This window comes from Paenibacillus hemerocallicola (assembly GCF_006265175.1).
GTDB lineage: Bacteria > Bacillota > Bacilli > Paenibacillales > NBRC-103111 > Paenibacillus_AB > Paenibacillus_AB hemerocallicola.
The window spans coordinates 1-42,840 of record NZ_VDCQ01000080.1; the positions used below are offsets into that span (position 1 = coordinate 1).

General features: G+C 50.3%; 30 protein-coding genes and 2 pseudogenes. 25 read left to right on the forward strand and 7 right to left on the reverse strand.

Annotated elements, in window-relative coordinates; translation table 11 throughout:
- Nucleotides 1–1,172, reverse strand: a 1,172-nt coding sequence (locus FE784_RS35335; RefSeq protein WP_139606950.1) for an IS110 family RNA-guided transposase, incomplete at its 3' end; no start/stop codon positions are given.
- A 1,004-nt stretch (nucleotides 1,173–2,176) separates the two neighbouring features.
- On the opposite strand from FE784_RS35335, the gene FE784_RS35340 reads away from it, so the two are divergent.
- From FE784_RS35340 to FE784_RS35360, 5 genes and pseudogenes are all read left to right on the forward strand, one after another.
- Nucleotides 2,177–3,058, forward strand: coding sequence for a hypothetical protein (locus tag FE784_RS35340; RefSeq protein ID WP_139606951.1), 882 nt, complete (start codon nucleotides 2,177–2,179; stop codon nucleotides 3,056–3,058).
- A 1,042-nt stretch (nucleotides 3,059–4,100) separates the two neighbouring features.
- Nucleotides 4,101–4,391: pseudogene (locus tag FE784_RS35345) on the forward strand (DUF2975 domain-containing protein); the annotation flags it as partial.
- A 17-nt stretch (nucleotides 4,392–4,408) separates the two neighbouring features.
- On the forward strand, nucleotides 4,409–4,540 hold the full coding sequence (locus FE784_RS35350; protein WP_139606952.1) for a helix-turn-helix domain-containing protein: 132 nt from the start codon (nucleotides 4,409–4,411) through the stop codon (nucleotides 4,538–4,540).
- Between the two features lie 17 nt (nucleotides 4,541–4,557).
- A complete protein-coding gene (locus tag FE784_RS35355; protein ID WP_139606953.1) occupies nucleotides 4,558–5,799 on the forward strand; it encodes a DUF4153 domain-containing protein in 1,242 nt (413 codons plus the stop codon).
- Between the two features lie 161 nt (nucleotides 5,800–5,960).
- Nucleotides 5,961–6,383, forward strand: coding sequence for a GNAT family N-acetyltransferase (locus FE784_RS35360; RefSeq protein ID WP_139606954.1), 423 nt, complete (start codon nucleotides 5,961–5,963; stop codon nucleotides 6,381–6,383).
- Between the two features lie 255 nt (nucleotides 6,384–6,638).
- Here FE784_RS35360 and FE784_RS35365 read toward each other — a convergent pair whose 3' ends face one another.
- Nucleotides 6,639–9,554: a X2-like carbohydrate binding domain-containing protein gene (locus tag FE784_RS35365; RefSeq protein ID WP_246132332.1), complete on the reverse strand. Its 2,916-nt coding sequence runs from the start codon at nucleotides 9,552–9,554 to the stop codon at nucleotides 6,639–6,641.
- On the opposite strand from FE784_RS35365, the gene FE784_RS42235 reads away from it, so the two are divergent.
- The 3 genes from FE784_RS42235 to FE784_RS35380 all read left to right on the forward strand — a co-directional run bounded on the left by FE784_RS42235 (nucleotide 9,520) and on the right by FE784_RS35380 (nucleotide 13,363).
- Complete coding sequence (locus FE784_RS42235) at nucleotides 9,520–9,672, forward strand: hypothetical protein (RefSeq protein ID WP_246132335.1); 153 nt, start codon at nucleotides 9,520–9,522, stop codon at nucleotides 9,670–9,672. The two genes, FE784_RS35365 and FE784_RS42235, sit on opposite strands and share 35 nt — an antisense overlap.
- A 2,274-nt stretch (nucleotides 9,673–11,946) precedes the next feature.
- A complete protein-coding gene (locus FE784_RS35375) occupies nucleotides 11,947–12,243 on the forward strand; it encodes a hypothetical protein (RefSeq protein ID WP_139606956.1) in 297 nt (98 codons plus the stop codon).
- A gap of 289 nt (nucleotides 12,244–12,532) precedes the next feature.
- On the forward strand, nucleotides 12,533–13,363 hold the full coding sequence (locus tag FE784_RS35380; protein WP_176706741.1) for a helix-turn-helix domain-containing protein: 831 nt from the start codon (nucleotides 12,533–12,535) through the stop codon (nucleotides 13,361–13,363).
- A 667-nt stretch (nucleotides 13,364–14,030) separates the two neighbouring features.
- Here FE784_RS35380 and FE784_RS35385 read toward each other — a convergent pair.
- The 3 genes from FE784_RS35385 to FE784_RS35395 all read right to left on the reverse strand — a co-directional run bounded on the left by FE784_RS35385 (nucleotide 14,031) and on the right by FE784_RS35395 (nucleotide 16,922).
- A complete protein-coding gene (locus tag FE784_RS35385) occupies nucleotides 14,031–14,765 on the reverse strand; it encodes an IclR family transcriptional regulator (protein WP_176706742.1) in 735 nt (244 codons plus the stop codon).
- Between the two features lie 504 nt (nucleotides 14,766–15,269).
- Nucleotides 15,270–15,728 carry a heme-binding protein gene (locus FE784_RS35390; protein ID WP_139606959.1) on the reverse strand — a complete coding sequence of 153 codons (459 nt, stop codon included), beginning with the start codon at nucleotides 15,726–15,728 and terminating at the stop codon, nucleotides 15,270–15,272.
- Nucleotides 15,729–16,922, reverse strand: coding sequence for an MFS transporter (locus FE784_RS35395; protein WP_139606960.1), 1,194 nt, complete (start codon nucleotides 16,920–16,922; stop codon nucleotides 15,729–15,731).
- Nucleotides 16,923–17,382: 460 nt separating this feature from the next.
- On the opposite strand from FE784_RS35395, the gene FE784_RS35400 reads away from it, so the two are divergent.
- From FE784_RS35400 to FE784_RS35455, 12 genes are all read left to right on the forward strand, one after another.
- Nucleotides 17,383–18,456: an alpha/beta hydrolase family protein gene (locus tag FE784_RS35400; protein WP_139606961.1), complete on the forward strand. Its 1,074-nt coding sequence runs from the start codon at nucleotides 17,383–17,385 to the stop codon at nucleotides 18,454–18,456.
- The gene (locus tag FE784_RS35405) at nucleotides 18,435–19,703 is read left to right on the forward strand and encodes an MGH1-like glycoside hydrolase domain-containing protein (RefSeq protein ID WP_139606962.1); all 1,269 of its coding nucleotides are present in this window, start codon (nucleotides 18,435–18,437) and stop codon (nucleotides 19,701–19,703) included. The genes FE784_RS35400 and FE784_RS35405 overlap by 22 nt, the downstream gene beginning before the upstream one ends.
- 50 nt (nucleotides 19,704–19,753) lie before the next feature.
- Nucleotides 19,754–20,695: an ABC transporter permease gene (locus tag FE784_RS35410; RefSeq protein ID WP_246132333.1), complete on the forward strand. Its 942-nt coding sequence runs from the start codon at nucleotides 19,754–19,756 to the stop codon at nucleotides 20,693–20,695.
- Nucleotides 20,696–20,713: 18 nt separating this feature from the next.
- Nucleotides 20,714–21,589 (forward strand): carbohydrate ABC transporter permease, encoded by an 876-nt coding sequence (locus FE784_RS35415; RefSeq protein ID WP_139606963.1) that lies wholly within the window; start codon nucleotides 20,714–20,716, stop codon nucleotides 21,587–21,589.
- 32 nt (nucleotides 21,590–21,621) lie between these two features.
- Nucleotides 21,622–23,154, forward strand: coding sequence for an extracellular solute-binding protein (locus FE784_RS35420; RefSeq protein ID WP_139606964.1), 1,533 nt, complete (start codon nucleotides 21,622–21,624; stop codon nucleotides 23,152–23,154).
- A gap of 126 nt (nucleotides 23,155–23,280) precedes the next feature.
- Nucleotides 23,281–25,542 carry a helix-turn-helix domain-containing protein gene (locus tag FE784_RS35425; RefSeq protein ID WP_139606965.1) on the forward strand — a complete coding sequence of 754 codons (2,262 nt, stop codon included), beginning with the start codon at nucleotides 23,281–23,283 and terminating at the stop codon, nucleotides 25,540–25,542.
- Between the two features lie 238 nt (nucleotides 25,543–25,780).
- Nucleotides 25,781–26,425, forward strand: a complete 645-nt coding sequence (locus FE784_RS35430) for an aldo/keto reductase (protein WP_139606966.1) — start codon at nucleotides 25,781–25,783, stop codon at nucleotides 26,423–26,425.
- On the forward strand, nucleotides 26,400–27,965 hold the full coding sequence (locus FE784_RS35435) for a spore germination protein (RefSeq protein ID WP_139606967.1): 1,566 nt from the start codon (nucleotides 26,400–26,402) through the stop codon (nucleotides 27,963–27,965). The genes FE784_RS35430 and FE784_RS35435 overlap by 26 nt, the downstream gene beginning before the upstream one ends.
- 54 nt (nucleotides 27,966–28,019) lie before the next feature.
- Nucleotides 28,020–29,219, forward strand: a complete 1,200-nt coding sequence (locus FE784_RS35440) for a Ger(x)C family spore germination protein (RefSeq protein WP_139606968.1) — start codon at nucleotides 28,020–28,022, stop codon at nucleotides 29,217–29,219.
- A gap of 12 nt (nucleotides 29,220–29,231) precedes the next feature.
- On the forward strand, nucleotides 29,232–29,465 hold the full coding sequence (locus FE784_RS35445) for a hypothetical protein (protein ID WP_139606969.1): 234 nt from the start codon (nucleotides 29,232–29,234) through the stop codon (nucleotides 29,463–29,465).
- 15 nt (nucleotides 29,466–29,480) lie between these two features.
- Nucleotides 29,481–30,578 carry a GerAB/ArcD/ProY family transporter gene (locus tag FE784_RS35450; RefSeq protein WP_139606970.1) on the forward strand — a complete coding sequence of 366 codons (1,098 nt, stop codon included), beginning with the start codon at nucleotides 29,481–29,483 and terminating at the stop codon, nucleotides 30,576–30,578.
- A 1-nt stretch (nucleotide 30,579) separates the two neighbouring features.
- Nucleotides 30,580–31,677 (forward strand): GerAB/ArcD/ProY family transporter, encoded by a 1,098-nt coding sequence (locus tag FE784_RS35455; RefSeq protein ID WP_176706743.1) that lies wholly within the window; start codon nucleotides 30,580–30,582, stop codon nucleotides 31,675–31,677.
- 629 nt (nucleotides 31,678–32,306) lie between these two features.
- Here the strand turns inward: FE784_RS35455 and FE784_RS35460 are convergent.
- Nucleotides 32,307–33,332 carry a DUF3231 family protein gene (locus FE784_RS35460; RefSeq protein WP_246132331.1) on the reverse strand — a complete coding sequence of 342 codons (1,026 nt, stop codon included), beginning with the start codon at nucleotides 33,330–33,332 and terminating at the stop codon, nucleotides 32,307–32,309.
- 510 nt (nucleotides 33,333–33,842) lie between these two features.
- Nucleotides 33,843–34,718, reverse strand: coding sequence for an AraC family transcriptional regulator (locus FE784_RS35465; RefSeq protein ID WP_139606973.1), 876 nt, complete (start codon nucleotides 34,716–34,718; stop codon nucleotides 33,843–33,845).
- 350 nt (nucleotides 34,719–35,068) lie between these two features.
- Between FE784_RS35465 and FE784_RS35470 the strand changes: the two genes are divergently transcribed.
- From FE784_RS35470 to ltrA, 5 genes and pseudogenes are all read left to right on the forward strand, one after another.
- Entirely contained in the window at nucleotides 35,069–36,664 is a 1,596-nt protein-coding gene (locus FE784_RS35470) for an FAD-dependent oxidoreductase (protein ID WP_139606974.1), read from the forward strand.
- Between the two features lie 259 nt (nucleotides 36,665–36,923).
- Nucleotides 36,924–38,240, forward strand: a complete 1,317-nt coding sequence (locus FE784_RS35475) for an ABC transporter substrate-binding protein (RefSeq protein WP_176706744.1) — start codon at nucleotides 36,924–36,926, stop codon at nucleotides 38,238–38,240.
- Between the two features lie 467 nt (nucleotides 38,241–38,707).
- A complete protein-coding gene (locus FE784_RS35480) occupies nucleotides 38,708–40,912 on the forward strand; it encodes a glycosyl hydrolase family 28-related protein (protein WP_139606976.1) in 2,205 nt (734 codons plus the stop codon).
- 250 nt (nucleotides 40,913–41,162) lie between these two features.
- Nucleotides 41,163–41,497: pseudogene (locus tag FE784_RS41315) on the forward strand (IS110 family transposase); the annotation flags it as partial.
- Nucleotides 41,498–41,775: 278 nt separating this feature from the next.
- The gene (gene ltrA, locus FE784_RS35490; RefSeq protein ID WP_281287208.1) at nucleotides 41,776–42,834 is read left to right on the forward strand and encodes a group II intron reverse transcriptase/maturase; all 1,059 of its coding nucleotides are present in this window, start codon (nucleotides 41,776–41,778) and stop codon (nucleotides 42,832–42,834) included.
- The last annotated feature ends 6 nt before the right edge of the window (nucleotides 42,835–42,840 follow it).

Sequence of the window (42,840 nt, forward strand, 5' to 3'; positions counted from 1 at the left end):
TTTCGGACGGTCTGTCTGACGATAGCGTCTTGGTGTCGTTTCTCAAAGTAATCTGAACCTAAGTCCCTGTACTCTTCCTGTCGGGTTAGCAAATAGTAAGTGATCGTCATGATCGAATGTGCAACGGCAACGGCTGCTCGGCGCTTTCCTTTGCGGGCGGCGATTCGCCGGTATTGGGCTCCAAGGTAATGATCAGATCCCCGTATGGATTGAGCTGCTTCGGTGAGGGCGGAACGGAGATACTTGTTGCCTTTGCGCGTTTTGGAGGACTTGCGTTTGCCGGCGCTTTCGTTTTGACCTGGAACGAGACCGACCCATGAACATAAATGTGCTGCACTCGGGAAGCGCGAAGCAAGGTCGGTTCCAACTTCGGCAAGGATTTGCTCAGCGGTTCGCCGAGCGACCCCCGGAATGCTGTCCAGTCGATCCAGGTCCTGCTGAAAAGGGGCGAGCCGTTTGGCTACCTCTGCGTCAAGCTCAGCGATTTGCTCCGAAAGGAAATCTACGTGGGTAAGCATTGTTTTTAGCATCATGCGTTGGTGCGAGCTCATGTTTCCGCGGAGCGCCAGCTCAAGCTCTTCTTTCTTTTTCTTCATCGTTCTGCGTGCGAAACCGGCCAGCGTTTCCGGGTCCGTCTCGCCGTTTACCATGGCCTCGAGCATGTCCCGGCTGGAAAGCCCCCTAATATCGGACACGACGGAAGCAAGCTTGATAGTAGCGCCTTCAAGAACTTTTTGTACCCGGTTATGTTCGCGAGCTCGCTCTTGAATGAGGCTTCGGCGGTAACGGACCAGTTCCCGCAATTCCCGTTGGTTTCGGTCAGGGATGTAGCTTGCCTTGAGTAATCCATGGCGGAGGAGATCGCAGATCCATTCGGAATCCTTTACATCCGTCTTCCGACCAGGGAGAGCCTTCATGTGTTGTGCGTTTACGACGAGGAAGTGAATGTCTTCCGCTTCGAGCAAGTTCACGATTGGCTTCCAGAACACGCCGGTGCTCTCCATGGCCACGTGGGTGCAGCGGTGTTCCTTGATCCAGTCAATCAGCTCGAGAAGATAGACGGTGTGGGTGCGGAACGTCCGAATCTCCTTTCCTTCCGGTGTAACGATGCAGGCTGTGATGCTCTTCTTGTGAACATCTAAACCGCATGCTCGTTCAATGAGAACATCCATGAAACTCACCTTCCTACGGCAATTCGAAATTGAGGGCTGGTGCAACAACCCAAAAGGATTAATCTACCCTGCGCGCTTCCTTAAAAGGAGCAACATTCCGTGGTGCACCAAGGTCGTTGGGGTCAGACTAACGGTTGGGTTCGCGACAACATAGCGCATCGACCTCCCTCGCCAGCCGTAATATAATTATAAAACGCCTAGCCCCAATTTTCATTATCTGTGGTGCCCGACAGGGCATGGAGGGCTAACGGGTACGTAAGTTCAACAAAGCAGCGGCCACAACCGGGCCAACGGGGTGCTACACGTCAGCGAAGTACGGCCAACTCCCGAAGTTCACCGCGTTCCTCGCTGTTCCGATCGTAGTCGCGTGGACGGGCGGTGGTGCCGGCGAAGGACGTCTAGATCCGGCGGGGAAGCCGCATTCCGGGTTATTTCCGCCGCAGCCGGGAAGGATGGGCAGCACAGATCGGCTAAACGCGGCCAGCTCCGGCAGAGATGCCGTGCCCCGGATATTCTCCAGCGGCAGCGGGGCGGTCGGGCGGTGCGCCGGCATAGTGCGGTCAGCTCTGGCAGTGACGTAGCGGTCCGGGTTGCTTCCGTCGCGACCGAGTTAACGGGCCAGTACTTCGGCGTAGCGCGGACCAGCACCGGCAGCGACGCGTGTTTCGGATTACTCCCGATACCGCCGGGTGCGCGCCAGCGAAGTGCGGTCAGTTTCTCCAGCAACACCGTCTCCTGGTTGCTCCCGCCGCGACCGGACAGGGCAGCGCCCAAGCGAAGGCGCGGGAGCTATTGATTTTGGTTTGGTATTCTCGTAATGGCCAGCGAACGGACGTTATAAGACTATCACATGTGGCAACTTTGGCGACTGCCGACCAATTGAGTAAATGTCAGGCTATGCTGCGGATCCCGAATGGAGCGGTTGAGTTGAAACGGACGCCGGCCGGCCGGACATTCAATATGTGGTATAATATAGCTAAAAAATTATGGATGTGAAGGTGTGTATGGCTAAAAGGGATGCTGCGGAGGATCAGCAGGAGCACATCGAGACGCTGCCGCTGTTCTCCACTACGGACACGGGCGGACGGATGACGGTGCTCCGGCCGGGACGTCGCGTCGGACGCGTGGCTCCGCTGCTGCCGTGGCTGCTAGCAGCCGCTGCACTGTGGGCGCTGACAGGCTCCGTGCCGTTCGGCGCCTTGCTCGGCCTGGCGCCGACACCGGCGATCGGCATGCTCCTCGGTCATCCGGTCACGTTGGGCGTCGCTGTGGTGCTGCTGTTCGTCGCGATCGGAGTGACCGGCGGAGTGTACTCGCGAGCGGTCGAGCAATTCGGACAGATCAGGGTCGCCGGCCTGTTCGCGATGCTCGCGGTCGCAGGAGGACTCGCCGCAGACGCGGGAGTCCTCCTGCTCTGGACGCTGACAAGTGATCCGTGGCGCCCCTTCGACCTCGAGGCCATCGCGACGTCGCCGACGATCCCGCCAGAGCTCGGCGCCGTCGTCGGATCCGGCTTCGCCCTCTGGGCCGCCATCGTGCTCCTGCGGTTGCCCGGCTCGATCGCCCACGCCCGGCGGCGTCAGGCGGACTTCGAGCGCCTCCGCGTGGAGGGCTCATCATTCACCGGGACGCTGACCGCCGTGAGCTTCGCGAACACCTGGCTCTTCAATTACCCGATGTTCACGGTCGAGGTAGGTTACATCGTCGACGGTGCTCCTCGTGTCGTCTCAGCGCGCATGCGCACCAGCGCCGACCGCGTCCCCGTCGTCGGCTCGCGCATGCTCGTGCTGACCGACGATCGCGGAACCACCCACGTGGAGTTGGACCCGTCCAATGGAGCGTCATTCGAGCCGGACGTGAGGAAGTACGCCCCATCGGACGGCTGATGCTGCGGTCCTGATCGCTTCGGCCGGTGCACTGATCGGGAGCGGCGAGCGCATCTAGCGCAAAACTACGCAGCGATCTCGAGCTACCCGGTCGAGTGCGAAACGAGCGATGCTGCAGCTGCTCCCGTGCCGCCCGGTCGAGTCTGGAAAGGGCGGCACGGGCGCGGGAGCTAATGATTTTGGTTTAGTATTCTCGTGATGGCCGTGGCCATTTCGGCGTAGCCGATCAATAGAGGGAGTTGTCCAGATATGCTGAGGATCTCGAGCGGAGCGGTTGGGTCCGAAACCGGGGAAACCAGCAGCTGCTCTGATGGCCCAGGCCAGCTGTGCGGCCGCGCAGTGTAGACCGATTCGTTCGATAGAGTCCGGACCGCATGCGGCGCGAGTAGTTGCTCCGTTGCCGGCAGCGCGCCGGCGAATCGCAGCCAACTTCGCAGCGATGCCGTGCCCCAAAGATACTCCCGACGCAGCCAGGCGGACGGTACTTACGTGCTGTTTACATCTAAGTGCCCCTTCGAAAATGCAGGTGCCATATATCAATACCTATACTCAACCCGGTTAAAGCAAGTTTGCCGGTGGTTTGATCGGCGGCTTGCTCCGCTAACGGGTACGATAGTGGAATAAAACAGGGAGCAGACGCAACGCGACTAAACCTCGCGTTGTGGTGGTTACTTTTTTTGTCTGACTGAGTAGCATACTGACCGAGAAATCAGTGAAATCATCATCAATAACGTGAATGAATAGAAGCAGCAGCGTTTCATTATATATTGTCAATTTAATATTATCATATTGGAATGTGAGATAAACCCTTAAAACAGAGGGACGGATACGATAGTGAAGGAGCTTGCCTCATGGCAGCTCTTTTTTAGTTCGTAAAAGTAACGGACAGGTTATCTCGAGTAATAAAACAACAATAATATATTTAAAAAAGGAAACTATTTATTGCAATACGATAATTTGTATGCTAATGTCAAATTAATTAAACGAGAAGTGAGGGGCTTTTTATGAACAAGGAACAACGCTTTTTTTAAAGGCAGCCGTCATTCTTATTGGAATCCCGGTTCTTGCATTGTGCATATTTTTGGTGCCTGAGATCGCGAATTATGCAACGGAACTGTAACCGGATATGACTTACATGAAACATCTCGTTTTCATCGACTTGTACGCATCGGCGATTCCTTTTTACATTGCGCTGTATCAAGCAATTAAACTTTTAGGCTATATCGACTACAACAAAGCGTTCTTGGATTTTTCCGTATTAGCATTAAAGTATATCAAAAACTGCGCAATCGCGATCAGTATCTTGTATGCAGCCGGCATGCCGCTCTTCTATCGAGGGTTGGCATAACGATGGCCAATCTTTCCATATTGAAAAACGGAAAGGCCAAAGCGATTCGAATATCCACTTTAGAGGCGATTTGCAAGGCTTTGGAATGTCAGCCGGGAGACATTTTAGACTACAAAGGCGACGATGTCGGTTAGAGGAGGTACAACCAGCCATGAACAATTCGATTATTGAAAATATCGCCAATCCCCACGAGCTGGAGAGAATGTTTAGAAAGGAACCCGAAGCCTTTAAAAAGTCGTTCTCCTACGCCTGGGAACAACACCCTGATTCGAAGATTCTTGCCGTTTGGTATGAAAGATTGCATTTTAAGGAGAAAGCGAATACAGAAAAAGCGAATTTGTTTCAAAAAGATTTCTTGTCCATGGGCATTTTAGCCATTTTGGCTGGGTTATGTACCAGAATCCTTTTGCATTTTACTGAACAGGAAGAAATAGCTCCGATCAACCTTGTTTATGGCGTACTTCCCTTTATTACCGCCTATTTTGTTTTCAATAATACTCCTTCTAAAAAGATTTTTTACACCCTTGCTTCCTTATTCCTAATCTCCGGAGTTTACATGAATTTGCTGCCGATGGAGCAAAACGACAGTATTATTTTGACGTATATACACCTCCCCATCTTCTTATGGGTATTATCGGGGCTTGCATTTACAGGAAATGAATATGGCAAGGGCAACGCAAGATTAGCCTATCTTAAACTGAACGGGGAATTTTGCATCCTCTATGCCAGCATGGCCATCAGCGGAATGCTGCTAACGATTTTAACGATGCAGTTATTTAAATTCGTCGGCATGGATATATCTGAGTTTTATTTTAAAAATGTCGTTTCATTCGGTGCTGCCGCTCTCACGATCGTGGCAACCTACCTGGTATCGAAGAACCTTAAACTTGCTAAGAGTATAGCGCCATATATCGCCAAAATTTTCAGTCCTCTCGTGTTGGCCACATTGTTGGCGTATCTTATTACGGTGTTAGGGGTCGGGAAAAATCCGTTCTTGGACCGCGATTTCCTCTTATCCTTCAACGGAATACTTCTCAGCGTATTGGCCGTCACCATATTCTCGATTACCGAAAGCGGCTTAGTCGAGAAAAAGAGTATTTCGGATTATATCAATTTTGCCCTCCTCGTTCTTGCTCTCATCATTGACGGCATAGCTTTATCGGCTATCGTGTTCAGGCTTTCTTCTTATGGGATTACGCCAAACAGACTTGCCGTCTTAGGCATAAACATCCTTATTTTGGCTAATCTCATTTGGATAATGCTTGCTTATATGCGTTTTCTGCAAAACAAAACCGGTCCTTCGACCATCCAAGATGCCGTTACTAAGTATTTGCCGGTTTACGGACTTTGGGCAGCTTTCGTTACGTTTACTTTTCCATTGATTTTCAACTAACGTAAACGATTGCGGATGAGCTTGCCAAGCGGCGGCTCCTCTTTCATTTTGTTGAAGTAACTGGCAGCATAGCTTAATTATATAAGTTCTCTACAGCACCAAATTTTGGGCGAGAGTGTTATACTTAAACCTACCTCGAATTGAACAGGAGTTACCTATACATGGAATTACAAATAACTAATGAGACCAATGATGCCGCCAAGTCATATGTCGTAAACAAAATGATAGAATATAACCTAAGGCATTTCCCAGAAGATTTGAAGGGCAGGTATCAAGCTGTTAACCTGTATTTGCAAGATGCCAACAGGAAGGTTTACGGTGGGTTAATAGGTGAGATATGTTGGAATTGGTTTGATGTACAATATCTTTTCGTGGATGACGCCTATCGAAAGTTAGGATATGGGAAAAAACTCCTCTTCGAAGCCGAACAAATTGCAAAACATAAAAAATGTGATTTTATGAAGTTAGATACCTTGAGTTTTCAAGCGCTAGATTTTTATAAGGAACAAGGATTCGAAGTGTTCGGAACAATACAAAACGCAGGCAGGCACACTCATTATTATTTGAAAAAAGACATCCAATAATGCTAATTCCTTGAGCTAACGGCGATTGAGGGCTGAATAAGAATAATACTACAATAAGATGAGGCTGCCGGCATGGATCGGCAGCCTCGCTGTGCTAACGGGAAGTTTGGCGACAATTAAGAGAATGTAAGTGATCGTACCAGCTTTATTAAGCTAATATAATACTAACTATAATACTAAAAATTTGAAAAAGGGCTATTCCATAAACCGTCTTTGACGATCTATGGAATAGCCCTAATAACTATCGTACTAATTTCAGTTAATCAATTGCGACTTTTGCAGCAGCCGTTGTACAAGTACCGTAATCTCCGCACGGGTTACCGTATCTTTTGGTGCTAGCTTGCTGCCGTTGCGGCCGGTTACGAGTCCGGCTTTCAAGGCGTCCTCTATGCTTGCTGTCGCCCAATCCGCAATCGCTGCGCGGTCCGTAAAGTCGCTGACCAAAGGCGTCCACGCTTGCGGAGCTTTTGCTTGCTTGCTTTGCAACTGCGTAATCTTCATCGCCTTGGCGATTATGACCATCGCCTGCTCGCGCGTAATACTCTTCTGCGGACGGAACGTGCCGTCTTCAAAGCCGCTGATCAGACCGTTCGCATACGCCGTTTGCACCACGCCGCTGAACCAGTCGCTGCTCTTCACATCTTTGAACGGCGACGTTGCCGCACTTTCGGCTTTCAGTCCCAAGCCGCGTATGATAACCGCCGCGAACTCCGCGCGCGTCATGTTTTGATCCGGATTGAACATGCCATTGCTTACTCCGTTCACAATCATGCGCGAGCCCATGTTGTTTATCGAGTCTTTCGCCCAATGCGTCTCTGCATCTTTAAACGTAATCGGATACCATACGAGCGAATAAATGCTGTTCGTCAAGCTGTTCACTTTGGCGTAGTACTTACTGTCGATTTTGACGATCTGCGTCGGCACATGGCGTACCGTTCCGTCCGGATCAACCACAATAGCCGTCGTAATTTTCGAAGCGTCCACGTTGTCCGGGATCGCAATCGTCCGTTCTACATAGGCGTCGAACTTGTTGATCTCAAACGATTTACCGTTATATACCCCGCGCACCGTAAATTCCAGCGGTGGCAGCACGAGACTGAACTCGCCTGCTTTAGCCGCATTTTGCACGATAGCCGTTTTCGCTGCCGTCGGCTTGGCGATTTCAATCTGGATTTTGATGTCGGAAAGCGTTACGTTTTGTCCCAGTTGTGCCGAAATCGCATTGATGTCGATTTGCTTGGCCGAAATGGTGTAGGTAGCGCTATCGGTCTTAATCTCGATTACCGCTTGCTTTTTCTCCATATTGCTGACCATTTGTCCGTTCAGTTCGCCTACTGCTACATCCGATGTCGTGGTGATCGGGATCGTGATGACCGCATTTTGTCCTGCTGCGTCTAACCGCTCTTGCAGCTTCGCTGGATCAACCACGACTGTCGTCACCGACTGACCGTTCACCATCGTTGTCGTCGCTGTGCCGGTTTGCTCGGCTTTGCCGTTGACCAGTACGTTGACGCCCGTGTTAGGCGTGCCGCTGTCAGACGGATACTCGTCCGCGCCAAACGGTCTGGCGCTCAGTTCATTCGACGCCACACTGTCGCCGGAGCTGTTCGTTGCTTTCACGACATAGTAGTACGTCGTTCCGTTCGTTAATTCTGTTGATGTATAGCCGTATACCGATCCTCCAACGGTGATTGGAGTACTGCTGCCGTATGTTCCCGATGTGACCGTTTGGTACACTTTGTAGCTGGTCGCTCCGTTGACCGGAGTCCAAGATAACGTTACTTGCCGGTTGGCTGCAATAGCCGATACCAGCACAGGCGCATTTGGAACCGGGTTAACCGTTGTGTCGATAACCGTGATCGTATAGGTCTGCGGCGTGCCTGCGCTGAAGTTAAACGTCAATGCTTTCGTGCCGATAGGCAAGCTTGCCAGATAGGAGCTATGCAGCGTAACGATGTTGCCATCGACTCCATAATGCGTTCCTCGCACAAGCGGCGTCGAGTCATCAGTAATGTTCGAAAGCGTGTTTCCGTTTGTAACGATCGTCACGTTAAGCGGCGACTGTATTTCGACGTTTTTGTCAAATGTGCCGGTCGTCGGCGTGATGATGCTGTTTTGCGGGCCTGGCGTCGTGTCGATTACCGTGATCGTATAGGTCTGCGGCGCGCCTGCACTGAAGTTGAAAGTCAATGCTTTCGTGCCAACAGGCAAGCTTGCAAGGTACGAAGTGTTCAACGTGATCGTATTACCATTGACACTGTAATGCGTTCCTTGCACAAGCGGCGTCGAGCCATCGGTAATGTTAGACAGCGTATTCCCGTATGTAGCCATCGTCACATTCAACGGCGATTGTTGCGCTACATTTTTGTCAAATGTGCCGGTTGTCGGCGTGATGATGCTGTTTTGCGGGCCAGGCGTCGTGTCGATTACCATAATCGTGTACGTCTGCGGCGCGCCTGCGCTGAAGTTAAACGTCAATGCTTTCGTGCCGACAGGCAAGCTTGCCAGATAGGAGCTATTCAGTGTAACGGTGTTGCCGTTGACGCTGTAATGCGTTCCTTGCACAAGCGGCGTCGAGCCATCGGCAATGTTCGACAGTGTGTTCCCGTATGTAGCCATCGTCACGCTCAGCGACGACTGCTGCGCAATGTTTTTGTCAAATGTGCCGGTTGTCGGCGTGATAATGCTGTTTTGCGTCGTGTCGATTACTGTGATCGTGTACGTCTGCGGCGCGCCTGCACTGAAGTTAAACGTCAATGCTTTCGTGCCGACAGGCAAACTTGTCAGATAAGAGCTATTCAGTGTAACGGTGTTGCCGTTGACGCTGTAATGCGTTCCTTGCACAAGCGGCGTCGAGCCATCGGCAATGTTCGACAGCGTTTTCCCGTATGTAGCCATCGTCACATTCAACGGTGATTGCTGCGCAACATTTTTGTCAAACGTGCCGGTTGTCGGCGTGATTTGCGGATCGGTAGAGTCGGTAATCGTAACGGTTAGCGTCTGCGGCGTACCCACGCCGAAATTGAACGTCAGCGTCTTTGGTCCGAGCGGCAACAAGGACAAGTACGAGGAATTGATCGTCACCGCAGTCCCATTCACGGTATAATCGGTTCCTGATAGCGGAGAGGCACCGTCGGTGATGCTCGTCAGTCCGTATCCGTACGCCGACATCGTCAACGACACGTTTGCCGGAACCTTTTTGTCGAATTCGGCCGTTTTCGGGCTGATTGTGCGCGTGTTGGGCGCTTTAACGATTCGCACCTGCAGCGGCAGCAACATACTGGTATAAGCGATATATAGCTCATTATTATACACTAACATATCAAACGGACTGGGGAGGGATTGCAAAGTATCGCTTTCCGTTACCCATGCGGAGCCATCGTATCGCTTCAAGACTATACTTGGAAAAAGCTGGGGGGGCATGGGCGCCAATTGATAATATGCGGCATACAAAGATCCGTTTGCGACTGTCATTACCGGATTCATGACCGGATTTAATACGGAGCTACCAAGCCCGTTTTCTACGGCTACCCAATTTGATCCGTCGTATTTTTGGGCTTTAAGTTGGGGACCGTCCAGCCACATTGCAAAAAGCTCGTTGTTATGCACTCTCAAGCTTGGAGGCGAGGCGCTAGTCGCAATACCGCTTAAAACGCCTTCGTCCACAAACTGCCAGCCGTTGTTATCCAAACGTTTTACCCGAAGATTAACGCCTTCTGTCCATGCCACGTACAAAGCATTATTAAAAATTTCAGCGGCGATCGGTGATGAGGTGCCGCCAATGATCAAATTGCTCAGTGAGACGCCACCGTCCGCAGGTTCCCAGACGCCGTTGACTAATTTTTTGGCACGAACTTGTCTAAGCGCCAGCATAGTCTCATTCCAAAATGCATACAACGCCCCGTCATAGCTAATCATATACGCGCCTGAAGCGCCTGAGTTGCTATCAACGTTCAATCCTGTCCCGTCGTCCGCCACGGACCAGCTTCCATTTTCGTACTTTTTCACCCGTAATTTCGAGTTAATTTCAAGTCCTTCCATCCAGTAAGCATATAGCGCATTATCATGTACAACCAATCTGGGAGACATGATGGGCTGGCCTGGTGATGCTTGAAGACCGGCGCCTGATATGTCCGTCCATGTTGGCGCGGTATACTTGAACACTCTCACCGTCGGATTGGATAGTTCTGAATAAAACACCGCGGCATACAACTCACCGTTGTATTCCATTATTGATGGCATCAATGTCGGAATCATGGGTGACCCTATGCTCCCGCCATCGACCGACTCAAAATCGATAGAAGCCGACGCGCGCTGTCCTCCAAACGGCACAAGCACCCCAAGTGCCAAAACAAAGCATAATAACAGCGAAACCCATCTTCCCCCAAATCGAGTTCCTTTCCAATTAAGTCCCATAGCCTACTGTCGTCCTCTCCCAAAGTTGAAAAACTACTATTTTTCGGTATTTTCCACAATTCATTATAGTATACGGAATGATAAAGACATATTAAAAATTATTTAAAAAAATATGAGCCACCGGTTTCTCCAGGAATAAAGGGCTTCCGATCGGGAAGCACCTTGAGTGCCATTTCGGCTGAGCATCGCGTTCCGATCAGAGTACCGTCCAACTGCTCTGAAGCCAGCATCGCTTCCGGCGTAACGTACAAGCCGATCCCTTCGCCTTTCTCGGTCTGCACGCAAGGTTTATGTGAAGAAACCAAGTCGTAAATAGGTCTCGGCGGCCGCACAACGTGGTCGAAAAAGATTGAGATTCCAAAAAAAGCGAGATAATAGATGTGCATGGGTAGTTCAGTACGAAGCAAACAACCTGTAGGCTGCGATGGAACAGACCAGCCTTGTTTCGATTGCAACTCTTGTAATTGGCTATCAGAAGGATACAAATGGAAGATTTGATGGGGTCCGAAATCGTAACCGACCTTATTAGTGCCGTGATCGCAGGTGTGGTGGGGCTTTTGGACGGCACCTGATCCTCAGCTTAATAATATTAAATTAAAGAAGATATGAGTCAACTGCAAAGTAGGGCAGAAGAGCATCCCTCCATAGTTTCTTAAATGTCAGTCCGAATAATGAGATACTTGGTAGCAACGGCACACGGCCGGGATATTTGAGATAGGCAATCTGCCCCAAAAAAAGTGCGGGTTCGCTTATGGTAAAAATCTGAAAGCGTTCTTTCCTGAGAAAGCGGCAGCGAGTACATTGAAAGCCGATTTTGACGGAATCGCGTACGGGAAAGTTCACCTGCCGTATCGTAAGGTAAACGCATATGTCTATGCCTTTAATAATGGGTCATGAGCTTTGCAGGAGCATCTTGGATTCGTCCCAAAAAGAATACTCAGTGAAATGATTTTTACAAAGGGCAGGCATTTCGACGAGTATGTATATGGACAGACAAAAGATGAGTTTGAAAAACTCAATCCTTTTAGCTAACGGAGAATTTAGTTGAACGAAATAAGAAGCAATTAGCCCAGTGGCAGCTGCATTTTTGTTATATTGAAGTAACTGACTGCATAGTTGAGAATACAATTAAAATTGAGGTGAACTAATGGAAATTAATAAGTACCCCGAGAATTACTTTGAACACTACATGGTTAGTTTTTCTGGCATTGGTCAATCACCAGATAAAGAGGGGTTTGAAAAATTAGCAAGGTTATATATAGATATCGAAGGATTAGATACGTTTTCTGAACTAATAAAGGAAATACAACTGATTAATGTTAATAACGACCGGTCTTACTTTGAAAGTGTAATTAATAATTTTGAAATAAAAGGGTTGGATATTAATAAGTTAAAGGAAATGGCTGAAGTAGCGATAGTGGTTTTTGAAAAATCATTGCACTAACGGGTACGATAGTGGGAGAGATAGAGCTTGCCGCGCGGCGGCCCCTCTCTTCATATTGATGAAGCTATTGTTTGTGAACAACGGAATTTTCCTGGGACGCTTCCGAAAAAATGGGTGAAATTGTGTTCTCTGGTGTTCAAGACATATCTCTCCACGTCATTCAACCGCCGGTTGAATACGTAAACGAAATCGCTCAACCAACTGCTGATTGGCTGCACGGATCGCCTATGATACGTTGAATATAGCAAATCGGCCGATTCTGCAAACCAATATGCAGGAGGAAAATATCATGGATGTACGGAAAATCGGTGCCTTCATTTCAGATTTAAGAAAAGCCAAAAATAATACGCAGGCAGAGCTCGCTCAGCTTCTGAGTGTTAGCCACCAAGCCGTATCGAAATGGGAGCGCGGCGAATCGCTGCCGGACATCGGCCTACTGCCGCTTACAGCGAAGCTATTGGGCGTGACGGTCGATGAGCTGCTGAATGGCGAACGTTCTACCGATCTTGAAGTTGCACCGATAAAGATGCAAATAGAAAAGGGGGATGTCCTCATAAATCCCGAGCCCCCCGGTCATCCTGGGTGCCAGCTGACCCTTGATCATGTGAGCGGCTTGGCACCGTTTCTATCCCGTGATGCATTGGAAGCCATGATTGAACAGACGGAAGGTGTTGTGCACTGGTCCAATGTCAATGCACTAGCGCCATTCCTTGGACGAGCCACATTGGAGAAGCTCGTAGAAAAAGTGATCGATGGAACGATCGAACTGAGCAAGATTACGGGGATCGCTCCGTTCCTAGGCCATGAGACGTTGGATCGCCTTGTCAATCATGCCGAAGAAGGAAGCTTGCAATGGGACGCGATATCCGGACTTGGCCCGTTTCTTTCCAAGGAGACATTAGGTCGGCTCGCCCATCAGGCAGCTGACGGATCTATGGTTCCGGAGAATATCCTGGGACTGGCGCCGTTTCTAGATCAATCCCACTTGGTCATGCTGATCGAGAGCAGGGGCGTAAACGGTCTACGTCCCGAGCATCTAGTCAGCCTCGCGCCATTTCTTCCACAAGCGATAATCGAAAAGCTCGCTTTGGGTTACAAGCAGGAACCGGAGTCTGAATAACCTAATCTTTCTTAGTAATTGGTACAATTATTACCCATAAAAAGAACTCTCCATAAGCGGAGGGTTCTTACATTTTTATCCATACGTTTGCGGGTGGTGTCAGTTACGCTGGTACTACCCCTAAAAACAGAGTTGTAGATTTTAAGACAATAACTAGAGGTCTCTTCACTAACGGGTACGTTAGTTGAATAAGAAACCACGACAAGGCTGCCAGCATGAATTGGCATCCTTGTTGAAGTAACGGGCAGCTTAGTATGGTTGTATTAAGAAATAAAGTCAGTATAAAGAACATATTTCCAAGTAATGATACGCTTGAGGTGATGATATGCGTTTGTTTCTTGTTCTGTTCTCTTTGCTACTTATCATTGAAACTAATTCAGTATTTGCACAGCCTAAGTCAACTTCTGCTAAAGAAAGAATCATTACACAATCATCATGTGAAAATAATCTATCCTTCATTTAAGGTGAGCAATGAACTGTACCTGGCTTATCATATCAAATTTCGAAACTTTCCCATGATGAAAACCATGTGTGAAGCATTGAAAAAAAATATACGTACACGATACGATGTGAAATATAGTTCAGACTTAAAAGTTTCTAATACAGAAACAACCACGAAAGGGAAGCAAGAACAATCTGCAGACTGTAAGGTTAAAGAACATCCGGATCAAAGTAGACTGGATATCTGAGCACTGCATTCCCTCAATTTTTTACTTACTGCACGATCTCTTTTTCGGCTTAATCGTGCGGCAGGGCCGGATATAGCCAATGCTGCGATCACATTACCATTATAAAATATTGGTGCAGCAACGCAGCGCAAACCCACTTCTGTTTCTTCATCATCAATGGCGTACCCTTGTTGACGGATCACATTTAAATGCTCTCTTAACAAGTGGTTGTCATCAAAGGTATGTTTTGTTGCTTTGTGCTGGGTAAGATGTGTAAGCATCTTTTTTAGTTGTTCATCACTCAGGTGCGCCAGGATAACTTTTCCAAAGGCACTTAGATGGGCATAAGCGGAATCACCTACTTGTGTATGGCTACGAATGGCATGATTTCCCTCCACCACTTGTACTGTCATCACTTTCATTCCAGCTAAAACCCCGATATATGCGGTTTCGCCAAGTTCCTGCGCTAATTGATGCAGGGACGGAACAACTATCCAATTAAGTCGAATATTTGCAGACGATGAATGGTGCCCCTTTAACTCAGAAGCTTTGTACGTGTGACCTTCTTTTTGAATAAAACCCGTCATTTCCAGCGTATATAGCAGACGAAAGGTTGTAGTCTTGTTAAGGTTAAACCGCTGCATGATCTCAGTCATTCTCATTGGTTCACCTTGCTGCAACGCGTCAAGAATGAGTAGTCCTTTTTTTAGGGTTGAAACCTCATATTGATCCATTGATTCACCTCTATGCATTTATTAATTATGTCTTCATGATTAGCAATGTATCAGGTTGATGAATGCTTGATACATAACAACAATCAGATTTATTTTAATTGAATTATTGACAAATAATAAAACAGCTTTTGCATTTTCCATTTTAGCTTGTATGAAGTGAAATTGTACAGGTTCGGTCTTCACCGGAGGACCTCAACTGATTACAATGACTATGGAATTATAGAAGGGTTGAAATAGAATAAGATCGAGATCTGGTTTTATGGATATAGGGATAAATACATTGATTTTATCTGGTTCCTTAATTCACGTAGGGTTTGATGCAGAAACATGTCCCGTATTTTCGTATTTACTTGGAGAAGTTTGCATGCTCACTAATGTACTTAGGCGTTTTGGTTACATAGAAAGTGACACTACATGGACTGAGCATGAATGCAAAAAAGAGGGCAAGAGCTTTACGCCCAACCCTCTCATGTTATTAAAGTGGTAATGGCCCAGCCTCTGACCTCATCTTCTATTCAGAAACAGGCGAATCCCCTCAACTGCATATGCATGATCCAACTCGCCGGTCAATCCTCCGACCGTAACAGACCCCACTACGCCAACACCTTTGACGCGAATTGGAATAGAACCGCCCACCGCCTGATACTCTGCAGTAGGAAGCAGAGAGTGTTCTGCATGTGAAGCACCACTTTGGATAAAGCGCTCCTCAATGTAGGCAGAACTGCGGCTATAGTGATCGACGACCCGTTTTTTGCGAAACAACCATACGTAGTTCTCTTCCGAAGTGCCATCCATTAGGTGCGTAAACACGGGAACTCGGTTACGTTCAATATGAACGGCCACAGCTACATTGTTTTCTTGGGCATACTGCACAATCCGGTTCCCAATAGCAAGTGCATCTTGATGGCTAAAACTTGTAAATTCCAATTCTTTCTCCGAAAGGTCTAATTCATTCTTGGTCATTTATCCTCTCTCCTCAACAAAAAGATTCTGTTTCTTATCCATTCTGTAATTGATAACTGCCAGTAAAAAGGCGAATCCCGCCATAATTGCACCAATCCAAGCCGTGTCCATAATATGCAAATGGTCTACTGCAAGCCCACCCCATGTAGAACCAGCCGCTATCCCAATATTAAATGCAGATATATTTAATGCAGAAGCGACATCCTTAGCGGATGGTACCAGCTTTTCTGCAAGCATTAGAATGTAAGCCTGTACGCCGGGAGACATCATAAATGCGAACAAGCCTATTAATATTAGGGAAAAAATGGTGAGTGTCTTATTTGGAAGTAGCCAGATTTGCAACAGCAGGGCAATGCCTTGAAACAGGAAAACGAAACGAAGTGCCTTTACAGGATGCCTATTTGCTAATTTTCCCCCGACAATATTCCCAATTGCCACGGCAACACCGTAAACCAGCAGCAGCCATGAAATAGACGAAGCTGAGTACCCGCTAACCTCTTCAAGGATAGGAGAGATATACGTAAATAAGGCGAATGTTCCACCGAAACCCAATACTGTCATGAGCAAAGCAGTGATGATCCGTGGGTTGGCAATCAAACTTCCAACATCTCTCAAGCTCGGCGAGTGCATCGAACGTGGGACTTTTTCTACGGCTACAAGACTGACCAACAAAGCGATCAGACCTAATACAGCAACTATGGCAAATGACATTCGCCAATCTAATACCTGTCCGATATAGGTCCCAAGGGGAACCCCGAGAATGGTAGCCACGGTTAACCCGGTGAACATAATGGAGATGGCGGTGCCTTTTTTGTTAGCCGGGACCATATCAGCGGCCACTGTAGCTGCAACTGCGAAAAATACGCCATGAGAAACAGCTGTAATTACCCTAGACAAGAGCAAGACGGAATAGGTAGGAGCTACAGCTGCCAGAGCATTGCCTGCAGTGAACACGACCATGAGGAATACCAAGTATCCTTTTTTAGGCAACTTCCCGGTCATTACTACGACGATCGGTGTTCCAATAGCAAGGGCGATTGCATATCCAGACACCAGTGTCCCTGCTTGCGTTACCTTGATCCCAAGATCGCTGGCCACCTCTTGTAGAATACCAACAATAACAAATTCTGTCGTTCCAATGGCAAAGGCACTTAGCGCAAGGGAGATTAGTGCAATAATGATTTTTGAATTCATTCATTCACCTCCTTTTTGTAAGGCTAATATTAAGTTAGAGATTAACAAAGTTCAAAAAAAGATAAAAAGTTTCTATAATCGAAACTTTGGTAAGATCTCCAAGGAGCACCGGATCGTTTACGACCGAATGCCGGACCCCGAGCTGATGCTGGCGTGCCGAGAGGCGTCAGTCTAACTGCTGGGAAGCTGAACTTTGCTGTGGAGAGCTGAAGATTCTGACCGCCGAAAGCAGGAATCTGGAAAATGGTATTAAGAAGTCGCCCTCCTTAATAAAGGTGGCTTTTTGCCGTTTTTGGGAGATTTTTTGCGTTTATTCGGATATGATTATGCACTCGCTCTGGATTGTCAGCCCCGAATCCGCAATCCCCTCGGTAATGATTGTAGACGGTAATGAGGTGATTCTTTAGCATCAGTATTGTCAGTCGGGGCACTGAGGGGAACAAGAGAAAGGAGGGGCAAGGTGCATTACGAAAAATACGAGGATCAGGTTCGGATCGGGAAACAGACAGACCACTCCCGACAGAACCGCTACTCGCCCTATTGCGATTTCATCTATTATCACTCCTCCCGCCATCCTGAGCTGCTACTGGCTATGCGGGTGTTGAAGCCCGGGAAGCCGTCGCGTCTCGTGGTGACAACACATGGCTGGCACATGAGCATCCCGCCCTTCGAGGCCATGGACACGCCGGCGGGGGAGGAGCTGGTCCTCGAGGTCGATATGCGAGGACGCGCGTTTTCCGACGGCTCGCCCGATTGCAACGGCTGGGAGCTGTTCGATGTGATGGACGCGGTCGCCTATGCACGGCAGCATTACCGCGACTGGATGGAGGATCCCTCACTCGTCTATTTTGAGGGCGGGAGCGGAGGGGGTGGGAACGCTTATGCAATCATCGCCAAGTTCCCGGACTTCTTCGCGGCGGCGACGGCGATGTGCGGCATAAGCGATTATGCCGTCTGGTACGAGCACGATGCGGTCGGGGAATTCCGGGATGAGCTCGACATCTGGATCGGCCATCCGCCGCAAGCTAATCCGACTGCTTACGCCTCTCGAAGCGGGTTGGCGCTGGCGTCCAACCTGCTGACGCCCTTGCTCGTGTGTCATGGCGACACGGATATCCGTGTCCCTGTGGAACAAGCCCGGATGTACAAGGAGCGGCTGGAAAGGCTTCAGATGAGCGAGGGAATGGAGTATTGGGAGCTGGAGGGGGTCGGTACCCGCGAGCATTGGGGACATGCCACGCCCCGGCAGCTAGAGGAAATTCGCTCCCGGAGCGAGCGGCACCGGACTAGGCACGCCAAGCCGATCGATATTCCAGTGCGAGGCCGGTTCACGATAGGCGGCTATTTGTTCACCAAGCGCTTCTCTATCGTACTCGATTCGCTGGATCAAGTGGCCGAGGTGGAATACGACCTGAGGGGCAAGAAGTTTCTCGTATCCACACCAGAAGGGGGCCCGTGCAAGTATACGCTGGAATTATTCGAAGGGAAACAGATTGAGGAAAGGACGAGAGCATGCAGTTCGACCATTATATAAAGCTGCTTCGTGAGCACACGGCCGCGAACTATAAGGGAATGTATCGAGAAGCAGGCGGCGCTTTCCCCCATCCCTTCCTGACCCCGGGGAGCCTGCAGTATGCCGATATTTTGTGGGATTGGGACAGCTGGCTCAGCAATGTAGCGCTGCGGCAAATCCTGCTGGATCAAGCCGATCCAGAAGCATCGGAGGCGGCGATGCCTTACGAGCGGGGCAGTATTCTCAATTTTTTGTCCTTGTGCGACAAAGACGGCTGGATCCCCATCGTCGTCCAACGTGCGGACCAAGTGGGAGCGCTTCGACCCGCCGACATTTACTCCAGCAATATGCATAAGCCTGTCCTGGCGCAGCATGCCGCCTTCCTCGTCAGCCTAGCCGAGGGCGATGCGGAATGGCTTAGGGAGAGCCTGTACCCGTTGCAGAGGTTCGTCAACAATTATCGCAATCACCACCGGCACGAGGAGACAGGATTGTATTACTGGCAGAATGACCATGCCATAGGGGTAGACAATGATCCTTGCACGTATTTCCGTCCCGCTAAGAGCTCAGCGTCCATTTACTTAAATTGTTTGATGTACAAGGAACTGCTGGCTACGGGGTATTTGTGCGAATGTCTGCAGCTTCCCGAATCGGCAGCGGATTATCGAAGAGATGCGGAACGGTTGAAGCAGGCGATCATCGAGCATTGCTGGGACGAGAGGGACGGGTTTTATTACAGCGCCGATATCCTCCTCCAGCCGAAAAGCCGTGTTCATGGCATTCATAGCGGCCAGCCCAGGGATTGGAGCAGCCTGATTCAGCGAATAGGCGTGTGGACGGGATTCATGTCACTATGGTCGGGAGTGGCCGAACCCGAGCAGGCGGAGCGGATCGTCGCCGAGAATCTGCATGACATGCGGACATTCTGGTCGCCCTATGGCGTAAGGACGCTGTCGGGCATGGAGAAGATGTACAGCGCGCGGGCAACGCGCAATCCGTCCAATTGGCTCGGTCCGATCTGGGGAATCTCGAATTACATGACCTTTCGAGGACTCGTGGATTATGGCTTCGAGAACGATGCTAAGGAATTGGCGGAAAAGACGGTGCTGCTATTCGGCCGGGATATCGAGCGCTTCGGCGGCCTTCATGAATATTACCAGCCGGATAATGGCGAGCCGATGCTGAACAAGGGCTTTCAGAACTGGAACTATTTGGTGATGCAAATGATCGCTTGGCTTGAAGGCCAGCCGGTGATCAAGGAATTCTAAAAAGCTCAGACAGAAGGAGGACGAGCATCTTGCTCGCACAACATAAGGCTGTGCCCGACACGACATCGCGATCCGCGGCGGTTGGTGGGAGACGAATCGGCAGGTTGCTCATTCGCGACCAATGGCTCTACTACATGCTGCTGCCTGGCATTATCTATTTCATTCTGTTCAAATATTTGCCCATGTGGGGCGTATTGATCTCGTTTCAGAATTACCAGCCCTTTCTCGGATTTTGGCATAGTGACTGGGTGGGCTTGAAGCATTTCGCCCGTTTCTTCGGAGAGCCGACTTTCTGGATGCTGCTTCGCAATACGATCGTGCTGGCGGTTTACAATCTGGTGTTTTTCTTCCCGCTGCCGATCATAGTCGCCCTGCTGCTGAATGAAGTACGCCATGAACGGTTCAAACGATTCATTCAGACGATGATCTACATTCCGCATTTTTTCTCCTGGGTGGTTGTGGTCGGGATGGTCTATATGCTGCTTACCGTGGAGGGCGGCCTGGTGAACGAGTTGATCGTCATGGCAGGCGGCGACAAAATCAATTTCCTGATCAGCAGCGAATGGTTCCGCACCCTCATTCTGTCGGAGGTCATCTGGAAGGAAACGGGATGGGGCACGATCATCTTCCTCGCGGCACTCGCCGGGGTCGATCCGCAGCTGTATGAGGCATCCAAAATCGACGGGGCTAACCGTTGGCGCCAGCTGTGGCATATCACGCTGCCTGCGATTCGAAGCACGATCGTGATTTTGTTCATTTTGCGGCTCGGACATTTCCTGGATACCGGCTTCGAGCAAATCATTCTGATGCTGAACGCGTTGAACCGCGGCGTGGGCGAAGTGTTCGACACCTATGTGTATTCCGTGGGGATTAACCAGTCTCAGTTTAGCTATAGCACGGCGGTGGGGCTGTTCAAATCGCTTGTCGGGCTGGTGCTGGTGCTAGCATCCAACGCACTGGCCAAAAAATTCGGGGAAGAGGGCATTTATTAATGCCGAGAGGAGGAGACTATGTTAGGCCGAAATTCAGGCAGTCGACTGTTCGATAGTTTCAATTATGCCTTCTTGCTATTGCTCGGTTTGCTGGCGGTCGTACCGTTCCTGTACATGGTGCTCGGCTCGTTCGCCGCGCCGGAGGAATATGCGAAGCAAGGCATCGTCCTCATCCCGACGCAATTCTCGTTGTCTGCCTATGCTTATATTTTTTCAACCGATACGATTGTCCGCAGTCTCGTGAATACGATTATTATTACGATCTCTGGTACGTGCATCAATATTTTCTTTACCGCTCTGATGGCTTACCCCCTGTCGCGCAAGGAGCTGCTTGGACGCAGGCCTGTCATGCTGATGATCATTTTCTCGATGCTATTCAGCGGAGGGATGATCCCGACTTTCCTGATCGTCAAGGCGCTGGGGCTCACGAATACGCTATGGTCGTTGTTGATTCCCGGCGCCATCAGTGCATTCAATCTCATTATTCTCAAAAACTTTTTCCAGCAAATGCCGGAGGGCATCGAGGAATCGGCCAAGATAGACGGCTGCAATGACATGATGATATTGTTTAGAATCATACTCCCCTTGTCCATGCCCGCGATCGCCACATTTTCGCTGTTCTATGCGGTCGGTCATTGGAACTCGTTCTTCTCGGCCATCTTGTACATCAATGATACGACGAAATGGCCGATTCAGGTGCTGCTGCGGCAGGTGGTCATTATGTCCGAAGGGGGCATTGGGGATTCGAGCCAGGTGAATGAAGCCGTCGCGCTTCCGCCCCAATCGCTCAAAATGGCCGTGATCACCGTTTCGACGCTGCCGATTCTGATTGTTTATCCGTTTTTGCAAAAACACTTCGCCAAAGGCGTCTTGTTAGGTTCGGTGAAAGGATGAAGGTATTCACTATTAGGGAGGCTGGAATCACGATGAATAGAATACAGAACTGGAAACAACTTCGGGTACTCGGAGCCGTATCTGTCGCACTTACGACGCTAATCGCGGGCTGCGGTGGCCAAGAGGCCGCTCCATCCGATAAGACGCCGACCGCGGTCGGCGAGAAGGAGGCTCCGAAGGAGCCGCTCAAGCTGTCGATGATGAACATGTATTACACGGCGGAGCCGCCCAAGGCGGACAATGAGGCGGTCAAGCTGATCGAAGCCCATACGAACGCGAAGCTCGATATCACTTGGGTGCCGAATTCCGCTTACAACGATAAGATCAATGCTACCATCGCGGGGGGCGAGCTGCCCAAAATCATGATGATTGCGAGTAATAAATCCTCCGGGATCGTGAATGCCGTGAAATCCGGGATGTTCTGGGAAGTGGGCCCTTATCTGAAGGACTATCCGAATCTGAGTAAGCTGAACCCACTTGTGCTGAACAATATCTCGATTGACGGCAAAATATACGGGATTTATCGAAGTCGCCCTGTCGCCCGCGAAGGGATCATTTATCGCAAGGATTGGCTGGATGCGGTCGGTCTTAGCGAACCCAAGACGATTGACGATTTTTACAATGTGGTGAAGGCTTTCGCGACGAAGGATCCGGATAAAAACGGCAAGGACGACACGTTCGGCATGTATGAAGGCCGCGGCATGAACGGGTTCCAGACCATCCTGGCCTGGTATGGCGGGCCGAATCTATACGGCCTCCAGGACGGCAAGGTGGTGCCGGACTTCATGACGAAGGAGTACGTCGACGCGCTCAAGCTGTATAAGCGGATGTACGACGAGAAGCTGATCAACCTTGATTTTGCCGTCGTCCCCGGCACCAAACGCCAAGAGGCGGTCAATCAAGGAAAAGCCGGACTTATTATCAGCACACTGGATGATGTGAACGCTGGCTTCAACGATCTGGTCAAAGCGAATCCTAACGCCGTGCTCGATGTGGCCAGCCGGATCAACGGACCTAAGGGCGAGCGGCTCATGCTATACAACGGGGGCTATGTCGGCGTGTATATGTTCCCGAAGACGAGTATTAAGACGGAGCAGGAGCTGAAGCAAATTCTCGGGTTCCTGGATAAGCTCGGGGATAAAAAGCTGCAAAACCTGTTCGAATGGGGCGTTGAAGGCAAGCACTTCAAGGTCGAGAACGGCAAGCCCACGCGTACGGACGGGAAGGCGTACGAAACCGACATCAACTCGATCTACCAGCTCCGCTATGATGACGGCAGCCAGACCGATGCGGGCGAGGATGCGGCGATCGTCAAGAAATACAAGCAAATGTTCCAGAGAAACGCGGAGATCGCCATCGCCAATCCGGCAGAATCGTTCGAGTCGGCTACACTCGCGGAGAAGGGCTCGGAGCTGACGAAAATCGTTCAAGATGCGCGCGTCAAGTACATCATGGGCAATATTGACGAAGCCGGCTGGAACCAGGCGGTGGACCAATGGCGTAAAAGCGGCGGCGATAAAGTGATCGAGGAATATACCGCGCAGTATAACAAGCAGAAAAAATAAGCGAATGCGAATCGCAAGACGAGATAGAGTCATCTGCGTTACAATGGAGGCATTATCTCCAGCCGCAATAGAGTCTCAATCTAATATGGTAACAACAAGTAGCTGTTTTGTGGAGGTTGTCCGTTTATGAAAATCCGCTCCCCCCGTTTCTTAATAAGGCTGTTCCTGTTCAGTCTGGCTCTGGGCACCCTGCCTGTCTCCGTATTGGGCGTGCTGTCGTACCACAAGTCATCCGCCATGATCGAGGATAAGGTGGCGAAGGGAAATCAACTGAACATGCAGCAAACGCAGCAGCGGGTGGAGCAAATTCTACGGGCTGCGGATACGACGGCTACCCATTTTATTAATTCGGCCCTGGTAGCAAGTGCCATCAATATGAAGCTGGTCCCGGAGCAATTCCAGACGGTTAACGGCTTGCTGCTTGGGCTGCATCAATTGCAAAGCTTCGAGCTGGGGATCGACGACATCGTGCTGGTCAGCTTCAATCAAGGGTGGGTGCTCGATAATAGCACCGAGGTATTGCGGCTGTCGGATTATCGCGAGGCTGAGCAGATTACGCGATACAAGCAGGCTGGCAAATCAACCTTCTGGGCATCGACAGCGTCCGGCGAACAAGTCCATCTAGTGAAGAAGCTGCCCCTGAATTCGGTGAACCCCTCCGGATTGCTCGTTGTCAAATTCCAGAGCGAGGAGTTCGCCCGCCTGTTAGCGGGCAGCAGCGAGCTGGGAGAGGTCATGATCGTCAATGAGGCCGGGGGGGTGCTCGCGCATAGCGACCCCTCGCCAGGCTGGCGAGCAGACGGGTACGAGGAGGCTATGAAACGGGTTCTCGCAAGCGAAACCCCGGTTGGGAGCTTCCAGACGACGGGCAATGATCAAGCAGCGGTGGTATTTCGGAAATCCGCGTATACCGGTTGGGCTTATGTCTCCATAGGCTCCGTCGAGCTGATCACCCAAGATTCTCAGGTGATCAAGTGGTACACCTATACGATTTGCTTCATTATTCTCGGCATCATCCTAACCTTGTCCTGGATCGGCTCTAGAAGAATGTACCGACCGATCAACAGGCTGTACCGCGATTTGCAGGCCGAGCCGGATCTCAGACCGATCGGCCATGCCGATGAGATCGGGTATATCGGCCACCAGGTGCGGGATATGCTCGGCACGCAGACGAACCTGAAGAATATGGTGGCCCGGCAAAGGTTCCAATTGGAAGAGCTGTTCATGATCAAGCTGTATGAGGGCGAGCTATCCCCGCGCGAAATCGGCGAGAAGCTGGCCGCCTTCAATTGGGATCGGCAGTGGATGCATGTGTGCGTCATTGCGGTGCAAATCGATACGCTTCGCGAGACCCGGTACGAGGAGATAGACGAGGATTTGCTGCTGTTCTCCATCAACAACATCGCGGAGGAGCTGATCCCGCTGCCGAGAAGGCTGAAGCCGGTGGTCATGCACCGCAAGCAGGTCAATCTGCTCGGGTGCGCGGCAGGCGAGGAAGAGCGGTTTAAGTCGATGATCAACGAGTTGTGCGCGGAGCTGAAGCTGAAGGTGGGGCAATTCCTGGAGCTGAGCGTTACGTTTGGCGTCAGCCGGTTCTATGGGTCGATCAGCGAAGCGCGGCTAGCTTATGAGGATGCCAATGAAGCGCTGAAATATGCGATTCGCATGGAGCCGGGCTCCGTGATTTACATCGAAGACGCTGAACCGGAGGGGACCCAACTGGCTCGCTTGCCCGTGACGATGGAGCGGGAGTTGCTCGATGCTGTCAAGCTGGCCGACGAGGAGCTGGCCAAAGAGCGCTTAGCTGCCTATTTGCAAGGGATCTTCCAAGAAAAGGTGAGCCATCGTGAATATTTCGTGCCGTTAACTTCGTTGCTGCTCGCGCTCGTACGTCTGCAGCAGACGCTCGGCGACGAGAGAGAGGCTGATGGCAAGGGAGAGAAGTCGCTCATTGACGAGCTATACAACCTGAAGACGGTCAAGGAGCTGGAGCTGTGGTTCTGGCATGTGCTGATTCACCCCCTAATCAATCGGTTGGAAGGGTTGAGGAAAAAGCAATACGCGCGAATTTCCGACCAGATGCTCGCCATTATTCAAAGCGAGGCGGATACCGAGCTGTCTCTCGAGGACTGCGCATCCAGGCTGGGTTATCATCCTGATTACATCCGCGGCGTATTCCGCAAGGAGGTAGGTGTCAGCTTCAGCGATTATGTGTCCACGTATCGGCTGAAGAAGGCCAAGGACCTGCTGACCGATACGGATATGAAAATCACGGACATTGCCGAAAAGCTGCACTACACGAACCCCCAAAATTTCATCCGGTATTTCCGCAAGCAGGAAGGTATGACACCTGGTCAATACCGCGAATTGCAAAGAAAAAAAGAGTAAATGGATGATCGGGTTCGCTGGAGATGATTACCCTACACTCGCTGCGGATTATCAGCACGCAGCTCCCGCAAGTCACTCGTTAATGATTGCAGTCGGTAATCGCCGGTCCTACTACACTTCAAGGTATCGACCGGCCGCAAGGAGGGAGACACGAAGCTTATGCCGATGGATATTGGCGAAGGATAAGCAGCCTCAGCAGGCGAGGAGTATGACCGATACCATCTGAAACTGAGGAGTGATGGAGTATAAAAAAGTTCAAGTGGACGGTTGCCTGTGCGGCGATGGTACTGGATGTGAGCTATGCTTGCCTAGGCCAATCGCAGTCAGCGGCTGCCGATGGCAATCCCGCGATCCTGGCCGAGGGGTTGACTATGAGGAGATTCTAATAACGTTGAACGATTTGGTGAAAGAAGGGAAAATTCATCATATCGGCACTTCAAATCACCTGGGTTGGCAAATTGTTCAAGCACAAGCCATTAGTGATCGATTTCATATTCAGCGATTTGTAAGTGAGCAAACACCATATACTATTATTAATCGACGAATGGAATTTGAACTTGCTGAAATAGCTAAACATTATGACCTTGTGTACAGTCCCTTATCTGGCGGCTTACTCACTGGAACATACACGGCTGGTCAGGCTGCGCAAAGCGATTCACGCGCTGCCACATTATTAGGATATGTGGATACATTAGATCCTGAACTAGCTAACGCCAAAGGACCGTCCGGGAACCGGACGGTTTTTCTTATTTGTGCGCCGACAGTCGCATTCATGAACGGAGAGCCGCGGATTATAATCAAGCGTTCGGGAAACAATAGAAAAAGTTGGGAGCTCAAGTCGGAAGAAGGTCGTGGTCATGAAATTTTACAAAAAAAGAGCTAACGCTAACCGCATTTCTATACATGACGCCGAAAACCGGCAACCGGTTCACACCGAATCTCTTAAGGCCGAGCTTTCGGAAAATATTAAGCTAATGAAAGAACTTCTCGGGTACAGCGGTGATATCGTGATCAGGGAAATCAGAATCGGCCCCGGTGGGCGGATTCGAGCCGCCATGTGCTATACCGAAGGGCTTGTCGATATGAAATCCGCTCAACAGTTTATTATGGAAACCCTCATGTCGGACCTCGACTATAGCGGTCCAAATCTGTTGCAGGATATGAAGGAGCGCATCCTTTCCGTAGGAGATATTCAGGACGTAACGGAGTTCGGCACTTTGTTCACTTCCCTCCTGTCTGGATGCGTCATCCTATTGCTGGACGGATATTCGCAAGGTTTTATCATCGGCATGAGCGGATGGGAAGGCCGCAGCGTGAGCGAGCCCGCCACGGAATCGGTCGTACGGGGGCCGAAGGAAAGCTTTACGGAAAACTTGCAAACCAACACGGCATTAATCCGAAGAAAGATCAAAGACCCGAATTTATGGCTCGAACGCAAACAAATCGGCAGGGTGACGAAAACGAACGTGGCCGTCATGTATATCCACGGCACCGTCAATGATAAAACGGTAGCGGAAGTGCGCAGTCGTCTCGATCGCATCGATATCGACGGCATTCTCGAAAGCGGCTATGTGGAGGAATTGATCCAGGATGAAACCTATTCGCCGTTTCCGACCATCTATAATTCCGAACGTCCGGACGTGATCGCGGCCGAGCTTCTGGAAGGGAAAATTGCCATTCTGGTAGATGGGACGCCGTTTGTGCTCATCGTACCCGCGTTATTTATTTCTTTCTTCCATTCTGCGGAAGATTACTATCAGCGCGCCGACATTAGCAGCTTCATCCGCATCCTTCGTTTCGTCGGTTTCTTTGTCGCGCTGCTCGGTCCGTCGATCTACATCGCCATCACCACGTTTCATCAGGAGATGCTGCCGACACAGCTCCTGATCAGCTTGGCGGGCCAACGGGAAGGCGTGCCTTTTCCCGCATTCATCGAAGCGCTCATGATGGAGATGACATTCGAAATATTGCGGGAGGCCGGTTTGCGGATGCCGAGGGCAATCGGGCAAGCGGTGTCGATCGTCGGAACGCTCGTCATCGGCCAAGCGGCGGTCGAAGCAGGCATCGTTTCCGCCGCCATGGTTATCGTCGTCTCGATTACGGCCATTTCCAGCTTTGTTTTTCCTGCCTCCAACATGTCCATTGCGATCCGTATGCTGCGGTTTCCATTAATGGGACTCGCCGCTTCCTTCGGCATTTTCGGAATTATTATCGGGATCATCGCACTTGTTTTGCACTTGTGCAGCTTGCGTTCATTCGGTGTCCCTTACATGAGTCCGTTTGCTCCCTTTATTGTCGACGATCTGAAGGACACCATCTTCCGGGTTCCTCACTGGGCCATGTTCTCCCGTCCCAGACTGGTCAGTCAGAAGAACGTCCGACGCGGACGAAATAAGCCCCCGAAGCCGGATACCCGGTCATAAGAACATTGCGGCAGCCGGTCGTCATGTTGATCAATCAATTAAGGTGGGGTGTTCATGGTACGAAACCTGCTCTTATTGTTTCTATCCGCCGTCCTGCTCGTAACCGTTACGGGATGCTGGAATCGCCGGGAATTAAATACGCTTGCGATCGCAGTCGGACTTGGCATTGATCGAGCGGGGGATAACTACAAAGTATCCGTGCAGGTCGTCAATCCGGGAGAAGCGGCTTCTCGAAAAGGCGAAAGCATTCGTTCTCCGGTTGTCCTATATCGGGCCACCGGATCTTCCATTATTGAAGCGATGCGTAAAATGACGAAGGAAAGTCCGCGAAATATTTATTCGTCCCATGTGCGGGTCGTAGTAATAGGAGAGTCGCTGGCGAGAGAAGGGATCGGGGACGTGTTCGATTTCATGTCGCGGGATCATGAATTTCGCACCGATTTTTACATCGTGGTGGCGAGAGACGACGAAGCGGCAAACCTCCTGTCCATCATGACATCGTTGGAAAAAATTCCGTCTATCGAGCTGTTCGATTCCCTGGAAACTTCGGAGAAGACTTGGGCGCCCACGGTTAAAGTTACATTGGACAAGCTGATTTCCAGCCTGACCACCGAAGGCAAACACGCCGTATTGACCGGCGTCAAAGCGACCGGTGACATCGAAGCGGGGAAAACGGAGAAAAACATCACTTCCCTCGTGCAAAAAAGCCGGCTGAAATCGGCAGGAGTGGCGGTATTTAACGGCGATAAGCTGATCGGCTGGTTGGATGATACCGAAAGCAAGGCTTATAACTATATAACCGATAATGTGACAAACACGATAGGGTATGCGAAATGCCCGGAAGGAGGCAGATTTTCGGTAGAGGTCATCCGATCGGAAACGATCGTCAAAGGAAAGCTTGTAGGCGGCGCGCCGGCGATTGATGTGAACATTCGAACGGAAGGGAACTTGGGGGAAGTCGCGTGCCGCATCGATTTAACCAAAGCGAATACGATCGAGACGCTCGAAACGATCGGCGAAAAGACAATAAAGGAGTTTATCGAAGCGACGATCAAAAGGGTGCAAAAACAATATAAAGTGGACATTTTCGGATTCGGTGAAGTGTTCCATCGCGCGGAACCGAAAGCCTGGAAAAAAATAAGGGAAAAATGGGATGCACAGTTCGCCGATCTCCCGGTAAACGTGAATGTCGATTTCAAGATACGGCGTCTCGGCACGATAAACAATTCATTTCTGGAAGAATTAAAAAATTAAGGAGCGTTTCCGATGTGGAAAATTAGCGGGATCTTTGCAGTAACAGCCGTAATCGCGATGCTGGAAGTTCCTTCTCTTTGGAAACAAAAATTGGTGAAGGAGCTGTGGGTATTTGCCATTCTGCTTCTGGTAGGGGCAGGACTCAGCTTTGCGCTTATCATGCATGTGACCCTTCCGAGCCCGCTCGATTTTCTTACATGGATTTACAAGCCGATCAGCGATGTGTTCAAGAAATTTTTGAGCTAAGGGAGTCCGGAGCGGATGCTGGAAAAAGGGAAAATAAATATTCGGCAATTTACGATACTGGTCGCCCTCCTGACCGTCGGCGATTCCATCCTCATCTTGCCCGCCGTTCCCGCTATGGAGGCAAAGCAGGATGCATGGATCTCCGGCATCGTCGGATTGCTCGTCGGAATGCTCGTCGTATATTTGGTCGGAACGGTCGGTCGGATGTATCCTGGCTTGAACTTGATCGAATACAATGCCAAGCTATTGGGAACATGGGCCGGAACAGCAGTTTCCTTAGTCTTCTTGGCGTATATGTTCTATAATGCAGCAGGGCTTGTAAGGATTATCGGCGATTTTATGACTACGCATATTATTCCGGAAACCCCCATCGATGCTATCCATATCTTGTTTCTTGGCGTGATCGCCATGGGCCTGCGGCTTGGAATTGAGGCCGTCGCTCGAGCCGGGGAAATCTTTTTCCCATGGTTTGTGCTGCTCTTCCTCGGGCTCGTCCTGTTTCTTTTCCCCCAGATCGACACAAAACAATTGCAACCGATTCTTGCGGAAGGAATCAAGCCGGTATTGCGGGGTTCCCTATTTTCCGCTTCCAACCCCTATATGGAGTTGGTTGCGTTTCTAATGATTTTTCCTTACGTCAATAAGACGGAGAAGATTCGAAAATATTTTGTTTCGGGTGCATTGATTGGAGGTATCGTTCTCGTGATTATGATCGCCTTATCCATTCTTGTGCTAGGCTACGATTATTCATCCAGAAACATGTATCCGAGCTATACGCTCGCCAAACAAATCAGCATCGGCCGTTTTATCGAAAGGCTGGAAGCGATTATGGCCGTCATGTGGATCCTTACGTTATTTATTAAAACGTCAATATACGTATATGTGATCCAATTGGGTCTTGCGCAAGTGCTCAAATTGAAAGAGTTTCGTGCGCTCGCCCTGCCGCTCGCTTTTATTATCGCCGCTTCCGCCACTTATTTTTCACCGAATATCGCGCACTTTAGTCAGTTTACAACGGCATATTGGCCTTATTTAGATATGACATTCAGCATAGGAATGCCTTTGCTGCTCCTAGGCGCGAATGCGGTTCGCCAGAAAGGAGGAGGGATCTGAGATGCTGGAAAAGGGGAAAATATCCATTCGCCAGTTAACGATATTCGTGATGTTATATACGGTCGGGAGCGCCATTCTGATCATTCCCTCGATTCTTGCCTCCAAGGCCAAACAGGATGCCTGGATCGCCGCTTTAGCCGGGATATGTCTAGGCTTGCTAGTTATTCCGGTGTACATGGCTCTCGCGAAACGATTTCCGAAAATGACATTCGCCGAATACAGCGAAGTGATTTTAGGAAAATGGCTGGGGAAAGCGGCTTTTGCGTTATTTTTCATTTATGTATTTATAAGCGCGGTATTGACGCTTCGCAACATCGGGGATTTTTTGACGACTCAAATTATGCAACAAACCCCGATTCAAGCTATTCACATCTGCGTTATGGTCGTTGTCATTATGGGAGTTAAGCTGGGGCTTGAGCCTTTGGCGCGCGCCGCGGAACTATTTTTCCCGTGGGTCATTCTGCTTCTTATCATGTTGTTTGTGATGCTGGCCCCGCAGGTGGAGATAAAGAACATGCAACCCGTCTTGGAGGAAGGGTTCTTCCCCGTGCTGAAAGCAACGATCTCCATTTTCACTTTTCCGTTCCTCGGGTCCGTCACTTTTCTTATGATCTATCCCTCGGTGAACCGGATCGAGAAAGCCGGAAGAGCCGTATTTACGGGCATACTTCTCGGCGGGCTCATACTGACGGTTATTACGGTACTGAGTATCACTGTGCTCGGACCCGAACAAGTGGCCCGGCATAGCTTTCCAAGTTATGCGATAACGAGGAAAATCAACATAGGCCACTTCCTGGAACGTATCGAAGCGATCCTGGCCATAATCTGGATTCTTACGATCTATTTTAGACTGACCGTTATGCATTATGCGCTTGTTCTAGGCATAGCCGAATCGCTGCGTCTTCGCGCGCACCGGTTTTTGGCTCTCCCTTTGGGTGTTGTTATCGTTGCGTTCTCCATATTCTCGGTGCCCAACAGCACCTATTTGTCCACCTTTAATAAAACCACTTTGCCGATATTCATATTTACCATCGCCCTTTTACTGCCATTTCTGCTGCTGCTTGTCGCCGTCTTGCGCAAGGTAAACCGGGTGAAGTAAAGTCCGTACTTCCGCGCAGCGGCGCCGGAAACACGGGATATACTTTGAAGGACGAGGCTCCCCGGAACTTCTGGGGGGTACTGCAGCACGACCGTATCGCCCTCCTGAAGTCCTTCGAGAACTTCCGTCTTGTCCGCGGTTTCGAGTCGGACCTTGATCGGGAGCTTCACGACGCCTTGAGGCGTCTCCAGTATCACATAATAGCCGTCCTTGTCGCACTGCACCGCTATCGTCGAGACGGTGAGCACGTTTTTCCGGTGTCATGCATAGTCGTCGATGATGCGGTGGAATTTCACAGAAAGTATGAATCGATGGGGGAAGGGGCAGGGTGGGAGAGTCAGTATTCGCTTCTAACGTCGAGAATGGAGCAAGAACTGGATATGACGGTTAGCGAACCTATCAAGCAATGGTATGAACGTCGGAAGAGATCGGAATAGTTAGCACGGATTGTGTATAGGGGCCGTACTGGCCCCGTTGTTGTGTCCGCCCGCCAATAATGGACTCAATTAATCCTCACAAGGTTACTGGTACCGGCTGCTTTCTGCAGGATGCGAATTGCGGAATCAATGTCGACGACCTGCCAAAATTACGGATTGGGCAACGATGGCTCGCTTTATCGGTTCTCTTATTTACACTTTTGCTAAAGCTTCACGGTCCACTGCCTGAGGCGGTTGTTCCATCCAGCCATGATCAATCAAAATATTTGCGCCATCCTCGACATAATCCCCCACTTGCAATAGAAGACGTCCATATTTTGCCGATACATCGTGTCTTGCGCAGAAAGCCAAGGCGTTCCCATAAGTTCTTGTTCTCATTGAAAACATATCCACCTTATGTGCCATCATCAATTTATCTGAAAATGGCGGAAATGTTGAGGTCGTTACCAAAGGATCGAGAATTGGAGGCGATGGCAGCTCCTCTTTTTGCAGCACTTTGCTGAGGATATCGTAATGTTTGGCGGTAATTTCTTTTCCTCTTAGAAAATAGGCCTTAACCTGATCTAATTGTGCTACTTGACTAAATCCAATTAAAACAGCCTTGCTTATCGCGTTGTTTTCAAGGTTATCGTGCAGATGGGTAATCTCCAATGCTTGAAGCGGTCTAACATCTCCAAAAAAGCCATTCAAATAACTTTGCTTTTTAATAAAATCCACCTTGCTCGGATAAGGAGTATATGTTGGCTCTGCCATAAAACCTTTTTTAATTAACAGTTCGTTAACCTGATTGATCAATTTTAAGGTAGAGTCGACACATTGCGTAAAGAACGCTCGAATATCCGATCTTGTCATTAAAGACACGGCAATTCCATAGATGCTGATTCCCGCTTTACTCGTATATTTCAAATAATGAAGATAAAACTCGTCATTGAATAGCCTCGGTGCCCTTTCATTAACGTCTTCTTCTGTAAACCCCTTTGGAATAGGGTAGTTCTCTCGGATGAATATTTCTTTGACGGCCTTCACGAATCGTTCGGCCAAGGACAGTGCATTCTCCACGACTTTCTGGATTTCTTTGTCTTCGACGTGATGACGCATATAACTCAACACACATACGGCCATCGTATTCCCCATATAGGTTGCCCACAGTTTGCCTTGCTCAGCTGAAGTTAAATTTTTGTTTGTTTCATTTTTGCCCACACTAAAATCAGTTTGCATAATGGCCTCCATTTCATTAAGTTTTACTTGACTATTTTATTTTAATAAGATGTTAATCCACGCGAAAAATTATACATGGAATAGAGTGAGACGGTCGTGTTGCGCGATGAACTGCCTTTGCTCAGCATTTATTCGGAAAAAATGCTGTTGGCCGTCTTGAAGGGGGCCATGCGGGACCGCGAATCCAACAAATGGCGAAACTGGAGTATGCTATTGACTCCGTAAGCAGCGCAAAAAGCAAAATTAAATGGAACAATTATCAAACAATACTAGGGATGGATACGATACATTAATACAGACAACCCGTCGGAGCCGACCAGGATGATCGACTGCCTTTGTTCAATAGGAGTTTAATTATACCTAACGAGCAGATTTGCGTAGTCATAGAGACTACCGAAGCGAGCAACTGCTTGCTTTCGTCAAGATCGTCAGCGGTAACCGGCGCGAACGATCCTATGAACAAATGCAACGGACGAAGCGACGGTTTCACATAAAGCCTCGCAGTCAACTCTAGCTTTTCGCCATTCGATTGCGAAATTGGCTGGGAAGCACCCCAGTCGAAGCTCTAAATACCCGGGAAAATTGCGCGGCTGACGGAAAACCGACGGCATAGGCGATATCCGTCAACGTCGTATCGGGACAATTCAGAAGCATCCGTTTGCTTTCCGAAACGCGCTGCTGCAGCACGAATTGGTAAAAAGTTATCTTTTTTTCACGTTTGAACAGCCGGATCAAGTGCTCAGGACTGACATGGAACATGCTGGCCATAGATTTCAACGAAAGATTGTCCGGCAAATGTTTACCGATATAATCGCAGCAAAGCGACACGAGATCCGAATTGCCGTTATTCGCCGAAGCTTCCATACTCCGACGAATATACACGGTCAAAATGCTGAGCTGGGAGCTTACGACCTGTTTCCAGCCGGTATGCTTCTCCTGGATTTCATCCGATAGACGGGAAGCGATTTGTTTGATTTCGGCAAACATCTCCGGCTCTAAATGGACTTGATGGTACGCCATATCCGGCAAAGGGAGCATTTCCAGATTCGGCGCCGAGCGGAGACCGGCTTCACGCATGCCGGATTCGTCAAAGCAGACCACGGTTCGTTTATATTGGCAAGAGGGATCGATATACACTTGATGGGGTACTTTGCCCGAAAATACAAGCAGCTGTCCGGGATACTGCATGCGCACTTGGTCTCCGATGACGTAGGCCGCTTTTCCTTCCAGCGTCAGATTGATTTCGATGCCGGGCTGCGTATGCAGATAGTAGTTGTGCGCGCGGAGGAGGTCCTTGCGAGCATAAACCGGATAAGATTTGAAACCGTTTTCAACATCGGTATTTAAAATAGGCGGCGCTTTCAGCAAGTTCTCGTTCAGGTTCATAGAAAAAAACCTCCCTCTCCAGACTGATCCGTTCCCGCTTCTTTTCGATTTTATTATAGGGCAATTCCAAAAAAATGAGAATAGCACACTTTGGCAAGCTTAGAGCCGTCAGCCAGCGGTAAGTCGGAAACGATCAATTTAGCAGGGATATCCGGTCAATTTTTTTGAATACGACAAGCCGGGCCGGGCTCTATAATTTTTTTGAAGCCTTTGTGATTCAGGCGCAAGGCAACTTTGACAAAAAGGGGCTGTATCCGAATGTCCAAAAACGAAGGGCGGCTTGAAAAAGGGCAGCGTGCTCAGATAACGCGCCGGCGGAACAGACCGCAGAAACGGAGGAGTCATACGTAATGGAAGTGACAGGGGCGGCGATTCGCACACAACAGGAGATTCATGTCGATATTGCGATTATCGGAGGAGGGCTCGGCGGTTGCGCGGCCGCGCTCGCGGCGGCCGAATCGGGCAAATCGGTGGTTTTGACGGAAGAAACGGCATGGATCGGCGGCCAGTTAACGAGCCAGGCGGTTCCGCCTGACGAGCACCGATGGATCGAACAATTTGGCTGCACCCGCAGCTACAGAAGCTTTCGTGAAGGGGTCCGAAACTATTATCGTCGACATTTTCCTTTGACTGCGGAAGCTTTCCGCAAGCCGAATCTGAATCCGGGAAACGGAGGGGTGAGCCGGCTTTGCCACGAGCCCCGCACCGCGTTGGCCGTGCTCCAGGAGATGCTGGCTCCTTATGTGCACAGCGGCAAGGTGACGCTGCTCATGCGCAGGGTGCCGATTCAGGCGGAAGCGGCCGGGGATACGGTACATTCGGTTACCGTACGAAATCTGGAGACAGGGCGCGAGGAGATCATAACCGCTTCCTTCTTCCTGGATGCAACCGAATGCGGGGACCTGCTGCCCATGACCGGGACGGAGTACACGACGGGAGCGGAGTCCAAAAGCGAGACCGGCGAGCCGCACGCGGTGGACGGCGACTCGCTGCCGATGGACATGCAAGCGTTCACGTACGTGTTTGCCCTCGATTATTGCGAGGGAGCAGACCATACGATTGAACGGCCGAGAGACTACGATTTCTGGCGATCGTATCAAGCCGATTTTTGGCCCGGGAAGCTGCTTGATTGGACGGGCGTTTTGCCCCGAACGCTTCAGCCCCGCGAATTCGGCCTGTTCAGCCAAACGGCAGATTTATGGCGCTACCGGCGAATCATCGACAAGACGAATTTTTTGGACGGAACGTTCGACAGCGACATCACCATTGTCAATTGGCAGCAAAACGACTACTGGCTCGGTCCGATTATCGACGTATCGGAGGAGGAACGAAACCGGCATCTGGAAAGCGCCAAGCAATTGAGCTTTTCTCTCCTCTATTGGATGCAGACCGAAGCGCCCCGCCCCGACGGAAAAGCCGGTTATCCCGGCTTGAGACTGCGCAGGGATGTGGTCGGTACGGAGGACGGACTTGCCATGTATCCGTATATTCGCGAATCGAGACGCATTAAGGCCGAATTTACTGTGCTGGAGCAGCATATTTGCCCGGAAGCGAGAACGGACGGACGTGCGGAGCCATTCCCTGATTCCGTGGGCGTAGGGTATTACCGAATCGATCTCCATCCAAGCACCGGCAACCGGCATTATATCGATATTTCCTGCTTGCCGTTTCAAATTCCGCTCGGTTCCCTCATTCCGGTTCGGATGAACAATTTGCTGCCCGCGTGCAAAAATCTCGGCGTGACTCATATTACAAACGGTTGCTACCGTCTGCATCCCGTGGAATGGAATATCGGCGAAGCTGCGGGATATTTGGCAAGCTATTGCCTAGATAAACAAATCCAGCCTCGCGACGTTCGAAACCGGGAGGCAGCGCTGAAAGATTTCCAGAAACGTCTCGAACAGGCGGGCATTGAGTTGAAATGGCCGGAATTTGCGGCGATGTAGGCCGAAGGGGTTCTCTTGCTCGATTGGTCCAAAGACAAGCCGAGGACGAAACCACCTCCGGGCTGGTGGCCTTGCTACGAATATCCGCAGCAGGTTTATGTCATGGAGCAGCAACCGCAGCTACCCGGTACCGGACCGGGCGGCTGTATTCCGGCCTGATGTCAGGCAGCCAGCCGGATTAGGAACACACGAACCGGCAGCATTGAAAGCGTAATCATGATTGGATGTAAACGAACGATGAACATGGGGGATGAGAACGATGAAGGTAAAAGCAGGTATGGCGGCGCTTACATTATCCTTGCTCGTTACCGCTTGCGGCGGTCAAGATGGCGGCTCGGCCAGCGGAGATACGGGTGCGAAGAAGGAGGAGAAGCCGAAAGACCCGTACACGATGGTCATTTTTACAGCAGGGGTATCGGAGAAGGAGTTCAACGAACGTTTCAGAGACACGCTGAAGGCGAAATTTCCGCACGTTGCGATCGAGTACATTACGAGCGGCAAAGGGCAGACGATTGCCGATCTGGTTGCGTCTAAAAAAATTCCCGACATCATCCGCACCGACGTGCCTTCCTTGCAAAAAGACTACTTGGACTACAAGATTCAATACGACATGTCCGAGCTCGTCAAAAAATACAAGTACGACACGAGCCGCTTCAACAAGGTGTTTATCGACGAAATTGTCGACGCCGGCGGAACGGCCGCCCTGTATGGCTTGCCGGTGCCGCCATACTTCCCGCAGGCGACGTACTATAACAAGGACTTGTTCGACAAGTTCGGGGTCGCGTATCCGAAGGACGGGATGACATGGGACGAATTATACGAACTGGCGAAGAAGATGACGCGGATCGATGGCGGAACGGTATATCGCGGCTTCAGCGCGAACCCGATCAACTCGCTGCGCGACAACGTGCTTTCGCTGCCGATCCTCGACCCGAACGCGGACGGACTGGCGGATTCCGGCAAATGGAGCACGCTGTTCCAAAACCTGCTCCGTTTCTACCAAATCCCGAACAATACGATCGAGAAAACGATAGGCGACGAGGACAAGGCGTTCAGCAAAGGCAACGTGGCGCTCATGACGAACCAGCATAACATTTATCTCGTCATTCCGCCGGAAGTGAACTGGGACCTCGTCTCTTATCCGAAATTCAAGGACGGCCCGAATCTGATGCCGCAGCGCGGACCGGCGTACTGGTCGATTACGAATACGAGCAAGCACAAGGACGAGGCGTTCGAAATGATCATGGCAATGCTGTCCGACGAATCGCAGTTAGCCGATTCGAAGCGCGGCATTCCTACGACGCTGAACAGCCCGGAAATCGCGAAGGTGCTTGGGCAGTCCGACCCGGTGTACAGCAAGAAAAACATGAATGCGATCAACTTCTACAAGCCTGCCAACTATACGCCGAAGCGCAAGCAAGGGCAGATTACCGTTCAGGGAACAGCGCAGCAAAATCTGGTCGGCAACGCCTTGATCGAGGTGGCGCAAGGCAAAAAAGATATTAACACGGCGCTTCGCGAAGTCGACGAAAAGCTGAAGAAGGAACTGGAGTTGGAGAACGCAAAGTCCAAATAAGAAAAACGTCTATCGACGTACTTCAAGGATGAGCGACCACTACTCTCACCCCAAAAAGTGACGCTATCCTTCGAAGGTTACGCCGGGTACTTTTCGGGGACCCCGAACACCGGAAGTTTTTCTTGGTTCAGAATGTCGCTGTTCGCCGCCGGGCAGATGAGTTGCAGAGACGGCTCTCGGGCTTACGTATCTATGAGTATCGATTCCGGTAAAGGAGGTGACAGGGATGTTTGCAGCCTATGCGACCTGAAGGAGAAGCGGCCAACAACAAGAACATACAGGAGATGGAAGCTGCGGGTAAATAGCAGGCGCGCTCGCTAGCCGTCCCCCCTTGCGACGGGAGGGGCGCTTTCCCGCTGCTCAAAGCCCGCCTTGTCCCGCACAAAGTGACTTGAAGCTTCGCAGCAAACTCCGAAAACTTTGTGAGGGAAGGCAATTTTGAATATACATTGTCGGAGGTGACGAACATGAGCAACAACCATATGGTCGGAAGAGAGGACGGTCAGACTGAACTGCTGCCGCAGCACGAATACTCGCCGGGCCGAAGAAAATTGTTGGCTTCGTTGGGCATCGCGGGAGCAGCGTGGGCTGCAGGCAGCCTGATTAACGGGCAGGCCAAGTACGTAAACGGACAAGGTTTGTCAGTGACGGAATCTGTCTATGGGGAGGACAAGGGTTGCTGCGAAGTGACCACAATTGCGGGTCTGAGAGCCACAACCGCTCCCGATGCTTCTATTATGTACTTTGTCAAAGATTTAGGACAGGAAGGGCTTTTCTATTACGACCCAACGGATGGTTCTGCTGCGGACAACACGGGAACGGTGTTGGTTTCCGGAACCGGGGCCAGATTCAAACGCATTTACGGCGAATCGTTGATGGCAGCTTGGTTCGGCGCCAAGGGTGACGGGACAACCGACGACACCGCGGCGATTGCGGCCGCCATTAGTGCCGCATCCGGAAAGCCGGTCGTGTTTCGTTCAGGCTCCGCCTATCGCATTACATCGACCATCAACGTGAATCAGGACGCCATGCTGGTCGCAAACGGCTGCGAACCGTTCAAGATTTTGCCCTCATCGGGATTCGTCGCCTTCTCGTTCTATGGATCGACGGTCGCAACAACGACGCTGGCGGCGACAACGCAGATGAATAAGGAAAAGATCACGGTGACCTCCTCGGCCGGTTTCGCACCCGGACAAATTGTGATGATGCAATCGAGCAAATTGTGGTATTACGACAATCGCGGGACGTTATGCAAGGGCGAGACGCACATGGTGACCCATATATCGGGGAATGATCTGGTGCTGAGAACCCAGACTTGGGACAGCTACGATATCGCGCAGGAAACCGTAACTGTCACGGGGTACGAGCCGATTACCGTACGGATCGACAACATGACCGTGGAATACCCTGCAAATACAAATACCGGAGGCATCTACCTGAACACGACATATCGGTCGCACTTCAACCACGTCAGCGTACACAACGCCTCAGTGGTCGGTATTTCCACCAGTAGATGCTACGATGCGCTTTTTACGCATTGCTATGTAGAAGGATCCAACGCGGTCGGCTTGGGCTACGGCATTCAGGACCAACAATCGTTCGGAACGGTGATCCGGGAGAGCACGTTTTACAATAATAGGCGCGGCGTCGATTTCTCAGGAGTGATTCCGACCCGGGGCGGCTCGGTGGAACGGTGCATCGTCTCAGGTGGTGGAAAGGCAAGCGACGGGACGGATAACTTTCTGCAGGCTTCGGGATTCGGCACGCATGGTCCGGCCGAACATATCGTGTTCGACGGCAATTTCATCACGCACGTTACTTCCGGCATCTTCACGAGAGGAGGAGGCATCACGATTCGCAACAACACGTTCGTCGGCAGAATGCAGCAGGTCATTCTGATTTCGTTTGGGACGGATGTGCGCATTTTGAACAACACATATGACAGCGGTTTCACCAGCAAAGCTGCCGTAGGCGGATCGCCCGGCATCTATAATTATCACCCCGCGTACTTCGTCAACATTCATTACTTGACGGCAACGAACGGATGTATCGAGATCATAGGAAATGTTGCAACGATGGTCAGAGTGGCTTTTGCTCGTGTTGACGCTTCGATCAACCATCTCGTCATAATGAACAATAGTTGCGTCTGGATAACGAATATCCCGACGAACCCGGTATATTTTCTGGACAGCGGCCGCAATGTCACTTTGTCCAAAGCGAGCGTCATCGATAACCGGGAAGAGCTGAAGAACGGACAGTATACGTTCGCCAAAGGTTCGATCGGATTCGATCTTGGAAAATTGGATGCCGACCGATTTCCGATTCGGGATGCCGACCGTCTGGTAGCTTGGTCGGGTACAGCATCGCTAACCAATGCGCAAGTGAACCTCATTATGGCCAAAGTCGGTCAAACGGTCCGTTTGACCGGGAAAGTATCCTTTGATGTCACCGGCAGCGGAGACGCGAAGGTGAAGCTCACGGGACTTCCCCAACCTGTCAATGAGCGGATCTTTGCCGCATATGTGGATCGCGATCTGAATCAGGGCATTACTGGCATGTTGAGTACAACCACGGACTTGTTGATCAGTCGAGACATGGCCGCTTACGATTCGTCGTTTCCCGTCGGAATTGGGTACGAGATTCCGATTCAGTTCGAGTATTTGACGACATAGGGCAAATGAGATTGTTTCATGAGGGTCGAATCCCATTGTGCGGATTCGGCCCCTTTTGCGTTTCGGTTGAACGTGCCTCGTGTCCTGCTCACGCGTCTTGAGGGCGTCACGTTGCTCAGTAAGACGTTGAATCTCATCACGCAGACGGTCGATAGTCGCTTCCATTTCATCGATTCCGTCTTGTAATTGATCGCTGTTCTTATTCATGTGTTCATGCTCCTTTCCCTTCTTGGTGGCCGATCTAAAGGACGTTGTTTTGGTCAATCCGGCAACAACGAAACGAAACAAGGAAAACCGTGATAACAGCCCTTCTAAGATGATCCGAAGGATGCTCTTGTTATCGCCGATGTTATAAGCCGCGGTTACTATTACGAATATACGCGCCAAGGAGCCGACTTTCAAAGGCTACGCACGATCATGAGCGATCGGGAATTTTGTGTCGCGAATCGTGTTCGGCTGCAGAACCGAATTGTTCGCTGGTTGGATATTCGTTTCCCTGAATATGCATCGGTATTTAAAGATTGGACTTGCCCGCGATCGATAGTGACCCTTAAAGAATTCCCTACCCAACAAGAACTCAAAGATCGATCCTCGGCCCTCATTTGCCGAAATCCTCTAGTGTTTTTAGGAAGTCGGCCAATTGTTTAAGCGTAAGTGGGTCTAGAGAATTGTTGTGGGAGGAAAGTTCTGCTTCAGAGGTTCTTGTCCAGTCTTCGGGAACACAAACGACACCGGCTCTTGTCTTGAGTGAGTACCGGCGCAGCCCATCTACTTCTTGTAGCTAAGAATAGCGAAGCTCTGACCGTGAAGTGGATGAAAGGGATGATGGATCGTGAGCTTTCCCAAATCATCGTTGAGTTGATGTGCATTTTGCTTTGACCGTTCCGACTGTACGGGATCGGACGGTGCAAATGGCAACAAAATTGGTGATCGAAGGCATTTTCGAGGCGGATTTTAAAGACTGTTCTTATGGATTACGCCCCAAGAGGTCGGCTCACCACGCCATTACATGCATCCGGGATAGCATCAATTGGGGCGTCGTCAACTGGGTTGTCGATGTAGACATTACCGGTTACTTCGATAACATTTCGCATAGCAAACTGCTGAAACGGGTCGAAGAACGTATCTGCGACAGGCGCATCCTGAAATTGATCAGGCAGTGGCTTGAAGCAGGCGTAATGAAGGAAGGGATTTGGCACAAAACGCAGATCGGCAGCCCTCAGGGTGGCGTGATCTCTCCGTTACTCGCCAACATCTATCTGAATTACCTCGATACGATGTGGGAAAAGCGTTTCTCTCATCTTGGAAAACTGGTTAGGTACGCCGATGATCTCGTCATTCTCTGCAGATACAAACCGCAAGCGCTTGAGGCTATCCGTACCCTTAAGGCCATCTTTGGGAAACTGGAAGTAACCATGAACACCTCCAAATCGAGGTTAGTGTGTCTATGGAAGAACCAGGACGGCTTTGACTTCCTTGGCTTTCACCATCGAAAGATGCCCTATCTCCATAAAAAGGGGACCATGTATAGGCTTCGCAGTTTTCCATCGAAGAAAGCGATGAAGAAAATGCGTCTACGTGTGAAGGAAGAAACAGCTTCTAGAGGCCTGTTAAACTGGCCACTGAAGCGGATGGTCGAATTTTTGAATCCAATGATTCAAGGTTGGCGTAACTATTATGCTCATCTAGATGTGGATCGGAAGACATCAAACCGTTTCCTTGCGAAAGTGGATGGGTACATGCTCAGAAGAATGCGACTTTTCTGGAATAAGAAGCACAAGAAACGCAAAATGAACTGGAGTGAAATGCATGCCTTGCTTCAACGTACAGAACTGAAAACAGTATGCACTTGGGTAAGCCGTACTGCCCTGGATGAAGAACGTCGGAAAGCCGTATGCGGGAAAACCGCACGTACGGTTTGATGAGGA

What these genes read in the sequence shown, in the direction of transcription:
- FE784_RS35385 (WP_176706742.1), bottom strand. Translation starts at nt 14,765, where the DNA reads ATGGATCAATATGAGGTTTCAACCCTAAAAAAAGGACTACTCATTCTT.
- FE784_RS35475 (WP_176706744.1), top strand. Translation starts at nt 36,924, where the DNA reads ATGAAGGTAAAAGCAGGTATGGCGGCGCTTACATTATCCTTGCTCGTT.
- FE784_RS35465 (WP_139606973.1), bottom strand. Translation starts at nt 34,718, where the DNA reads ATGAACCTGAACGAGAACTTGCTGAAAGCGCCGCCTATTTTAAATACC.
- FE784_RS35365 (WP_246132332.1), bottom strand. Translation starts at nt 9,554, where the DNA reads ATGTCGGCGTACGGATACGGACTGACGAGCATCACCGACGGTGCCTCT.
- FE784_RS35455 (WP_176706743.1), top strand. Translation starts at nt 30,580, where the DNA reads ATGCTGGAAAAGGGGAAAATATCCATTCGCCAGTTAACGATATTCGTG.
- FE784_RS35360 (WP_139606954.1), top strand. Translation starts at nt 5,961, where the DNA reads ATGGAATTACAAATAACTAATGAGACCAATGATGCCGCCAAGTCATAT.
- FE784_RS35415 (WP_139606963.1), top strand. Translation starts at nt 20,714, where the DNA reads ATGTTAGGCCGAAATTCAGGCAGTCGACTGTTCGATAGTTTCAATTAT.
- FE784_RS35380 (WP_176706741.1), top strand. Translation starts at nt 12,533, where the DNA reads ATGGATGTACGGAAAATCGGTGCCTTCATTTCAGATTTAAGAAAAGCC.
- FE784_RS35425 (WP_139606965.1), top strand. Translation starts at nt 23,281, where the DNA reads ATGAAAATCCGCTCCCCCCGTTTCTTAATAAGGCTGTTCCTGTTCAGT.
- FE784_RS35395 (WP_139606960.1), bottom strand. Translation starts at nt 16,922, where the DNA reads ATGAATTCAAAAATCATTATTGCACTAATCTCCCTTGCGCTAAGTGCC.
- FE784_RS35440 (WP_139606968.1), top strand. Translation starts at nt 28,020, where the DNA reads ATGGTACGAAACCTGCTCTTATTGTTTCTATCCGCCGTCCTGCTCGTA.
- FE784_RS35340 (WP_139606951.1), top strand. Translation starts at nt 2,177, where the DNA reads ATGGCTAAAAGGGATGCTGCGGAGGATCAGCAGGAGCACATCGAGACG.
- FE784_RS35355 (WP_139606953.1), top strand. Translation starts at nt 4,558, where the DNA reads ATGAACAATTCGATTATTGAAAATATCGCCAATCCCCACGAGCTGGAG.
- FE784_RS35445 (WP_139606969.1), top strand. Translation starts at nt 29,232, where the DNA reads ATGTGGAAAATTAGCGGGATCTTTGCAGTAACAGCCGTAATCGCGATG.
- FE784_RS35390 (WP_139606959.1), bottom strand. Translation starts at nt 15,728, where the DNA reads ATGACCAAGAATGAATTAGACCTTTCGGAGAAAGAATTGGAATTTACA.
- FE784_RS35350 (WP_139606952.1), top strand. Translation starts at nt 4,409, where the DNA reads ATGGCCAATCTTTCCATATTGAAAAACGGAAAGGCCAAAGCGATTCGA.
- FE784_RS35480 (WP_139606976.1), top strand. Translation starts at nt 38,708, where the DNA reads ATGAGCAACAACCATATGGTCGGAAGAGAGGACGGTCAGACTGAACTG.
- FE784_RS35430 (WP_139606966.1), top strand. Translation starts at nt 25,781, where the DNA reads ATGGAGTATAAAAAAGTTCAAGTGGACGGTTGCCTGTGCGGCGATGGT.
- FE784_RS35460 (WP_246132331.1), bottom strand. Translation starts at nt 33,332, where the DNA reads ATGCAAACTGATTTTAGTGTGGGCAAAAATGAAACAAACAAAAATTTA.
- FE784_RS35420 (WP_139606964.1), top strand. Translation starts at nt 21,622, where the DNA reads ATGAATAGAATACAGAACTGGAAACAACTTCGGGTACTCGGAGCCGTA.
- FE784_RS35405 (WP_139606962.1), top strand. Translation starts at nt 18,435, where the DNA reads ATGCAGTTCGACCATTATATAAAGCTGCTTCGTGAGCACACGGCCGCG.
- FE784_RS35450 (WP_139606970.1), top strand. Translation starts at nt 29,481, where the DNA reads ATGCTGGAAAAAGGGAAAATAAATATTCGGCAATTTACGATACTGGTC.
- FE784_RS35435 (WP_139606967.1), top strand. Translation starts at nt 26,400, where the DNA reads ATGAAATTTTACAAAAAAAGAGCTAACGCTAACCGCATTTCTATACAT.
- FE784_RS35375 (WP_139606956.1), top strand. Translation starts at nt 11,947, where the DNA reads ATGGAAATTAATAAGTACCCCGAGAATTACTTTGAACACTACATGGTT.
- FE784_RS35470 (WP_139606974.1), top strand. Translation starts at nt 35,069, where the DNA reads ATGGAAGTGACAGGGGCGGCGATTCGCACACAACAGGAGATTCATGTC.